Genomic DNA, 57,671 nt, shown 5'->3' with positions numbered 1-57,671 from the left:
TCTATTTCTTGGCAAAGGAAAAACCCTGCCGTTGATCACCAGGGTTTTAAATCCAAACGGATTTGTGCCGTTTTTTATGCCAGCCATAAACCAAGCTGAAGTCCGATAAAAGCCAGCAGGATGCCGCCTCCATAGCTAAAGAAGTTGTACAGGAAGAATTCCCTTTTCCTTCTCTCGATATGGAGTTGTATTCCTTCAAGCTTGAAGGTTGAAAAAGTGGTGAAGGCTCCCATGAAACCCGTTCCGAGCAGCATAAATAGATTGCCATTCAATCCTAAACCGACCATGATGCCAAGCAGCAGGGAGCCCAATAAATTGATGAGCAGTGTGGCAACGGGAATCTTGGGCCGGATTCTTTTATTAATCGCTTGACTGATCCAAAACCGTGAGATGGCTCCGAAGAAGCCTCCGATTCCAACCATCAGAATATGATTGACCGTCATTCAGTTCCTACTCCCTTCTTTACCTGGAATCCTAAACGGCTCATCCATAATCCGCCAAATATACTCGCCACAATATATAAAAATGCAAGCACAAGCTTTCCATGAAGAAGCAGATTGACAGTTTCCACGCTCAAAGTTGAAAACGTTGTAAAGGAACCGATAAAGCCTGTTCCCAACGCTGTTTTAATATGTGAAGGCAAGGAAATACGGATAAATAGACCTGTTGTCAGCCGGGCCAGCAAAAAGCTTCCCAACAGATTCACCGTAAGAGTAGCGAACGGAAAAACGGTACTTTCGTGAAAAAAGAAAACACCAACGAAGTAACGCAGGGAGGCTCCGAGAAAACCTGCCGCCCCAACAAGCAAATATACCATCCATATCCCTCCATGTTTATTAGATTACCCAAAACAAAAAGACTCCTGCCAGTGATCAAACAACTGGCAGGAGTCATTAGCCATTCAGGCGGTTAAAGGTGAACTCCATCACCTGTGAAAACGGATTCTGCACTAACACTATAAACCATTTGAAAAAAGATTAAAAGTGTCATTATCAAATTTTTTCAATTAACCAAGTCCAAGATGGTTTTCATACCTGGCGAGCAACTCCATGTAATTAACGGTAGGCTGTATATTCGGCTTGATTTTCTGCACTGTATTCAATGCCTGTTCGCGGTTCATTCGGAAGCGCTGCATATAATAGGCCGTAATGACAAATCCAAGCCGCTGATATCCATACGTATCATGAATAAGGATGGAATACCCCTGTTTAACTAATAGATTTATATGGGCCATCAGGTTTTCCACCCATGTAATACTCGGAGTCACCTTAATGGTGATTGGCATCCAAATCATGACACGATGAGAAAAATCAAACGGCGGCCGGTCAGGCTTCGTTCGCAGATTTACAATCGCGTTTATATGCTGACCAATAAAGCGCCAATCCTCAGGAGAAATCCTGCCGCCAACATAAATTCTTCCTGGAATCATTTCCGTAATGCTCAATATGATTCTCCTTCCTTTACCTATTTTATTCATATTAGGAAAGGGAGTCTTTAGTGCTTGAGAAAGATTCCGCCGGTAATTAACTTGATTTTAAGTAAACAAGGTTTACGAAAGATCTGTACCCCAAAACTGCCAATCCACAGGCGGGCATCATCAATCATTCTTCCACCACTGGTAAAACAATAGAGGAAGGATATTTAGAGTTATTTAAAATCGTCGCGACTCCGCCGAGCTGATCCAACAATTGAGGCAGCGGCGACATCGAGTGCGGGAAGTCGCTTGGACCGACGGCGACACGGAGTTTGTGGCCTTCTTTGATGACAAAGTTGCTAGGGAAGATTTCAACGTCCAGTTCCATCACTTCATATGGTTTGACTTCCTGCACTGCGGTCCTCGTAAAAGGGTGCCATGGCTGAATGTTTTCTCCATCAAGGTATCGGCTCTTGCTGTCGTCGACTGCCCTGTGCGAGGCGGCGAGCCAGCCTGCAGTAATCTCGTTCGAAGTTCCGTCCGGCGCTACATCCGTTAAACGCACAGACAGTACAAGGTCTCTCGCGGTTGTACTCGCAAAAATTTTCGCGGCAATCGGACCGGACACGCGAAGATCAGCATTTGCCGGGGGAGTCGTATAGGTGAGCTCCGTAATTTCCGTCAGGCGATTATCCTTCGTACAAGGAAGGGCATCCGGAATCCCGGCCATCCACTGGTTCGTGCTTCCCGAGCAAATGCCATTCAACGGCTGCTGAAGCATTGTTCGGGAAGGCTCAGCATAGGAAGGTTTCTCTTTCGTCAACAGATTGCCGCTGCGCAGGTAAAATTTTTGGGCGGCGACATTCTTATGCGGCCATCCAGGCTGGACCTCGAAGCCCCCTTCGCCTAACACAAACTGTGTGACATCAGGAATTTTATTGATTTGAGTGTTGATGCCCATCAAATACTGGTCAAACCATCGTAAGGCCAGCTGGTCAAGGGCAGGTACATTGTCCGCAGGCAAGCCGCTGCCATAATTGCCGTGCGTCCAGTTGCCCATCAGAAGTTTGGTCTGTACGCCATTTGCTTTTAATTTTTCATAAAGGAGCGGCGTGCCGCGCTGGAACAGATCATGAAGTCCGCCTGTAAAAAATGCAGGAACATTAATTTGATCTGCTACCGCCAATGGCGAGCGCAGCTGTGCGGCGGGCCCATCGTATGCAAATTCCCCGCCCGTAATCGCCGAGCTGAGGGTGCTGACTGGAAAGCCGAGCGTTTGTCCGGTATGGCTCAACAGTAGGGTCGTTCCCATGATTGGGTCCGATAAAGTGTAGGAAGGGGGGAGCAGGCCGCTGCCTGTTACAAGCCCGAGCCAGAGTGGGATGAAGCCAGTGTTGATTAATCCTCCGGACATAAGGATATCACGGTACATATCACCCATCGGGACAATCGGAAAAATGGCTTCCAGGCCATCGGGATGCTGAGCTGCGGTCAACAACTGGTTGATTGCCCGGTAGGAGGAGCCGTACAGTCCAACCTTGCCATTGCTCCATGGCTGGGATGCTGCCCATTCGACGAGTTCTTTGCCATCACGCTGTTCGGCTTCGCCAAATGAATCCCAGGCCCCCTGGGAGGCACCGGTTCCGCGGACATCAACAACCACATGTGCATACCCGCGTTTAATAAAATACTCATTAAGGTTTTCAGTACTGCTGACATTCTTATTATAAGGGGTTTGCGTAAGAATGACGGGGAACGGTCCCGGTCCATCAGGAAGGTGGACGTCAGCCGCTAAAATAACGCCATCCCTCATCGTAATGAAAACATCTTTTTCTGTGGTAAAACTTGAAAACTGTTCCGGGCGTTCGTAGATGGTGTCTTCCCATTCAGAGCCTGTAACGGCAGCCTGGGAAGAGACGGGTCCTGTGAAAAGGCCGAACAACATAATGACAGCAATGGCAAAATGAATGAGTTTCATCAGCTGGCCTCCTGTAAAGGTTTACTTTTATCATACGAAACCACAGGCACCGCTCCTATCCCTATAAATGTCGTGTTCTGTTCGATGACAAAATAAAACAGTGTGATCCCCGAGGGGCCACACTGTTGAAAAGTTTATTCGTCTTCCTCACTCTGTCTGTTTGACTGCTCAGGAAGCGTATCCCAGAAGCTCGTATCAGCTGTCTCGATCGAGCCATCAGCAATGGCTTTTACCGTTGCATCAAGTGTGGTGATCGTCTGCTTGATCAGATAGCCATTGCTCTTTTGCCCTAATGCATAAGGCTCGTAATAATGATCGGACATTCCGCGCATTTCGAACAGGAGTGTTGAAATATCATAGCGGACAGCCGCGCCATTACGGCCGATGTTCGCTCCGTTGCCGCCGACATACTTCCCGATATGTCCCCAGCCTTTTTCCTCAAGGGTATTGTATACGATTGAGCCGAGCTTTTTCGAGCCTTCCAGTACCTCTGGCTTCACGGCTTCGTTCGTAGGATACAAAATGGAGCCTGAAACAAGCTCGCCTTCTGTTTCGCTGAGGGTACCCTGGTGATGGAGGTCGATCATGTAATCGATATCATATTTAGCAAAAACATTTTCATGAAGCGCACGGGCTTCAGGCTGCATTTCGCTGGTTACCTTATCATGCTCACGGTTAAGGTCAATCTTGTTCGCATTATAGCGAGTCAGGTGGCGGTCGCCATCAGCAAGATAGTCTTCAAGTGAGAAGTCGACATCGCCCATTGCGCCATCTGCATTGAGCATTGGGATGACAAGAACATTCACATTCTCAAGTACACCGCCCGTTTTAGCAGTACCTAGATGTTTGATGAATTCCATCGCTCCCTCGGTTGTCAGCTGCTCATTCCCATGCTGCTGGGTCAGGAACAAGATGGTTGGGTTTTCAGGATTGGAGATATACTTAGCCATGTAAATATCACGGCCTTTCACCGTCTGGCCAATCACCTCCAGTTCCATTGCCTCCTGCTTGGCATCCTGGGTCTTCAGGTAATCAACTAAACTCTCATATGTATGCAAAATCGATGTCTGGATGGATCCATTGCCGGTATTCGGCCCATTACCGACAGCACCTGCCGGCAGAGCTATTGCAGTCACGGCGCCTAATGCCATCATGCTTGATAAGGATACGGAAAGAACCTTCTTCTTCAAAGTCATTGTCATTCCTCCTATTAATAGATTCAACTCTATTTTACGGAATATTATAAAAACGGTTAATAGAGTAAGATGCCTATTTAATAGACAAATTTCGAGTTGCTAAATAAGTAGTTTAGATAGAGTTTATTTTTGTCTAATAAGGGTTTAATAGGAAAAAAGTAATTAGTGATCGATCAGGATGTGATTGGAGGGGAAATCGTGATGAAAAAAGCGTGCTAAAAGGCGCACGCTTATGAGTTGACATGGAGCGTATAATCAAAAAAAAGAAGCAAGGAAACCAGCTTCTAGCTTTTCTCCAGCTCCTCCTCAAAATAAAAAGTGCTGGGATGTTCTTTGACAGTGTATGAATACCTTTTCATGTTTTTCACATATTGAGACTTCATGATTGTCACTGTTTCGCCGGTTTCTTTGATACTGACAGATTGACCAGATTTATAAAGGTTGCTTGCGCTTTTCAATTAGCCACGCCCTTTCATGTTACCTTTATTATATCACATTTTCATGATCCCCATTTGTTAATCCATAACCGTTTTTTTGGCACTCCTAATTTTCCCAACTCCCTTAACGCTTGCACTATGCCTTTAATTCTGTTATTCTAAGGGAGAATTATTTTTGTTCGGTATGCAAGGAAAGAACATGCACTGCTTGATTCGCCTGGATATCACTGAGACAAGAATAGTAACAAATTGTGTGGATATCACACTGGGAGGCAACAAAAATGGAAAACGGTAAAGTAAAATGGTTCAATGCAGAAAAAGGTTTCGGATTCATCGAGCGTGAAGGTGGAGAAGACGTATTCGTACACTTCTCAGCTATCCAAGGCGAAGGCTTCAAGACTCTTGAAGAAGGCCAAGAAGTATCTTTCGACGTTGAGCAAGGTGCTCGTGGACCACAAGCAGCTAACGTTACAAAACTATAATAACGGATTAGCCCATACAAACAAGTCCTGATTTGATCAGGGCTTGTTTTTTTATATTTGATTCTGGTGAACTAGACTGTTGATCTGACAGTGTTGAAAACTAAACGGAAAAGTTATGAATTGTCCTGTCTATACAAAAATCACCAATGGACGATAACTGAGCTAATAAACATAGCAAAAAACCCCACTCGAAACGAGTGGGGTTTTTACTTTGGTAAAGCAATGGTTGTTTTCATTATAGCATAAGATTTAGAGGCACTGTGAAAAAAGTTTATTTTAAAATTTTGGAAGAAACCTGATAATTTCAGAATTTTCCGTTGAAGAATCGTTAAGTCAGGTGGATAATAGATATAGGTCATTATTCTTAATCATAAGAATTCCGGGGGATAAAATGATAGATTTCATTAAAGATTTGATCTTGCATTTTTTCATCATACTCTCACTCGGCTTCATGTATAACTTTTTGTGGATGCAGAAGCGCTCGGTATATAAGAAACAAATCTTTAAAATGGCAATCTTGGCGACGCTGTTAGTCACAATGGCATTGCCTGTCAGGTTCCATGGCGGCATGGAGTTCGATTTTAAGCTGATTCCTGTCTTTATTGCCTTCTTTTATTTAAGCAGGACGGATGGGCTTTTAATTGCAATGGTGCTGCTGCTGTTACGAAGCCTGGTTGAGATAGAAAGACTGCCGATTGTAGCCGTCAATTACGGGGTTATCATCATTCTGTTTTTTGCGATTGAGAAGCCTTATAAAACATCGACGGTCAATCGGAGAATCGCGTTTGGGCTCTTTGTCTATGGTTTAGTTACCGCTACAAGGCTTGCTGCATTGATTAAATCTGGCCATGCAGGCGACTACATGTATTTGGTTGTCTTTTCGCTCGTTTCATTCATTGCCTTATCGCTATTCATATATATCATTGAAATGACCAATTTACAGCTCAAGCTTATGCATGAACTTCACAAGGCGGAGAAATTCTCGGCCATCAGTCAGCTTGCTGCATCGGTTGCCCATGAAATCCGTAACCCGATGACGACAATCAGAGGCTTCATGCAAGTCCTGCAGGGAGAAAGGAACCTGAGTGACGACCAGAATCTCTTCATTACCATTTCTCTTCAGGAGCTTGACCGAACCCAGACAATCATCAATAATTTCCTGGCGCTGGCCAAACCAAATACAGGATCGATGGATCAAATCGACCTGAGTGCCATTTTGAAAGAAACGACTGCGTTCATGAGATCCTATTCCCATCTCGGCAATACAGAATTGGTAGAAGCAATCGATAAGAATCTCTGCATCAAGGGAGATGCGCATGAACTCAGGCAGGTATTCATCAATATCCTAAAAAACGGGATTGAAGCAATGCCTTCGGGCGGAAGTATTTTCATCATCGCCAAGGTTGACAAGGACAATGTAAGGATCGAGTTCCGTGATGAGGGCATCGGCATGACAAAGGAGCAACTCGCCCGGATCGGTCACCCTTATTACTCAACAAAGGAAAAAGGCACCGGCCTTGGGATGATGATCTCCTATGATATCGTCCAAAGAATGAGAGGCAAAATTAATGTCGAGAGTGAAGAAGGCAAGGGCACGACCTTCACAATCCTTCTGCCTTGCGGGTAATAAAATCTCTTGTAAAGAAGGCAGGAAAGCTGTCTTCTTTTTATGATTCCAGATGGATTTTAGTGCCCCGAAATACAATCTTAAGCTATAATAATTTTTAAAAGATTTCTATAATTGTTCCACGGGAAGGGGTAATGGACATCATGACAAATTTTAATACGTATTTTCTGATGAATGCAGATGAGGTCATTCCTTATGTAAAAGCAAAGACCGACTTTTTTGATAGAGAAGCGAATTTAAGCTGTGATGAAATAGGCGATGGAAATTTGAACTATGTGTTCCGTGTTCGCGATGAACAGACCGGGAAATCACTGATTGTCAAACAGGCTGGGGATACGGCGAGGATTTCCGACGAGTTCAAGCTGTCAACCAACCGCATCCGGATCGAGTCGAATGTGCTGAAGCTTGAGGGTGAGCTGGCTCCGGGATTGGTGCCTGATGTGTACCTGTATGATGATGTAATGAATTGCTGTGTGATGGAGGATCTTTCTGATCATACAATCCTGCGTACGGCTCTCAATGAGGGAAGAATGTTTCCCAGGCTTGCGGATGACCTGACGACATTCATGGTGAATACACTATTGCTGACTTCCGATGTAGTCATGGAGCATAAAGCGAAGAAGGCACTTGTTCAGGATTATATCAATCCGGAATTATGCGAAATTTCTGAGGACCTCGTATACTCAGAACCTTTTACAGACCATAACAGCCGTAATGATTTGTTTCCTGCCAATAAGGAGTGGATTGAGGAGAACATCTATGGTGACGATCAATTACGCTTCGAAGCAGCCAAGCTGAAGTTTGCGTTCATGACCAATGCCCAGGCACTTGTTCATGGCGACCTTCATTCTGGTTCTGTTTTTGTAAAAGAAGATTCTACAAAAGTAATCGATCCGGAGTTCGCGTTCTACGGGCCAATGGGATATGACGCAGGAAACGTGATTGCCAACCTGATGTTTGCGTGGACAAGGGCATATGTGACGAATGCTGACGAGAAGTATAGCGAATGGCTGGAGCAGACGATCAAGGATACAGTCGATCTATTTACCGAGAAATTCCTAACCAGCTGGAAGGAAAACGTGACGGAAATCATGGCCAAGGAGCAGGGTTTCGACCGCTGGTACCTGGACGCTGTTCTCCAGGATACAGCGGCAGTTACGGGAATGGAGATGATCCGCCGTATTGCGGGATTGGCAAAAGTGAAGGATTTAACTTCCATTGCCGATGAACATCAGCGCGTAACAGCCGAGAGAATCTGCCTGACAGCGGCGAAGCAGTTCATCCTGAATTCAGCTGCCTCCAAAACAGGTGAACAGTTTTTACAAGTATTAAAGGATTCAGCATCAAGCTATAATATGCGATAATAAGACCGTTCCAATCTTTAGGGAAGGCTCTTTTCTAAAACTTTGTAGCTATTTGCTGTAAAAATGCATTGAATGACCTAGGTAACTTCGCTAAATGGACGATTTAGACGAGAAAAGAGCTTGCAAACTAGATACCGACCAGCAAAATGCCTAATCATACGTTAAAATCGGCTTTAGGATTTTAACAACAATCATTACGAAAACAGCCTTAGGGAAAGAGAGGCGCAGAATATGTTGCTTCTGGAAGAACGGATGAAAGTCGTAGAGTACGGCAAGAAAATCATCACAAGTGGGCTCACAAAGGGAACTGGCGGTAATATCAGCATTTTCAACCGGGAAAAGCAGCTGGTTGCCATCAGTCCAAGCGGGATTGATTACTTCGAAACGAAGCCTGAAGACGTCGTGGTCATTAATCTGGATGGCGAGGTTGTTGATGGGAGCAAGAAGCCATCGAGCGAGCTGGATATGCATCTGGTTTTTTACCAGCGCCGCGAAGATATAGGCGCGCTTGTCCACACCCACTCGCCATATGCCAAAACAATCTCGGCCCTGGGCTGGGATATTCCGCCGGTATCCTATTTGGTGGCGTTTGCCGGCCCGAATGTAAGATGTGCTCCTTACGCAACATTCGGGACGAAAGAGCTGGCGGAAAAGGCCTTTGAGGGCATGGTGGACAGAAGGGCGGTCCTGCTTGCGAATCATGGATTGATTGCCGGAGCGCATAATATCGAAACAGCATTCACTGTCGCGGAAGAAATCGAATTCAGTGCCCAGATTTTTTACCAGGCCAAAGCGATAGGTGAGCCAACATTGCTTTCAGATGAAGAAATGGCTCGATTGTCAGAGAAATTCAAAACATATGGCCAGAGATAACCCTCTTCTTAGAGGGTTATTCTTTTGGATTTAAATTGCTGCTTTGTAAATTATCAGCCACAAACAAGCTGGATTATGCTATGATTAAAAAGAAAAAAATGGACTTAATGGGTAGTTTTGCTAAGGGGGACAGGCTGGCTATGAGAGCAAGGACAAGAAAGAGTGAACCTTTTTCATTTGATAAATTGAAGGATTTTTTCACTACTGTGCTGCTGCATCTTAGTTTTTATGCCTTCATCGTTTTTCTCGTCATCTTTTTCATCGACAATTTCAGTTAACTACATAAATACATACCCGCAGCAGTCCAAATGAATTGGGCTGTTTTTTTTAGGAGGAAAAGGCTGATTCAATCACCGGTAAAAAAATGTTTGTCCCTGACCGCAATTGTTGTATAGTAGTGGAGAAGAAAAGGGATTGAGGTGAGTCCATTGAGTGTAAACTCTGAATTAGTAAATTTAGACCTGGTTGATCTATTGAGTGAGCGTCATACGCTTCTTCGTAAAATCTCAGAGAAAGCCTGGAACAACCAGAGTGATATTTATATTTCAAATTCTGAATGGTATATCATGGCGAGGATTTATAAAAAGCAGCCAACCATTTCTTATATTAATAAAAATGTTGAAATTTCCCGTCAGGCCATACATAAATTCATCAAAAACCTTGCTGAAAAAGGATTAGTCGAAGTCAACAACCTGGAAAATAACAAAAAGGAAAAATGGATAAGGCTAACCACTCTTGGTGAAGAATGCTATGAAAAAAATGAAATGCTCAAGGCTGGCCTGGAAAAGAAAATAACAGAAAAAATCGGAGCTGAGCAAGTGAGGCTCCTTAAAGAAATTTTGAAGATGGATTGGAATCTGGATGATTAAAAGCAACCCTCTTATTGTCAATCAAGTTGACAATAAGAGGGTTTTTTAATACACTTTAATTGTCAACTTTATTGACAATTCATCCTATTATGTACGATATAGGGAACGTGAAGGGGATTACATTTGCATGACACAAGCAGGAGTTCAAGAGCAGGCGTATGACGCCAATCAGATACAGGTATTGGAAGGGCTTGAAGCTGTCCGGAAGCGGCCCGGAATGTACATTGGCTCAACATCCGGGAGGGGATTGCATCATCTGGTCTGGGAGATTGTGGATAATAGCGTGGATGAAGCCCTTGCAGGATATTGTGATGAGATCCACGTCACGATTGAAGAAGATAATAGTATTACGGTTACGGATAATGGCCGGGGTATCCCGGTTGGAATTCATGAGAAGGAAGGAAAACCGGCCGTCGAAGTCATTTTGACCGTACTCCATGCTGGCGGCAAATTCGGCGGAGGCGGGTATAAAGTATCTGGGGGATTGCACGGTGTCGGGGCATCTGTCGTCAATGCCTTATCTTCATTACTCGAGGTATATGTCCACCGGGAGGGAAAGATCCATTACCAGAGTTTTGTCCGCGGAGTCCCTCAAGGGGAATTACAAACAGTAGGGGAAACAAACCATACCGGCACTACCATTCACTTTGTACCGGATGGTGAAATTTTTACAGAAACGCTTGAGTATGATTATGACATTCTCTCATCAAGACTTCGTGAGCTGGCTTTCCTGAATAAGGGGATTATGATCACGATTTCTGATAAGCGCGGTGAACAGCGAAAGAATGAATATTACTATGAGGGTGGAATTAGGTCTTATGTTGAGCATTTAAATGAAAAGCAGACCGTAATTCATGAACCGATTTTTATAGAAGGTGAACATAAAGGGATATCCTTGGAAATTGCCCTTCAGTATAACGAAGGGTATGCGGAGATGCTATATTCATTCGCCAATAATATTCATACACATGAAGGTGGAACCCATGAAGTGGGATTCAAAACAGCTTTAACCCGAACGATGAACGAGTACGCAAGGAAAAACGGAAACTTAAAAGAGAATGAAGCTAATTTTTCCGGGGAGGACGTCAGGGAAGGGCTGACTGCTGTCATTTCGGTTAAGCACCCAGACCCGCAATTCGAAGGACAAACCAAAACAAAACTTGGCAACTCTGAAGTGAAATCAGCAACCGATACAATCTTTTCAGAGAGGCTTGAACTGTTTTTGCTGGAGAATCCTGCAATCGCAAAAAGAATCGCCGAGAAATGTTCACTTGCTTCAAAAGCGAGAATTGCTGCCAAGCGGGCGCGTGAATTGACGAGAAGAAAAAGCGCTTTGGAAATTTCAACACTTCCGGGTAAGCTTGCAGACTGTACTTCCAAAGATCCATCCATTAGTGAATTGTACATTGTGGAAGGAAACTCTGCTGGCGGGTCTGCAAAGGGAGGACGTGACCGCCATTTCCAGGCTGTCCTGCCACTCAGGGGGAAAATCCTGAACGTTGAAAAAGCCGCGATGGACCGGATATTCCAAAATGCCGAAATTGGGACAATGATCAAAGCAATCGGCGGAGGAATTGGGGAAAACTTTGATATCTCAAAGGCACGGTACCATAAAATTGTCATCATGACTGATGCAGACGTGGACGGAGCGCATATCCGAATCCTCATGCTGACATTTTTCTATCGATTTATGAGAACTGTACTGGAAAAGGGCTATATCTATATTGCCCAGCCTCCATTATATAAAATCCAGCAGGGGAAGAATATACAGTACGCTTACAATGATGCTGAACTGGAAAGCACATTGGCGTCACTGCCAGGCACACCAAAACCGAATTTGCAGCGGTACAAGGGACTGGGAGAAATGAACCCGGAACAATTATGGGAAACGACCATGAACCCGGAAACTAGGACGTTGCTTCAAGTCACATTGGATGATGCCAGGGAGGCCGATGAGGTATGTGACTTATTGATGGGGGATAAGGTTGAACCCCGACGCCAATTTATTGAGGAAAATGCTGTATATGTAAGGAATCTGGATGTATAAAAAATGGAACGAATCTTATGCTTCCTTTTGGAAGCATAAGACCGTCCCTTAGTTAACTACCTGATTACTTTCCTTCAATAGCCCTGTGACATGCTCATGTATTCTTTCAACAGTGGTATCCAGAGCAATGGCTATTTCTTTGAAAAGGATGCTTTGTATAGTATCCAATATTTTTCTGTCCTGTTCGTAAAGCTTTTTTTCATTCTGCTCGGCTTCGATTTTTTTTCGCATGAGGGTATTGATGAGTCCTGCAATCTCGATTCTGTCTCCGTTGCTTACAACTTTAGAATATAAATTATGTCGTATATTGGGTTTGTCATTCCAGTCAATTCCTGCATACCTAAAGGAATCAAGAATCTCCCGGGCATCTTCTTTTTGGACCATTTCATGAAGGGCTACTTTATCACTATGAACTGGAACACTTAGAGTCAATTGATGATTGTCATTCATTGGGTGTAATACATAGTACGGTCTTGTCACACCTAACACTGTTTTTTCACAGATATCATCAATTTTACAAATGCCATGTGCTGAATAGATCACCATATCTCCTATACTAAACATTTGCTCACCCCTACATAAAATTGTCAACCAAGTTTATAATAACACTTATAATTAGTTTTGTCAACGAGGTTGACGTTAGAGGTGATTTGTGAATAAAGAATTAAACCCGCTAACTCCATATGCTGCAGGCTGTTTCAAAGCAAAATACATAAATAACGCTCAGAGAATGTTGAACTGCATCCCGATTAAGTCTAAACGGGATGCAGTTCAATTCCTGAGCGTTTTTTGCTTATTTTTATGGCTTCAACGGATTGTTATCATTATCAGGGTCCATTGGGTTATTGTTTCCGCCATGGTTGTTCAAGTTCGGGGGAGTTCCAGGGTTTTGGTTATTCAAATTTGGCGGATAACCTGAGTTCTGGTCAGTCATGTTGGTTGTACCAGGACTCTGGTTCAGGTTATTCAAGTTTGGCGGTGTCGCAGGGTTCGGGTTGTTCTTTTTTATTTTCTGCTGCTGGACCGCTTCCTGGTCGATGCTGGTTCTTTCAATTTTATCATCAAGCTTTGTCAGGTACTTGGAAGCAAAGTTTTTGCCGCCAAGCCCGAATGCTAGACCGAATGCCAGTGCCAGTCCGCCAAGCGTCAGGATGAACGCCGCATTTACAATTGCTGGTGCGACTCCAAGCTGATCCAGCGCCATAAAGACGGTGATGGTGATAATCGCATATTTTGCGACCGTTGCCAGCACATTGGAAGAATCACCCTGAAGGATGCTGCTGAGCACTCGCTTCACAAGGCTGCCAAGCCACAGGCCAACACCAAGGATGACAATCGCTGCGATGACATGCGGCAGATACGCAATCACACCGCGTGCAAGGTCGACGAAGAAATCAAGTTTGACTACATTCAATGCTTCAGCCACAAACAACAGGACAACGATGACCTGTACGATATAGCCGACTACTTCGGACAGGCTTAATGAGTTGGGACGGCCTGTGGTGCTTGCCAGACCCATACCTTTAAAATAAGAGTCGAAGCCAATTCTTCTTAACAAATCAGCCGTGAATTTTTTCAGCCATTTTCCGAGCCATAGTCCAATCATGACAAGGATGATGGCAACAACGATATTCGGGATCATCGTCAGGATGTCATTGAGCATCGCGATTGCCGGTTGAGAAATTCCTTTCACATCAAGACGCTCAAGAGCAGCGATGACGGTAGGGATCAAAATCAGTACAAAAGCAACTGTGCCAATCACGCGTGAAAGGCTTGTGCCTTCGAATAAACGGGACAGTCCAAAACGCTGGACTAATTTTTCTGTGCCAATGCTTTGCAAAAAGTTCGTCAGGATATCGCGGACGATTTTGGCAACAAAGTAGCCAACTAAAAGAATCAGCGCTGCCGCGAATAATTTAGGAATGAAGGAGAGGATTCCCTCGATCATATTTTCAAATGGCTCAGAAACTCCGCGAAGATTCAGTGCAGACAATACGGCTGGCAAAGCCATCAGCAAAACTAGGTAGAATACGATGTTCGCGACCGTATCTACAGCGTTTGTCGTTTGCTGGTTGTCCTCCGTAAGCTTGTACTTGCTTAATTTCTCATGGACACCAAGCTTCTTGCCGCCTTTTTGAATCAAGAATTTCAATGCTGATGCGATCAGCCATGCAAATAACAGGATCAAGCCTGCTTTCAGGATATTTGGAATCGCCGCGGCAATCGTTGAGAACATCCCAACAAGCGGCTCAGTCAAAACATATAAATCCAGTATATTCAGGAACATGATGAAGACAAAAACAAGAATCAGTACATAGACAATCTTGCTGATGATTTTTTCAGCAGAATATTTCTTATTGTTCACATTCGAAAAAAGCTTGTTATCGAGGCTGGTTTTCTGCAGTCCCTTATAAACCGCCTTTTCGATGATCTTGGCAACCAGCCATCCGACCAAGAGAACAGCAAGTGCAATCAGCACGTTCGGCAATTTGCCAAGAATGCTATCCCAGCCATTGTAAAAAGTATTATTCAAATTTCTCACTCCTTATTGTATTAGGACGTCCATGGCGGGCTGTTTAATGTGTAAGGATTAATCTGAAACAAGATACAGCTAAACACCTATGAATCCAGTCCTTAGTTAGCAAGCAAACATACTTTAATCTACCCAATTACTAATGGCCTAAACTAACCGAAGCACATTGACTCCTATAAATAACAGCCACCCGAAATTGAATAATCTGAAACTTTTGTCTTTTCGAAGCGTATTACTTCTATAAAGGGGGATTGGGTATGATGAAAAAAACGAGGGTCATCATCCTCTTATTGATGGTTTCGGGGCTTTTCATGGCAGCATGTTCGAAATCGGAAGAGGGTAAGAAAGAAGCAATCACCAAAGTTCTTGAACACCAGTTTACCGGTCCAGACGACGAATATATGGACCTCATGTGGAATCCTAAATATAAGACTGTTGTAAATAATAAAGAAGAAAACAAAGAATTTGATCAGTATGTAGAAGAAGTTTATGGCCCCTACTTTACAGAATCCGGGCTCGATTTCTTCATAGCAACCGCAATGGGTACTCAATACCAGACCTTTGCTTACGAAAATGAATATGAATTAACCCTTAAGGACGTCACGATCAAGCAAAACAAGGATAATCAAAATCTTTATACCTTCGTTGCCATCGTCGGTTATAAGAAAAGCGGTGAAGAAAATACCGCGAATGTAAAAGGAAAAGTTTCTTTCTCCCCGAAAGAAGAAGGGAAAATCGCCAGGTTCGAATACGGAAATGATGACGGTTTGTCTGATGAATTGAGAAAATAGGAAGCACTTTTGCTAACCTTTGCAATTTTTAAGAGCAGCTGCCGTTTTGGCGGCTTTTGTTATGGGAGTAATGAGTGAAGACGTTCAAGGATGGGAACGACGTCTTTCCAATAGTTAAGGAGGAGTCTGATTGGGCGGTAGAAGAAAATTACTTCTCAGTATTTCGATAGGGTTAAACCTAATACTCGTCATGATTGTTGGTTGGGGAATGATGAAGATGAACTCCGTAAAGGAGCAAGTTCTTGTTACAGAGGTCCAAAATAACTTAGTAGAGTTAGAAGGCCTGATTGCCCACCAGATGGATGATGAATGGCCTGAACCAAACCTGGTTACAGCCAAATTAGACGATATATTAAATGGTATCTGGCTCGGAATCACTACTGGAGAACAATTAGGAACGCTCTCGGAAAATGATAAGGAAGTCCTTGGACATTTGTATTCCAAATTAAATCAATATCCACATGATGAATTGTATAGCTTTACAGAATTAACAGAAGAGGATAAACAGAACTTTGAAGACTTACGGAAAACACTTCGTGAAGTTGGGTTAGGACTGAAGTTGACTATAAGTGCCAATATGGATTCCTTTATGAGTCAGGCAGAGGCATTAAATAATAAAGATGAAACCCCGTTGAAATAACATTGGTTGAACCAGCAGGAAAATTTAATAAGAGGGGTAATTTTTATGCTTTTCCAAAACGGTCATTTAAAAGTACGCAAATTAGAAGTAAAGGATAATTATATATTATCCAAGTGGCTTTCAGACCCGTCTGTTCTTGAATTTTATGAAGGAAGAGATAACCCATTTGATATAGGGAAAGTAAATGATGTTTTTTACAATCCTGAAGATGATACAGTTAAATGTATTGTAGAATTTGATGGTAAGGAAATTGGATATATCCAATATTATAATTTAGATAGTGACACTAAAAATGTATATGGATACTTAAATGGAAATATTTATGGGATCGATCAATTCATAGGTGAAGCAGAATATTGGAATAAAGGAATCGGCACATTACTTGTTACCTCTATGGTTGAATTCCTAATTAATCATAAAAAAGCTGACCGATTAGTTATGGACCCTCAAGTTAGGAATGAGAGGGCTTTAAGATGTTATGAAAAATCTGGTTTCAAAAAAGTAAAACTACTCCCAAAACGTGAACTCCATGAAGGGGAATATCGGGATTGTTGGTTGATTGAATACATTAAATAAACTACTCTAATTGGGATTTTGAGTAAATAAATATCCTTAAGGTATTTGAAAGGGGTATGTCCATGAAAAGGGTATTATCTTTGTTATTTTTATTAGTCCCCTTTATCGTATTGGGATGCAGTCAGAAAGAGGAAAGGTTTGACCACACGACACTAAAAGAGGAATTAAAAGAGGAAGGAATCGCGCCAAAGCTTCCGACTAAATTTCCTATGACCATAGTAGAGTACGAACGAGTTATCCCTCCTCACGAAACAAATATAATCGAAGTGATATTCAAAGGAAAAGAAGGAGGAATGCTGTTTTCATTGACTATTCAACCACCCCCGGTTGAATACAAAAATCTTCAAAACAAAGAGGCTGTTATGGTTAACGGAGATAACGGTTTCTATATAAAAGGACCTGGATCCTCGCTTCATTGGACTGATGGTGATTACCATTACATTTTGACATCCTATTCTGAAGAAAATGGGACCAAGGAAAAAATGATTGATACTGCCGAGTCATTTGAGTAAGAAAAAAGCATTCTTAGAAAAATAACGAGTGCGTGGATTAAAGGTGAGTAAGTACTTTTTTGTTGAATTCATACCAGGCAGGAATGTTTAAGAAGAAATGTGGGCTTTCTATATTTGAGAAAATCTGATCTAAATTCGGCAATTAAGCTTAAATTCTTAAATACTAAATTTGTATAAGGATGATAAAAGTTTAAATGAATAATATCGATAGAAGAAATCGTTTAGGTGACGAACCTTTTAGTTTTCGAGTGACAAAAGATAATACAGTCTTTTTGGATTATTATGGTCGGCAGGTAAAGATCTTAAAAGGTACAGAAGCGGAGAAGTTCCTAAAGAGAATAAATGCTGCTGAAAATTCAACGGAAGAGCAAATCGTAATGGCGAAGATAACTGGGAATTTTAAAAGGGGTAATGAACGAAAAAACTGAGGGAAAATAGATAATTGTTTTAGGTTCAAGATCCTAAAACTGTCATAATCAAGGGAAGTAAAATTAAAATCACTATTTACAAATAGAGAGACTCTAAAAGTGGAATCAACTAAGTTAGAATTAAGGTAGAACTTTTTTGGTAAAATGTTGCGATGCTTTAAAGGGCATCGCATTTTATTTTTATACCTAAGAAGTTTGTGAAGAAAACTTCTTTTTAGCAGCTCGTATTTTACTCGATAAGCAGGATAATTTAAGTGTATTTCTTCACAGATTTATTCCTAAACTCTTACCGAATGCCTGGTGCATCACTTACACCAAGAATGACACTTTATTACTGTAGGTTTACATTTGTTTAACAAATCGCAGGAAAAGACGGAATTTCCAAGCCAGTGGAGAATTTTATAGGTATAGTGAGAAATAGGGGGCAATATCAGAAGCTAATTAGGGGGACTATATATGCTAGAATTCGATACTAATATCGATCAATTTGCGACTATAAAAGTAATTGGTGTAGGCGGCGGCGGAAATAATGCCGTGAATAGGATGATTGAGGACGGTGTGCAGGGAGTAGAGTTCATTTCTGTGAATACAGATGCGCAGGCTCTCAACATGTCAAAAGCAGAGGTCACTATGCAAATCGGCGGTTCGCTGACCAGGGGCCTGGGGGCCGGTGCCAATCCTGAAATCGGCAGAAAGGCTGTTGAAGAAAGCAGGAAGCAAATCAGGGATGCTCTGGAAGGTGCGGACATGGTGTTCGTAACTGCCGGAATGGGAGGCGGAACAGGGACCGGAGCTGCGCCGGAGATTGCCCATATAGCGCGTGAACTTGGTGCACTTACAATTGGAGTGGTGACTCGTCCGTTCACTTTTGAAGGCCGCAAGCGGGCACAAAATGCGGCAGCCGGAATTGAAGAGATGAAGAAAGCCGTCAATACGTTAATCATCATTCCAAACGAGCGGTTGCTGCAAATCGTCGACAAGAAAACGCCGATGATTGAAGCCTTCCGTGAGGCAGACAATGTTCTCAGGCAGGGTGTCCAGGGCATTTCAGATTTGATCGCCGTGCCAGGCTTGATCAACCTCGACTTTGCTGACGTGAAAACGATCATGTCAAACAAAGGAACGGCGCTAATGGGCATCGGTGTCGCATCAGGCGAAAACCGTGCTGCCGATGCTGCCAAAAAGGCCATCTCCTCGCCATTGCTAGAAACAAGCATCAATGGCGCGAAAGGAGTGCTGATGAACATCACAGGCGGCATGAATCTTAGTTTGTATGAAGTACAGGAAGCCGCCGACATTGTGGCAGCGGCAACAGATGACCAGCTTAACATGATTTTTGGGTCGGTCATCAATGAAAACCTGACAAATGAAATCATGGTGACCGTCATTGCGACCGGCTTCGATCATGATATCGAGGAAGCTCAGCCAACGAACACATCACGCCGTCCTGGAGACATGATTGCCAATTCACGTGAGAAATACAACTCTCAATCGAGACAGCGAGAGCGTATTGCCTATGCAGAAATGGGAAATTACGGCCAAGCTCAAAACCACAGCCAAACCGGCAGTTACGGCCAGTCCGGAAACTATGGCCAATCGGGCAACTACAGTAATCCGCCTGCCTACGAGGAGCCCGCGAATTACGATCGGGGTACCAAGCAGCCAGATGACTCCCTTGAGATTCCATCGTTTTTGCGGAAGCGAAGCAGAAGACGGTAAGTCCACAAAGAAAAGGCCAAATCCTATGAGATTTGGCCTTTTAATATGATTCCGCCATTTTAACGTTAGATATAAAAGGTAGATTGAATAATGACCCGAAAAGAAACTCTGGGCCGGCTTCCTTCTACGGATATTGTCTAGTTAGGTCTGGCCGGTTATACATACCATTGAATTATAAAAACCAATCACTACCCTGTAAATTCTTCGAAAGCATGCATGCAGACCTCGCCGTAGCGAAAGTCCTCAATATATAGGCCCCCATTTTAGTTTTGTTTTTGGAATTTCTATCAGACTATAAACGGAAGTAATTTTGAAGAAAAAGAAACGACTACTGAAAGGTAAGCACTCAGAAATAATTCTTATAATTAATTGCGAGGAACTACAATCTGAGTTAGTAAAGGACTACTTTTCAATCATTATGCATTAGGTGTTGCAGCAGTCAAATAGGATTGTGGCTTACTGTGCTTAAAAAGCCATTATTCAGTAATCTATTGACTGGATTAGAATGACTGAATTAAGAATCATTATGGACAGATCAATACATTTTCATCTTTCTTAAATTTCTATCACTTTAACTCTTGAAAAAATCTCTTCCTCCACTGATTCACAGTCCCATTCGTGAGGGTAGTAGCCTAACGGGTTACAGATGATTTCCATTCCTTTATACTGTTCGTGATATCGTCTATGAATATGGCCAAAAATATATTTTTTCACGCCATATTTCACTGCTAATTCCCCGAAACGTGAACTGCCCATCATGGCATTGAAAAAGTCCCAGCTAGGGTCGTCCTTATATATAACAAACTTGGGAAAAGGGACGAAATGTGTGACCATGATAATATTTTTCCCGCTATACGCACTTAGCCACCCCTCTAACTTTTCACAATAACGCTCTGTTTCATCCTGATCCTGACCGGGCCAATTTGCATATAGCTTGTCTGGCCAAGTGAATTTATTAAACTTCCCGAGTGCAAATTGTTCTCTCGTATAACCCTTTACTCCAAAAGTATAATCATACCAGCCCCCATCGCCGATAATCACCCAATCATTGTTTAACTCAATTGGTCCACTTCCAAGATTACCTGGAAACTCAAGCAGTATTTCGTAAGAGGTTTTTGAATCCTCATAATAAATATCGTGGTTTCCATGCACAAATAAAACCCTGGTTTGTGGAAAATCACTTTGTAATTGATTTAAAAGATCAAGGGTTTTTTTAGGGCCTGCGGTCATATCACCGCTTATAATGAACACATCAGGTAAATGGGCTTCAATCCATCTTTTTAGCACAGTCATAATATCAGTACCGGTATTTTTCCGGTTTAAACCTTCATGAATATCAGACAAAATGGCAATTTTCAAATCAATCACTCCCAGCCAAAATTAAGTTATCGCCTAAAATGCCCTACTATATTGGTCCTAACGAGAACCATTTCTCTAAAACAGAGTAATAATCCTCCCAAATTTCAATTTAGTTTGTATACTTTCTAGAGGGTCTTTATTTTCGTAAAATTGATTTGGTAAAAGAAGATGTGTTGTAAATGGTTCCAATTATTGCAGCGGCAAGGTTGCCTGAAAATAGGACCGTCTGAAAACTCAGAACGTCAAAAAAATAAATACTGTCCTTTATAAATTAAGTTTAGTATCGGGTGCAAGCTATGCCCAATGTGCGACCGAAAATGTTCCTCATTCTTTTTAAATAAACGGTGTAGAGTAGTTTAAAAAGGTTACCAAGGGATTGATTGAGAATGAGTTTAGCTTCCTACATTGGCTGCAATATAGAATTATCAATAAACGATGATGGATCTTCAGGTGGTTTTTTTTACATTGGAAGTTGTTTTGCAGGAGAAAGAGAACTCCAAAATGTAAAGAAATATCAGTTGACTACCCCTTATGTTTACGAGGTATCAAGTCACTGGGGAATTGAGATTTCGGAATATATGGACCAAGAAACATGTGCTGAATCAAAAGTAAAGCTGTTAGAACTTTGTAATAGAATGAACAACTATCTTGTAAAAGGGGATTATTTTGAACTGTATAGTTGTTGGATTGGAGAAGAAAAGGATAAGCGAGAGGGTGAGATCATCTTCCAAATCAATAACTTTGATATTGACCAGATTGAAATACCAGAAAAAACGTTAGTTAGATTCGAAAAATGATGGCTTTCTACAACTAACGATCAACTATAAAAAATGCTTGAAGCCCATCTAGGCTCCAAGCATTTTTTATGAACCTTTATGATTTCTTCGATCTTTTTAGATACATATAAATCAAATATCCAATAATCACGACAGCTCCGAGGGCAATTGTCAGCATTGCGAAGTTTTCTTCGATGAACGGCATGGCTTTGTCGCCCAGTGCAACAATGATGGCTGCTTCAAGGAAGAAGCGCAGGCCGCGGCCGATGATGGACCAGATGATGAGTGTAGGAATCTTGACGTTTGAGATTCCGGAAAAAATCGTGAAGACTTTATATGGAATAGGTGTAAAGCCGGCAATCAGGATGGCCATTGCACCGTATTTCTCGAAATAGCGTTCGACCAGGACAATTTTCTCTTCTTTTATAAAATATCGAAGGATGGGACGGCCGACTTTTTTGCCGATATACCAGCCAAGCAGGGCACCGAGCACGGAACTGGTTGTGGTGATGAAGGCATACCAGAGAGCCTTGTCAGGGTTGGAGATCCCCATCGGAATCAGCAAAACATCGGGAGGAATCGGGAAAAAAGAAGATTCCAGGAAAGAGACGAAGAATAATCCCCATGAACCAAATTCAAGCAGCCATTCTTCAATCGAGTGAATCCATTCAGACATTAAACAGTATCTCCTTTGAATTGTTATAGTAAGTGTCAATTGAGCCTAATTAGAAGTATACCATTTATAATTCTGCAAGAGCCAATTATTAATGGTATCCTAAAAAAGGAAATAGTCTATAAAAGGGATGTTGTCTATGGAATATATACCTTTTCTGCTGCTGGGCGGATTGATCAGCGTAATGTCGGGTTTCTTCGGAGTTGGGGGAGGTTTTATCCTGACACCGATCTTACTATTGATTGGTTTTTCGCCGCTTGAAGCGATCACGACGAGCTTGTTTTTCACGGTGGGCACATCAATGTCAGGGATTGCCGCTCACATCCGCATGAAAAATATCCTCTGGAAAGAGGGACTGATCATGGGGCTAAGCGGGATTGTCGCGACACAGCTGGCCCGGCCGATTGTATATGCTCTTGAAGCGCGGGGCTGGGATGACATTGGCATTCCGTTCCTTTATATTGTGCTGCTCGCTTATTTTGCGATAAAAATGATTCGCCAGGGCAAAAAGAAAGACGGAGAGAATCCCGCACCCGCTCATTTTTCGGTACCAAAGCTTTTAGCAGTTGGGTTCGTCGGCGGCTTTGTTTCGGCATCGCTTGGAGTAGGAGGCGGCTTCATCATTGTCCCGCTTATCATCACCTCGCTGGGATTCAATCCTAAAAAAGCAGTCGGAACGAGTTTGTTTGCAGTGCTGCTCATCGTCTCAGTTGGTTTCATTTCCTATGCGGTCAACACACAAATCGATTACTTCATTGGTTTGATGCTGATTGCCGGTGCGTTAGTCGGCGCTCAATTCGGTGCCAGAATGACTGCATATTTTGAAAACAAAGAAATGAATGCGATGTTAGGGATCCTTTACATTGTCACGCTGGCAGGAGCTGTTCTGAAGCTGGTTGACCTGAACAAAACCGGGCTTGTACTCATGGGAATCTTCATTGTGTACTTCTTTGTAAGGGCCATCGGTAAAATCAGGACAAAGGCAATGGAAAAAGGCTGATGCTTGGTCTTAATGGATTCGGTTTAGGAGTAGAAAAACTAAATGCACACACCAATTTGCAACTTAATCAGCAAACAAAATCTATGTAAATTCCCACTTGAAAACGCTCAGCAAAAATTGACTTGCTGTGCGTTTTTTGCGTTTATGGAATTGTTTAAGTTATTTTGTGAAGTTATACACTTAAACGTTAGCAGTTTAGGTGAAGAAGGGTTTTCAGAGTAAGGTGAAGAAAATATTAGTGATTGATATGATTTGGTCAGGCGGGTGAGAAAATGATTAATTATTATGGTACATCCAGATTAGAAACGGATCGATTAGTTCTTCGGAAGATTGAACTTTCTGATGCTCAAAGTATATTTGATCATTGGCTTTCAGATGATCGAGTAATGGATAATCTTATAAAAGGTGCACACAAGTCTTTAGCAGAAACTATTGAGAGGGTAACAGAAATCGTAAGTAAATATGATACCCAGGATTTCTGTTATTGGGGTATAGAACTGAAAGCAAGTGGTGAATTGATTGGAGCTATTGACCTCTTCAATTTTGATAGTATGACTGAGAATTGTGAAGTAGGTTATTCAATCGGTTACTCCTGGTGGAACAAGGGGTATGGAACTGAGGCATTAAGAGCTGTCATTGAATTTGGCTTTAGACATATGAACATTCACAAAATATCAGCATCACATAATACTGATAATCCAGCCTCTGGAAAAATAATGCGTAAAGTGGGAATGGAACAAGAAGGAACCTTTAAGCACATGATTCGAAATGCCAAGAATCATTATAAGGATTGTGCTGTATATGGGCTCCTTCAGGAAGATTATTTTAAAAATGTGAAGTGACAAAAGGTGAGCGTTAGTTGGTGAGATAATATATGGATACAAAGGGACCGATAGTTCTATAACGGTCTCTTTTTTATGGCTTCAGCATATAAACCTGCAGACATTTTAACAAGTCAATCCATAAGTGGCTGCCAGTCTTCAGACTGATATTTGATGTTTTCTACTTCAAAACCAAATCCGTAAGCTTGGTCTCAGCCTTTTTTCATTTATGCCTCCGATGTGAGAGGGTGCTTGAAAAAACGCGGGAACTCTTGTCCGATGCCAATTTTTACAAATAATTCTCCGTCCCGTTTAAAAGGAAATGATCGAAAGTCCAAATCCTTGTAGTCAGGTGTGTAATGAAAGACAACTTCCCCTGCAGGAAGGATATTGGTGATATTCACCGGCGAGGTGCTGATTACATCATACAGTTGGACCTGACCGTTCTCTTCCGTGAAAATGACAATCGCGTCCTCTTTCTCAGCATAATAAAGATGGTCGGGAAAAACATTCAGGATATGGTACATGGTGATGCCGCCAGAGTTTGCAGTCGCAAAGGCCTGGGAAACTGGCGCTCTCCCATAAACAATTTTTTCAATCTGCTTAAGATCTGCCGGAATCTCCAGTTTCCTTAATCCTGCCCGGTCTGTATTAGAAGGAATTATCGTTGAAAACTGGTGCTCCTCAACCCGTTCAAAACCGAACTTCGGGTAAAAATCAAGCACGCTGTCATTGGCGAACAGATACACGTAATCATACTTTCCCTCATATTCGGCCAGCACATGGTTCATCAGACTTGCTGACAACCCTCTATGGCGATAATCAGGATGCGTCATTACAGTACCAATTTGCAGGGCTTTGAGGCTTTTTCCAGCTATGATCAACTCAAGCTCATTGACCGATACATTCGCGATCACCCGACCGCCATCCGTAAAGGAAAACGGAATATATCGACTTCCCCAATACCCTTTTTCATGCCAGTTGGTAAAATCAAGTCCGAAAATGTCGGAGGCAAGCTGGATGAAACTTCCCCTCAAAACATTATTATCACGATAATTGCTTACTAGCTTCATAGATCAAAACTCCTGTCTCTTGAGGCAAACATATAGGTTCTATGATGGAACCGGATTCCATAAATCAGCCCCATCGCCAGCATATTGCCCATAAGCGAGCTTCCCCCATAACTGATGAAAGGCAGCGGGATTCCCGTTATCGGCAGCAGCTGGATGGTCATTCCGACGTTTTGGAAGACGTGGAAAGTAATCATGCTAATGACACCTGCACTAATATAGGTATTGAAAGGGTCATTCGTATCCAGTGCCGTTTTTGTCAGATGGTAGATAAGCAGAAAGTACAGGCTAATGACAAAACTGCCGCCGACAAAGCCGAATTCCTCGCCAATGACACTGAAAATAAAGTCTGTATGGCTTTCAGGAATATAGACTTCACTGCCATTGAGACCTTTTCCAGTCAGCATGCCAGAGCCAATCGCACTGAGGGATTTTAGCAGATGGTAGCCATATTCCGGGTAGCTCTCCGGATCAAGCCAGGCATAGATGCGCCCAAACTGATACGTTTTTACCCCCAGGTATTTTTTCAGGATCTCAGGCTTCCAGATGACGAGATACAGAATGCCGGCCCCAAGTACAGCTCCACCGCCATAGAGAGGCAGGATGATTTTCCACGTAATGCCTGAAACTAGGATGATTCCTGTGAAAATCGCAATCACGACCAGGGAAGTTCCGAGGTCAGGCTGCATCATGATCATCCCTAACGGTAAGGCGGTGATAAGGCCAAGCTTGATGAACAGCAGGAAATCTGTTTGGAGTGTCTTTCTAGGATGATTTTTATGGTGGGTATAGATGGCGCTGCTCAAGGCAAGAATCAAAAAGACTTTCATCAATTCAGAAGGCTGGATTGAACCGAATGGCTCGATGAAAAACCAGCTTTTGGCCCCGTTTCTTTCTTCGGCAATGCTGGCAGGAGCGAAAAACAGGAAGACGAGCAGGAAAACTCCGAAGCCGTATAAATACCAGGAGAGCTTGCGGTATTGTTCACTGTCGAACATCATTACTACTGCAATGATACCTGAACCGACGACATACCAGAATATTTGCTTATATAAAAAGTTCTGGCCAACATATTGCCCGGTCTTCTGGGCGCTATAAATGGCGAGACAGCTGGTCAGAAAAAACAGCATTAAGAGAAGTGTTAACGTCCAATCAAAGCGGTCGAATTTTTTTGTGGATTTATCCATTTGCTACACCCTGTCCAAAATCATTTTTACAATATCGTTTACCAGGTATCTTTCGCCTGTACGAGAATGTATTACCATTTTATGCTAGCAGACGAATATTATCCTCACAATCCCTGAGCAGGTAATATGTCCCTATAAGTATTAGACGAATGACAGGAGGGTTTAGTTTCTTTTGAAAAGGGATTCTTTTAACTGGAAAGGTGGATAATAATTATGTTTTTGAGGATTCAAAATAAGATATTTTTCACCGTTTTTGTTAGAATGGAAGAAGCGTCATTTGTACGGAGCCGCTGGCATTCTGCAGCTTAGAATTTTCCGGGAGGTTTTGCTGTTGAAAAAGAACCATCCTTATAGCAGGGATTTATTATATCTCCACATGAACGAACGGGACCATTATGTACTTTCGCACGGAATCGAATTCCATGAATTTTCGAGGTCGCTGCCTGATCCATTTAACCATCTTTTGCTGTTGAAGCATCGCTATGAGGATGGCGAATTCAACAGGCATACTTTATTTGAGTATGTACCAGGAGATAGTGCCGAAAAGCTGGTAGGAGCCAATGTACATGCATATGGGGATTTTTGCTGGATTGATTTTGAGGAAGTGGAAGCACTGAATGTGCTGACGGCCCAGGAAATTGCCGAACTTCTTTATCTCGGGCATATCAAGCATCATTTGAAGCTGCCTTTTTACAATCAGCTTAATAATCGTTTTGTGTACCTGTCCAATGAGGACGGCTGGTTCAATAAGATCTATTACCGCAATTTCAATGACTTTTTCCGCATGCTTGGCAATGTCCTGTCAGGAAAACTCGGAGAAATGAAACCGGAAAAAACGCTGCTTGGAATCCGGAAAAAGAAGTCCTATCCATCTGTAAGCAAGGAAATCCTGAAATCACTGATACCAGCCTTGAAGGAAGGGGCTGTGTTTTCGCTGAAGAATATCCAGCAGAACCGCAACAAGATTGAAATACCGATCTGGATTATCGGAGATTTTGCCAACATGGATGATATGCAGGATGAATATAAAGAAGCAAGCCGCAGCAATCCTGACGGCAGGCTTGTTTTCGATAAAAAGTTGAAGGAATGGAGCTTGCTTGCACAATAAGTCGAAAAAACAAAATTTTTGCAGCAACTTTTGGCAATTCGTGTATAATGAGTTGGAGCGGAAAATTACATAACGATCTGAACAGGTGTCTTTTATAACAAGACTTAATAGGGAAGTTGGTGAAAATCCAACGCGGTCCAGCCACTGTAAATGGGAGCAAGCTGCAACATGCCACTGTACAAATGTATGGGAAGGCGCAGCGAGCATTGACCATGAGCCAGGAGACCTGCCTGTCCATTGCACCAAGCAAACCTACGAGGATAGGGAGGTGCCGACAGGCTTTATGTCTTTTTTGATAAAAACATTTGCTTACTCGGACATCTCCCCTTCAGGTGGAGATGTTTTTTATTTATATCGAAAAAACGGAGGAGAAGTAAATGAAGAAATTATTGTTGATATGGGTGGCGGCTGCCATGATCCTGGCTGGCTGCGCTACTGGTGCACAGCCAGAAAAAAAGGAAGGCGAAAAAAACGCGCAGGAACAGAAGACAGGATTTCCTGTCACGGTAAAAGATGCGTTTGATGAAGAAGTTGTCATTGAAGAAAAGCCTGAAAAGATCATTTCCCTGATTCCGAGCAACACGGAAATCGTTTATGCGCTTGACAGCGGGGACGCAATTGTCGGCGTCACAGATTTCGACAATTATCCAGAAGAAGCAATGTCTAAGGAAAAAGTCGGCGGAATCGAGTTTAATATTGAAAAAATGATCTCGCTGAAGCCGGATCTTGTCCTTGCCCCTGGGTCCACCGCAGACACGGCCAAAGAAGGTCTGCAGCAACTAAAGGACGCAGGAATTGCGGTTGTCGTGGTGAATGATGCGCAGTCATTTGAAGAAGTGTATCAGTCAATCGAGATGATTGGAAAATCGATTGGTGAGACTGAAAAAGCAGCCGAGCTAGTAGATTCGATGAAAAACAGCTTCACAGAACTGAAGAAGAAAGCGGAATCCATTAAGCCAGAAGAGCAAAAGACTGTATTTGTTGAGGTCTCGCCTGAACCGGAAATCTACACCGCCGGCAATCATACGTTTATCAATGAAATGCTTGAGTTGATTGGTGCGAAGAACGCTGCCGGTGACATGGAAGGCTGGCCGAAAGTCGACCCGGAAGTCATGGTTGAGCGTAATCCGGATGTCATTGTGACAACCTATGGATATTATACGGAGAAGCCAGTTGAGCAGGTGCTTGCGCGGAAGGGCTGGAACACTGTAAAAGCGGTCAAGGACCAGCAGGTATTCGATGTCCACTCCGATCTTGTTACCCGTTCTGGCCCAAGGCTCGCTGAAGGAGCGGAGGTACTTGCAAAAGCCATTTACCCGGACGTTTTTAAATAATAAAGGATTAGCATATGTTTTTGCTGCAGCATTTTTGATCATCTCAATGCTGCTGGGAATATCGATCGGAACGGTTTCCATTCCTGTACCCGCTATCATCAAAATCATTGGTGCTGACATTTTCCGTTTTCAGGGAGAGGGAATCGATCCGATGCATGCAAGTATTGTTATGGAAATCAGGCTGCCCCGCGTGCTGCTGGCAGGACTGGTTGGCGCGTCACTAGCGATTGCCGGTGCCGCGTTTCAGGGCCTGTTGCGAAATCCGCTGGCAGATCCCTATACACTCGGGATTTCTTCAGGTGCCTCCATTGGTGCGGTCGTTACGCTGTTTTTTGGCCTCTCACTGCCGCTGATCGGTGCCTTCACCTTGCCGGTGCTCAGCATTCTGTTCGCATTCGCCACTGTGTTGTTTGTGCTGTTTTTTGCCCGGAAAGTCGACAGGCTGCTCAGGGTGGAAACCATTATTTTGACGGGAATCATTTTAAGCTCCTTTCTAGGGTCGTTCATTTCGCTTATGATTGCTCTCTCAGGCGAAGAGCTGAGGCAAATCATTGGCTGGCTGCTCGGCAGCGTATCGATGCGCGGCTGGGAGTATATAAAAATCATTTTTCCTTTCTTTATGATTGGTCTGGTGATTTTACTGGCAAATACAAGGGAACTGAATGCGATGTCCTTTGGCGAGGAACGGGCTCAGCATCTCGGCGTCAATGTCGAGCGTCGGAAGCTTTTGATTTTGCTGTCGGGTTCCCTTTTAACAGGTTCAGCGGTTGCTGTATCGGGGACGATTGGTTTCGTTGGTCTCGTCATTCCGCATCTGACCAGGACTGTCTGGGGACCTGACCATCGTCATTTGCTGCCGTTATCGGTGCTGATTGGCGGTGGATTCCTGATTCTTGCTGATTTAATATCCCGGACTATCATCGCACCCTCGGAATTGCCGATTGGCGTAATCACGGCATTAATCGGAGCACCGGTTTTTGGGTTAATTTTAATGAAAAATCGCAGGGAAAGAAGTGCTGGCCGATGATCACAGTGAAGAATTTGACAGGCGGATATGCGGGCGGCGAGGTGCTGAAGGAAATCTCCTTTGAGGTTGGCAAGGGTGAGTTGTTCGGAATTCTTGGACCAAACGGAAGCGGGAAAACCACGCTGTTAAAAATGATCAGCGGCGCTTTGGAATTCCGGGAAGGTGCCATCGAGCTGGATAGCCGGCCATTGACCCAGTATACACCGAAGCAGCTTGCGAGGATGATGGCAGTCCTGCCGCAGCATTCTGACCAGGCCTTCCCGTATAGTGTGAAAGAGACCGTTTCGCTTGGCCGTTATGCGCACCAGAAAGGGTGGTTCCACAGCTGGAGTGATGAGGATGAAGAGATTGTCCTCAAGGTGATGGACCAGACAGGGATCACCCATCTCCAGGAGAAATCGATCGTTGAATTATCCGGCGGCGAAAGGCAGCGGGTCTATCTTGCGCAGGCACTGGCACAGCAGCCGAGGATTCTGCTGCTTGATGAGCCGACGAATCACCTTGATCTCAGCTTCCAAAAAGAGCTGTTGGACTTGCTGAAAAAATGGGCTTTAGAGGAGCAGTTGACAGTCGTCTCGATTTTCCATGATTTGAATCTTGCCTCGCTATATTGTGACAGGCTGCTGCTGCTGGATAACGGTGAGGTGCTGATTGTCGATACTCCTTCTGAGGTTTTAAAAGAAGAGCGAATCAAGGCTGTTTATAAGACACAGATCAAAAACCACCCGCACCCGGAAATCGCCCGGCCACAGCTGCTGCTTGTTCCCGAATCAGACGGCAATGAAGCTGCCAATTTTAAAATAGATGCCAGGTTTCTTGAATTCAGTCTCGACCGGATTACACTAAAGTCACCGATGAAATTAAGGACAATGTCTTCAGGAATAACGGGTGCAGGAATTGGCTGGCACAATTCCTTTGTACACCGTGTTGTCCCAATGGACTATAATTGCAGCGACCATAAAGCAGAAATGGCTGAGTATCTGCAGGCGAATGGTTTTCTGCCGAGCGAGACTGTTGCGATGATGACGGCTGTTCCTGCGGAAACCGCATCACGCCGTTTTTTCGAAGCTGACGGATTATCGATCTTCATTATGGTCTCGGCAGGCAATACGCATCGCGAGAGCCCAAGGAATATCAATACATGGCTGTTCATTAATGGCCGAATCTCTGAAGAGGCGTTTATCCAGAGCGCAATGACTGCAGCTGAGGCAAAAATGAGCGCTCTGCAGGAGCTGGAAGGAAACAACCTGTTGATTGCCGGACAGAACATCGGCATTTCAACTGACAGCATTTGTATCGCCGCAACCCAGCAGGGGGAAGAGATTTCCTACGCAGGGACAGCTTCGCCGCTAGGCAAACTGATCAGCGAGGGGATTTATGCCTGCACGAAGGAAGCGATCCAGAATTATCGAGCTGGGAGAACTTTAATGAAGGAATCTGGCCAATCCACCTCGAATGTAAAACTAAAGAGGTGATGACGATGGAAATGAAAATGGGATATGTGATTTTATATGTTTCCGATCTGGAGAAAACAAAGCATTTTTATGGCGAGCTGCTGGGCCTGAAACTCCGAAACGAATTTGGCACCTATATCGAATATGAAACAGGCAGCACAGTGCTTTCAATGAACACAAGGGAAAGCGGCCGTGAAATTACCAAGCTTCCAATCCCGGATGGAATCAGGAATGAACAAACCTTCGAGTTAGGCTTCACAACAGAAGATGTCCAGGGCGCCGTAGAAAAACTGCGCACCGCCGGAGTCCCGATCCTGCTCGAACCAACCGAAAAACCATGGGGCCAGGTCGTTGCCTACGCAGAAGACCCGGATGGACATTATATTGAAATATGCACACCGATTGGTTGAAAAAAAGTCCTGCAGCTCACTGAGCTGCAGGACTTTGATCGTTTATTGAGTTAAGAATTACAGTTATTAAGGCCACTTGTGCCCGAAAACCGAGAGAAACCGGAACTTCGGTAACAAGTATGCTCAACATGTGCCCGAGAACGGAGAAAAGTTGGAATCACGGTCACAAGGAGGGATATCTTCATGTAAAAATGTCCTGGAATCTCATAACAAAGTTCCGTTTTAAAAAGCTTTAAACAAGCAAGCTAGAAGGCCGATTTACATTTTAAGGTTTTTACTTTATCTATGTGAAAAACGGAGATATCAGTCAATATTTGAAGAAATACATAAAAAATAGCGCTTACAACAATGGTTGATAGCTTTAATAAATATGTTATGATGAATTCTGTTTTTATCGGACCCGGCTTGCTTGAGAGTAGGAAGCCATAAAATAAAAATTAAGGGGTGTTTACTTGAATACTAATACAATTAAAGAACAATGGTTTGGCAACGTGAAAGGGGACATCCTTTCAGGGATTGTCGTTGCGCTTGCTTTGATTCCTGAAGCGATCGCCTTTTCGATTATTGCTGGTGTTGACCCGATGGTAGGACTTTACGCTTCATTCGCTATTGCTGTGACAATCGCGATTGTCGGCGGCCGTCCTGGCATGATTTCAGCCGCGACCGGTGCGATGGCGCTGCTGATGGTGACACTTGTTGCTGACCATGGTTTGCAATATTTGATGGCAGCTACAATTTTGACAGGTGTCCTGCAGATTCTGTTTGGTGTGTTTAAATTGGCAAGATTCATGAAGTTCATTCCGCGTTCCGTTATGGTCGGTTTCGTGAATGCACTTGCGATTCTGATTTTCATGGCACAGCTTGAGCAATTTGTAGATGCTACATGGGTTATGTATGCAATGGTAGCGGGCGCGCTCGCAATCATCTATCTTTTTCCGCGCATCACAAAAGCAGTTCCATCACCACTTGTAGCGATTATCGTCATTACAGTAATTGCTCTGATGACGAAAAGTGATGTGAGAACAGTTGGCGACATGGGGAATCTGACGGCTGCATTGCCAACTTTCTTGATTCCTGATGTACCATTCAATCTCGAAACATTAAAAATCATCTTCCCATATTCATTGGCTATGTCGATCGTTGGTTTGCTTGAGTCCTTACTGACGGCTTCAATCGTCGATGACATGACAGATACTTCAAGTGATAAAAACAAAGAAAGCCGCGGCCAGGGAATTGCGAATATCGTTGCCGGATTATTCGGCGGCATGGCAGGCTGCGCAATGATCGGCCAATCCGTCATCAATGTAAAATCTGGCGGCAGAGGCAGACTGTCTGCGCTCGTTGCCGGTACATTCCTTATGTTCCTGATTCTTGTGTTAGGAAATATCGTTGTCCAAATTCCAATGGCTGCCCTTGTAGGAGTCATGTTCATGGTATCTATCGGAACATTTGACTGGTCATCCATTAAAGGCATGGCAAAGACTCCTGTTACAGACTCAATCGTCATGGTTGTCACCACTGTAACAACAGTGTTTACGCATGACCTTTCAAAAGGTGTATTTGCCGGAATCATTTTAAGTGCGATTTTCTTTGTCGCAAAGATTTCAAAGGTAAAAGTTACTTCAACACTTGATGTTGCCGCTGAACGCCGTACGTATTTTGTTACAGGACAAGTATTCTTCGCGTCCGTTACAGATCTGCTTGAATCATTCGATTTGAAAGAAACAGCAAAAGAAGTCGTCATCGATCTGACTCATGCCCATGTGTGGGATGATTCAGCGGTTGCGGCTATTGATAAAATCATCATCAAATTGAGAGAGAACGGTAACGTGGTCCGTTTGCAAGGCTTGAATGAACCAAGCTCCCACTTGATTGACAAATTGGCTGTTCACAAACGAGAAGGCTCAAAGCTTACGGGACACTAAAATAAGTTTGAAAAAGCACGTTGACGAATCAGCGTGCTTTCTTTATATATTAGATTATGGAAATGGAGGGGAATGAGATGTTTAATAGAATCTTGCTCGCTTCAGATGGTTCCGATCATTCAGTGCGAGCTGCGAAAAAAGCGGCAGAATTGGCCAAGCTTAACGGTGACAGTGAAATAACTGTAGTTTATGTTGTTGATGGACAAACTTCCAAAGAGGATGTCCTTCATAATGCGGACCAGACAGTGGTCGAGGAGAAAAGGAAAGCTAGGCTTCAGCCTGTAACCAATATGCTTGAAGAAGAAAACCTGGACTACAAGTTTGAAAAATTGCTCGGAGAACCTGGACCTGCGATTGTTGATTATGCAAACAAGTACCAGTTTGATATCGTGGTCGTCGGCAGCCGCGGTTTGAATGGTCTGCAGGAAATGGTCCTAGGCAGTGTCAGCCATAAAGTCGCAAAACGGGTGAAAGCGCCGGTTTTAATCGTAAAATAACCAGCGTTCAGGGAATCCTGAGCGTTTTTTCTTTAAAAAAAATAAAACAGATGTTTGATTCCGTTTCAGAATCGGAAATTGGAGCGAGAATCAATTTATATAGCGAAAAATCAGTTTTTATAGCGACTTTTCCATTTATATAGCGAAAATCAATTTTTTATAGCGACTTTCCCGTTTTTATAGCGAATTGGAAATTTCGACGGTTTTTTGCCAGTAAAACAACCGGCCAATTAGCGGTGCCTCCATCAACAAGAACCTTTTTAAAAAATGACCCTTACCTGTGTTGTCCTTTCACGATGTTCTTAGTTAAGTCATATAGTACATTAGGCATTTGGATCAGGAACGGATGCCTATTGCTAATTTTGTGTTTCCCGCAGGTTTCATGCATGTAAAACAGGAAATAGTATAGCTGGAGAGCAAATATTAAATATTGATAACAATTCCTTAATTAAAAAATAAAGTGGTAAAATAATAAGCGGATTGAATTTTATTGGAGGTCTATTTTTATGAAGACAAGAATCGGGCTGCTGTACGGCGGCAAATCGGCTGAACATAAAGTATCGATGCAGACAGCTTTGGCTGTGACGAAGGCATTGGATTTTGAAAACTACGAGATTTATCCTATATACATAACGGAGGAAGGGGAGTGGGTCAAGGGACCGCAGCTGAACGCGCCTGCTGAGAACGTCAAACAGCTTGAATTCGCGGATGGCTCGAATCTGCCAACCCCTTCGTTTACTCCGGCTTTATTCCAGGCTGGCGGAAAGGAAGAGGGCAAGACGCTTGATGTCATCTTCCCATTGCTGCATGGACCAAACGGTGAGGATGGCACGGTTCAGGGTTTGCTTGAACTATTGAACCTTCCTTATGTCGGAAATGGTGTTCTTGCCTCATCGGCAGGGATGGATAAAGTCATCATGAAGAATATTTTCGCTCAGGCGGGATTGCCGCAGGTGGATTATGTGTCAGCCCTTCGGAGCGAATGGGAAAAGGACAGCGAGAAGGTATACGGTCTAGTCGAAGAAAGACTTGGTTACCCTTGCTTTGTAAAGCCTGCGAACCTTGGATCGAGCGTGGGCATCAGCAAGGCGTCCAATAAGCAGGAGCTTGAAGAGGCATTCAAAGAGGCATTCCAATTCGACCGCAAAATCATCGTCGAGCAGGGTGTTGTGGCACGAGAAATCGAAATCGGCGTTCTTGGTAACGATGAGCCTGAATGCTCGGTCGTTGGTGAAATTGTCCCTAAGAAAGACTTCTATGACTATAAGGCGAAGTACGAAGATGGCGATACGGCAATGATCATTCCCGCAGAAATCACTGAGCAGCAATATGCAGATATTAAGGAAATGGCGATCACAGCTTTCAAAGCGCTTGATTGCTCGGGCCTCGTTCGTGCTGACTTTTTCCTGACAAAGGATGGTCAGTTTTTGATCAATGAAGTCAATACAATGCCTGGATTCACTCCATTCAGCATGTTCCCGCTTTTATGGAAGCACGCAGGTGTCGAATATCCGCAGCTGATCGAAAAGCTGGTGAACCTGGGAATCGAGCGCCACACTGAAAAGCAGAAGATCAAATATACATTCTAAAAATGCTTAACATCCAGGGGGACACGGAGGAACAAATGGCCGTGTTCTCTCTTTTCATGGGAGGAAATCTGTATGATCCAAAAAACTTTAGCACAAATCGCGAAAATGGCAGGCGGGCTGAATGATGTAAGCAAATTTGCTGATATCGAGGTCAAGGGTGTTTCGATTGACACTCGCAAAATTGAAGCAGGGAATCTATTTGTTCCTTTTAAAGGTGTGCGGACAGACGGACATAAATTTGTAGTGGAAGTCATCCAGAATGGCGGAGCTTCTGCGGCCCTCTGGCAAAAAGATGTGCCGAATCCTCCGAAAGACCTTCCAGTCATCATCGTCGAAGACACGACGATTGCTCTTCAGGAACTGGCAAGAAACTACCGGGATTCACTTGATATCAAGGTTGTCGGGATTACCGGCAGCAACGGCAAAACGACAACAAAGGATATGACAGCAAATCTGCTTGCCCAAAAATACAAGGTTCAAAAAACAGAAGGGAACTTCAACAATCATCTTGGACTTCCGCTGACGCTTTTGCGTCTTCGGGAAGATACAGAGGTTGCCGTGCTTGAAATGGGGATGAGCAGCAAGGGTGAGATTGATTTTTTAACTAAATTGGGTCGTCCGGATGCTGTGATCATCACAAATATCGGAGAATCCCACCTGCTTGATCTTGGTTCAAGAGAAGCCATTGCTGATGCGAAACTGGAAATCATCACTGGCCTTCAGGAAAATGGTCTGATCATTTTTCACGGAGATGAACCGCTACTGCAGGAAAGACTGCAGGACTATAAGGGAAATGGCGTACTTAAAACATTCGGGGCAAGCCGGGAGAATGATTTGTATCCGGTTGATATCGAGCCTATGGAGAATGGCAACAAGTTCACAACGAACATTGTCAGTGACACGTTCTATTTGCCGGTCCTCGGAAACCATAATATCCTGAACGCCTTGGCAGCCATGCTTGCCGCAGAGTTCCTGGGCGTTCCTTTTGAAAAAATGAACGACGGCTTTGCCAGCTTGAAGCTGACAAACATGAGGATGGAGCTTTCAGAGGGAGCTCATGGCGAAAAAATCATCAATGACGCCTATAACGCGAGTCCGACATCCATGAATGCGGCGATTGACCTTGTTGCCAATTTGTCTGGCTACAACCGCAAAATCCTTGTACTCGGTGACATGCTCGAGTTAGGGCCGCTGGAGGAAGAATACCATTATAAAGTGGGGACTTCCCTTGATGCCGATAAGGTGGACTACGTGTTCACATACGGCAAGCTGAGCGAATCGATCGCCAGAGGTGCAAAAGAAGTCCTTGGTGAAAACAGGGTCTTTGCTTTCGATGATAAACAGCAATTGAGTGAAGAACTGAAAAATTATGTAACCGATGAAACAATCGTTTTGGTAAAAGCATCACGCGGTATGGCGCTTGAGGAAGTCGTCCAGGCGCTTCAAAAATAACCAGCAAAAAAGATGTCCTTTAACCGGGACATCTTTTTGGTGTTGATTTGTAATGCTTTATCGAGGAAATTCTGGGTTAAATCATTTAAAATGGGGAAAGATTAAATACGAGAAAAACTAATGGGTGATGGTTATGATAGGTTGTCTGCTGATCCATGGATTTACCGGAGCTCCTTATGAAGTTGAGCCTTTAGCCCAGTCATTAAAAGCGCGGACTGACTGGAAAATAGTTGTTCCCACCCTTCCTGGACATGGCGATGAGCTAAGTTTGAAGGGAATAAAGCATAACGAGTGGATTGACCATGCTGAAAGGGAACTGAAAGCTCTATTGAATGAGTGTGATACCGTATATGTAGTCGGGTTTTCGATGGGCGGTCTGATTGCCAGCTATCTGGCCTCAGCCTATCCGGTCGATAAACTGGTCCTGCTTAGTGCCGCTGCCTATTATGTGAATCCAAAGCAGCTTGCATTCGACATCAGGGAAATGATGAGAGATACTGTAAAAGGAAAATTGAAGGAAAATGAGTTGTTCAGGCGTTACACGAGAAAAATCAAAGAAACACCCATGACCGCAACCTTGCAGTTTCGCAGGCTTGTAAACCAAATCAAGCCTATTCTCAACGATGTCAAGGTGCCTACCTTGATCGCCCAGGGCGAGAGCGATGGCATCGTCCCTCCCAAGAGCGCCCGTTATCTTTATGAAAACATCGGCGCAAAGGAAAAACGGCTGATTTTTTATAAGAACTCCAAACATCTGATTTGCCACTGCGACGAAAAAGAACACCTTTTTGATGAAGTATATGATTTTTTGACCTCCAAACCGAGAGAGGGAATCAGCAGCTGAAGCTTCGTCTCGAAAATTGCTTTTCCTGACTAAAGATGGTATGATGAATATTGAGTGTCTAACTGAGAAAATCCTTTAAGCGGACATACTCCCGTGCTGGAGAATGTCTTTTTTTGCTAATATTTCAGGTTCTGTGCTTCAGCATACGCAAGCGACTGCTGATTCAGCCCTGCTTAAAACACAAGGTGCTAACACCTATTTTGCCGTAAAGGTACGATAAACTAACCAGAATCAGAAATGATTTGGATCCTTAAACAGCCACTTAAATAAACGAAGCATCGGAAGAACCGGTGCGGGATAAATGTGAACATAAAGGAGAATGAGCAAAGTTGACAATGTTCCAAGACATGGGGATTAGCCCCGCAACATTAAAAGCTGTAAAGAATATGGGTTTTGAGGAAGCAACTCCGATTCAGGCAGAGACGATTCCAATCAGCCTTCAAAATAAAGACGTGATCGGCCAGGCACAGACAGGTACTGGTAAGACTGCGGCTTTCGGTATTCCTCTAGTGGAAAAAATCAAGAAAGAAAACCATAACATCCAGGGAATTATCATCGCGCCAACCCGTGAATTGGCTATCCAGGTTTCCGAGGAATTATATAAAATTGGTGCTGGCAAAAGAGTCGGCGTACTTGCTATCTACGGCGGACAGGACATCAACCGCCAGATTCGCGCACTGAAAAAAGGTCCGCATATCATCGTCGGAACACCAGGACGTCTGCTTGACCATATCAACAGAAAGACAATCCGTCTGGATAATGTCGAAACAGTCATCCTTGACGAAGCAGATGAAATGCTGAACATGGGCTTCATCGAAGATATCGAAGCCATCCTTGCGCAAATCCCTAACGAACGCCAGACATTATTGTTCTCGGCAACAATGCCGGGACCGATCCGCAAGATCGCTGAGCGCTTCATGAAGGACCCTGAAGTTGTTAAAGTTAAAGCAAAGGAAATGACTGTTCCTTTAATCGAGCAATACTATGTTGAGGTTCAGGAAAAGAACAAGTTCGACGTCCTTACTCGTCTTCTTGACATCCAGTCACCGGAACTGGCAATCATCTTCGGACGCACAAAGCGCCGTGTTGATGAGCTTTCTGAAGCATTGAACCTTCGCGGCTACACAGCTGAAGGCATCCACGGAGACCTGACACAGGCTAAGCGTATGTCCGTATTAAGAAAGTTCAAGGAAGGTTCAATCGACGTCCTTGTTGCAACAGATGTTGCAGCGCGTGGACTTGATATCTCTGGCGTAACGCATGTATACAACTTCGATATCCCTCAGGACCCTGAAAGCTATGTACACCGTATCGGACGTACTGGCCGTGCAGGTAAAGAGGGTATGGCGATCACGTTTGTCACACATAGAGAGACTTCATACCTTCATGTAGTGGAAAAAACAACTAAACGCCGTATGGAAAAAATGACTGCTCCAACCCTGGACCAGGCGCTTGAAGGCCAGCAAAGAGCTGTTATTGAAAAGATTACACAAACAATCGAGTCAAACAACCTTCAATACTACCGCCAGGCTGCAGATGAGCTATTAAAAGACCATGATGCTCAAACAGTCGTTGCATCCGTATTGAAAATGCTCACTAAAGAGCCTGATACAACTCCTGTTAAGCTTACTGAGGAAAAGCCTCTTCCAAACAGAAGAGACAAAAAGCCTCAAGGGGGCGACCGCAGACGTTACGATAACAGAGGCGATGGCCGTAAGAAGCCTTACAAGCCACGTTCTGGAACAAAACGCACAGGCGGTGGCGGCAGCAGAGAAGGCGGCAGCTACAAATCAAGATCATCACGCTAAAATAAACACGAAATCCCCGGTTGGTTTACTCAGCCGGGGATTTTTTATGCGATATTTGTAAAGTGGGTGTTTTTTTAGTGAATTGTTCACTTTATTGTATGAATCCTGCTGTTTTTAAGAGGATTTTAGAAAAGTAACAATCACTTTTTAGGATTTACCGACCGCATATTGGGTTGCACCCCATGAAATCTCCGCAACAGATCGGGATATTTTAATTATTCGACCACCTTTCAGAATATATCAATCACATTTCCGATTATATCGACCACATTTTGAAATATATCGACCACATTTGCCATTTTATCGACCACATTTCCAAATATATCGACCAACAGTCCGCCAAACTAGCTTAACTCTTCGTCCTGAATCTGGATATCGGCCGCATATGAACCGTAAGATTATAACTCGTCGCTCATGTTAGTTGGGCATACTATTGAAAAAAGAGTGGGGTGAATCTGATGACGATTGTGAGGCTGGGATATGTAGCGATGAGCGAGGAGTTGAAGAATGCTTCGCCGTCACAGACGATGACATTCAAGCAATTCCAGGGAATCAAGAACCGTGAAGCGGCGATCAATAAGCTTGAAAGAATCACGGTTTCCAATCTTGAAAACTGCCTCCGCCTTTTAAGGCACAGCAAGGCGAATGAGATTCACTTTTTCCGGCTTAGCTCCCGGCTGATTCCGCTTGCCAATCATGAGGAGCTTTCCGATTGGAAGTATATGCGGGCGTTAAAAAAGCCACTCAAGGAAATTGCTGATTTTTTACATGAGAATCCAATGAGGGTTGATTTTCATCCGGATCATTTTGTCCTTCTGAATACATTGAAGACCGATACGCTCAACAACTCGGTCAAGACGCTGGCGATGCACCATGCGTTATTGAAGGGGATGGGGATTAACCCTGTGCATCGCTGTGTCCTCCATGTAGGCGGCGTGTATGAGAACAGGGAGAAAGCCCTTGAACAATTCATCCATAACTGGGGGCTGGTCTCTACCAAGCTGCAAAGCATGATCATGCTTGAAAATGATGATACTTCGTTCACTCTGCATGACACGCTATATCTTTGCGAAAAATTGGGGATCCCGCTCGTGTTCGATTACCATCACCATCTCGCCCATCATGAGGATATAAACTGGGAAGCGCAATGGGAGCGTGTCGTCGGGACATGGGAACAATCCATGCTCCCTGTGAAGATGCATATATCAAGCCCTCGTTCGGAAAAAGAGTTCCGCGCACACGCCGAATATGTCGATGTAAAGATGTTCATGGACTTCCTGAACGGAATAAAAGGCTCCGTTCCTGAAATCCACTGTATGATCGAAGCGAAAAAGAAAGATCTGGCCCTGTTTAAGCTGGCAGAGGATTTAAAACAAATCCCGGAAATCGAAGTCATAGACGGCAGCAGCTTCCTCCTGAAATAGTCGATAAATTCCATGAGAACCAGGCTCCTGTCGAATGGGCTCTTCATTTGCCATTCACTCGTCGGATGGCCCCTTAGTGAATCTCATTCCCAGCACATTCCTTGCTAATTTAGTGCCCCAGGAGTGGGGAGTTGTTGTATACTTAGGAAGGTGCTATTAATTGGTAATAATGGGAGGATAACTTATGACGATTTCTGAGCCGCAAAAGCGGATTTCCGAGCGGGCTTTGACTGTCTGGAAAATTGCCGCTGGCCTTCACTCCCTGTTGGTTTGGCTATTGGCGGGCGGTCTGATCGCCATTACGATGATTTTTGATTTTCCAAATTGGATAATTGGAGCTGCTATTTCCGTGGCAGTTGTATATAGCTATCTGTTCATTTTTTTATTGCCGAAGCTGCGCTGGAAACGCTGGCGTTACGAAGTCAGGGAACAGGAGATCGAGCTTCAATATGGAGTTTTTATCGTGAAAAGAACGCTGATCCCGATGATTCGGGTCCAGCATGTTGATACGCTGCAGGGGCCATTGTTAAGGAAATATGGTTTATCGACGGTGACGGTGTCAACCGCTGCGACGGTCCATGAAATACCAGCGCTTGATATGGAGGAAGCGGAGAGCTTGAGAACGTCCATTTCCAGGCTAGCAAGGGTGGCGGATGAAGATGTCTGAGCCGAAAAGACTGCATCCAGTGGCCGCGATCGTCAATGCACTCCGACAGCTGAAAGAAATGATCATTCCATTCCTGATCTTCGTCGTCTTCGGCAGCAGGGGCACGGATTGGGACTTGTTTTATTTCATTGGGTCAATCGCGGTAGTCGTACTGGTGTTAGTATATGGGGTTCTGTCATGGTATAGATTTACATATCGAATCGAGCAGGGTGAACTAAGGATTGAATATGGACTGATTGTCAGAAAAAAACGGTACATTCCATTCGACCGGATTCAAAGCCTTGATTTGTCGGAAGGAATTTTACAGCGGCTTTTCGGGCTTGTGAAGGTAAAAGTAGAGACAGCAGGCTCCGGCGGGATGGGCCTGCAGGATGGCGAAGCGGTACTCACGGCCATCACGAAGCAGGATGCCCAGGAAATCCATGATTACCTGGTCTCCATCAAGAAGCATGGGCAAATCCAGCAAGGAGAAGAGGACCTGTCTTCAAGTGAAGAGGTACTTTATAAAATATCAGTTCCTGAGTTGTTGATGCTGGCAACGACTTCAGGCGGAGTAGGGGTTGTCATCTCCGCAGTGCTGGCGTTCGTGTTCCAGTTTGAAGAATTCATCCCTTATGAACAGATTTTTGATGGAGTGGAAAACTTTGTCCAAAACGGCGTTATTTTTATCAGTGTTGTCGTTTTCATCGGGTTTCTGCTGGCCTGGCTCATCGCGCTTCTTGGGACGATGCTAAAATACGCTAATTTTACCGTGAGGAAAGTCGACAATGATCTTGTCATAACCCGGGGGTTATTGGAGAAGAGGCAGTTTACGATCCCGTTGAATCGTATCCAGGCAGTCCGGATCAGCGAGAACCTAATCAGGCAGCCGCTTGGATATGCGTCGGCATTCGTTGAAAGTGCGGGCGGATCGGCGCTTGACCAGGAAAGCTCAAAGGTCCTCATACTGCCGATTGTGAAAAAAAGAAAAATCCCAGGCCTGCTTGAACCGTATTTGACGGATTACCATTTCCGCGTCAATCTATCGCCCGCACCTCCGCGGGCATACCGGAGATATTTGTTGAAAGGCTGGCTGTTCGTCCTGCCGGTCATCGCACTGGCCATCTGGTTTTTGAGGCCGTGGGGATACGGAGCGCTTATTCTGCTCGCTCTCTCGGCCATCTGGTCATACCTCAATTACAAGGATGCAGGCTGGAGTCTTGACGAAGGGATGCTGACATTCCGTTATCGGAACATGGCCAAAAACACTGTATATATGAGGAAAAATAAAATCCAATCCTTCAGTGTCAAACAAAGCTCTTTTCAGAAGAAAAAGAAGCTTGCCACTGTAGAAGCGATTGTCATGTCCGGACATGGCGGCGCCGGAGGCAAAGTCATCGATCTCGAAAAGCGGCACGCTGATCAAATTTATAACTGGTATTCGCATGAAATGCCAGATTAACAGGTCGAATGTTGTTTCACCCGAAATGCCAGAGTGAGGACAAAACCCTGGTATTTGCATGAAACATAAAGCACACATATTGAAAGATACGAAAAAAGCGCCTGCTGGGCGCTTTTTTTACCTTCTGTAGGCCGCCGCGCCAATCAGGAAGCCCGACAGCATTCCGAAAATATGGGCGGTAATGTTGATGTTCGACTGGACGAAGGTCATGATGACGGCGATGATGGCAATGGTCATGATTGTCTGCGAGTTCTCGCGCGACATCATCGCTTTCCGGAACATAATGATAGAAATATAGAAACCGAACAGGCCAAAAATTGCGCCGCTTGAGCCGACATGTGTATAAGTCAGCGGTTCAAGCAACAGGGTGGCGAGGTTCGCGGCAATCCCTGTAACAAGATATACCAGGATGAACTTTGTTCTGCCGAGCAGCTGCTCCAGCGCCGGTCCGAACAAGACAAGCGAAAAGCTGTTGAACAGCATGTGCGCAAAGCCGGCATGCATGAAGATGGGGGTGACGATCCGCCAGTATTCTCCGTTGACAACATACAGGTTCACTCCTGCCAAACGTTCAAACAGGTATTTGCTCGGAAAAATTGGCAATGCTGTCAGCAAGTATAATAAGATATGAATGAATATGATGAAGGTAATGACCGGGTAAAAGCGGATGTAGTCACGCAAGTTTTCAGTCCTTGTAAACATGGAAACCTCCTGGTTACTGATATCGTGAGGCTTAATCAAATCGCTCTGGTTTAATGATAATCCTATTTTAAAGGATAGCCCTAATTGGCAAAAGTTGTACACTATTTTGTATGCTGAATGAAGCTTTTTTAGAAGGGAGCTGTAAAAATGATCATCGGAACAGGAATCGATATTGTGGAAATCGGGCGGATCCGCAAACTGGTGGAGTCGCAGCCGCGTTTTCCTGATAGAGTGTTAACCGAGAAAGAAAGAGAAGTTTATCGTCAATTTAAGGAACGGAGGGCAATTGAGTTCCTTGCAGGACGATGGGCAGCTAAGGAAGCTTTTTCAAAAGCAAAAGGGACTGGCATCGGCAGGGAATTGTCTTTCATGGATATTGAAATCGAAAACGACCCGCATGGACGCCCGGTTATCACAAAGCCTTATATGGAAGGAATTCACCTGTCGATCTCTCACAGCGAGCATTACGCCATTGCGCAGGTAGTCATCGAAAAAATTTAAAATGCTTGTCAATCCCGGGGGCATATTCGCCCAGGTTGTCTCATATATTCATAATGCAGTAAGGGAGACAAGGCTAGGGCGGCGAGAATATGGCTGCACGAAGACTACTCAAGCAATTTTGCAGCCAGTGTCTTATTCCTGTCCTTTCTTTCCCTTTACACGTTTAAATGAGACTAAAAGGGGTTGGAAGAATGAAGAAAAGGTTATTGCTGCTTCTCGCCGGGCTCATGGTTATTTTTGCTTTGGCTGCCTGCGGTACAAAATCACAGGAATCTGTGGTTAAGGACTTGGACGGAACGCTCAATGATTTAAAGAGTTACAAAGCTAAGGCAAAGATGACATTGCAGATGGGTACCGAGCCGCAAGTGTATGATGTGGAGATTTGGCACAAAGATCCGTCATTTTACCGTGTGAATTTGAAGAATGCCCAGAAGGACCAAAGTCAGATGATCCTCAGGAATGATGAGGGAGTCTTTGTTCTGACACCTGCGCTGAACAAGAGCTTCCGTTTCCAGAGCGACTGGCCGAAGAACAGCAGCCAGGCTTATCTGTACGAATCTTTAATCACAGATATCCTCGAGGATAAGCAAGCGAAATTCTCGGCCACCAAGGAACATTACGTGTTCGAGACGAAAACAAGATACCAGAACAACAAGATGCTTCCAATCCAGGAAATCAAGCTGAAAAAGAAGAGCCTTGCGCCAGTAAGCGTGAAGGTGATGGATCCGGACCGCAATGCGCTGGTGACGGTAGAATTCTCTGATGTGAAATTCGACGCAAGCTTTGATAAAGATGCGTTTGACATGAAAAAGAACATGACAGGTGCTCAGCTTGAGGTACCGGTTATGGCTGATGTGGAAGACAAGGAATTTACAGTGAAATATCCAGTCGCCGAAATCCCGGGCGTGACGCTGATCGATGAAAAGGAAATCAAGACAGAGGATGGCAAGCGAGTTGTCTTGACATACGACGGCGACAAGTCATTCACGCTCATCCAGGAGAAAGCGAATGCCATGCCTGCGATGTCCTCGGCCATCAATATGACTGGAAAGCCTGTCGACCTTGGATTCACGGTTGGTGCTATGAACGAAACATCGATTTCATGGACACATCTCGGAGTCGATTATATGCTGGCATCCACAGACTTATCACCTGAAGAGATGGAAATGGTCGCCAAATCGGTATTGGCCGATATGGAAAAATAAGAATCGTCAAGCAGGCTCAGAGTAACCTGGGCCTGTTTTTTTATGGGCTTGGGAATAAAATCTGTTTTTAAGGAATATAATCTGACGTTTAAGGAATAAAAACCATTTTCTAAGGAATATAATTGTGTTTTTAAGGAATATATTTAGTTTTTCAGGAATAAATCGATATCCTCTTCTAAAACCAGTTCACTCCCGAGAAGTAGTTCCTCCTTGAAAAATCCGTATATATCCATTTGACATTGAGTTCTTTCAGTTTGATAATTAAACAATATAAATTAAGCTCGGATTGAAGGAAGTGGAGTTTTCGGTGGAAGAGCAAGGATTTTTTTACCGTGATACTTGGGCAGAAGTGGACCTGGATCGGATCAAAAACAACGTAAAGGAAATCTCAGGTCATTTGTCTGAGGATGTTGAACTTATTGCAGTTGTGAAGGCCAATGCATATGGACACGGGGATTTGCAAGTGGCTGAGGCGGCATTGGAAGCAGGAGCGTCAATGCTTGCGGTAGCATTCATGGACGAGGCACTCGCATTGCGGAAAAAGGGGATCACTGCACCGATCCTTGTCCTTGGTGCCAGCAGGCCGGGAGACGTGAATATCGCAGCCGAGGAAGGAATCATCCTTACTGTTTTTCAGAAAGAATGGCTGGAAAAAGCGAAGGAAGTATTGAAAAAGGATGCCGCCCTTTTGCTTCATATAAAAATAGATACAGGAATGGGCCGGATTGGAATCCGTACGGTGGAAGAGCTGAAGGCTGTGGAAAGGCTTATAACAGAAGACCCGCGCCTGCAGCTTCATGGCATTTACACACATTATGCAACAGCGGACGAATTGGATGATACGTATTTCAACAGGCAGCTGGCATCGTTCAAGGGAATGCTGTCAGCCCTGGACCAGCTGCCGCCAATCGTCCATAGCAGCAACAGTGCAGCCGCCCTTATGCACCCCGATGCCCACTTTAATGCCGTAAGAATAGGAATCGTGATGTACGGACTGGCGCCATCAATGGAAATCGCTCCTGAATTGCCGGTGGAGCTCCAGGAGGCGTTCACTCTCCACTCGAGGATTGTGCATGTAAAGAAACTGGAAAAAGGTGAAAAAGTCAGCTACGGTGCTACGTATGAAGCCCCTGAAGAAATTTGGGTAGGGACGCTGCCGATTGGGTATGCTGATGGATGGATAAGAAGGCTCCAGGGGCAGGAAGTGCTGGTCGATGGCCAAAGGTCGCCGATCATTGGCCGTATCTGCATGGATCAATGCATGGTAAGACTTCCGAATGAGGTTCCCGTTGGAACGGTCGCTACCCTGATCGGGAGCCAGGAACAAGAATCGATTTCCATCAATGAGATTGCAAGCAAGCTGGAAACCATTAATTATGAAGTCCCGTGCATCATTTCCTCCAGGGTGCCAAGATTGTACAGGCAAAATGGCAAAGTCGTCGATTTGAACAATTCATTGCTATAAAACACATCCAATAATTAACAAAGCTGTGTAATCCCGCTAATACCATGCATAAAATACTAATTTTTTGGCGGATAATACAGAAGAATTGCTGATTTACCTTTGCATCTGGCATAAATAGTGATAATATTAGAAATGGTAGAGAGATAACGAACTTAATAATGGTATGTAGTGATGATGGTGGAGGTGTATGTTTGTGTCTGAATCCAGCGCAACAACTGAGATTTTGGTAAAGTTACCGCAGCATCTGTTGAGTGAACTAGATGGATTTGTTAAGCAAGAAAACGTAAACCGCAGCGAATTTATTTATCAGGCAACAAAAATGTTTTTGCGTGAGAAGAAAAAGAGACAAATTCGTGAATCCATGAGACGTGGCTATATGGAAATGGCCAAGATTAATCTAACCATTGCATCAGAAGCATTTCAAGCAGAATACGAGGCAGAACACACAGTTGAACGTCTAGTCAGCGGAGGATGATCCTTTGATTGTCAAACGTGGTGACGTCTATTTTGCAGACCTATCCCCAGTTGTTGGTTCGGAACAAGGCGGAGTGCGCCCTGTCCTGGTCATCCAAAACGACATCGGGAATCGGTTCAGTCCCACAGTCATTATCGCAGCGATCACGGCACAGATCCAAAAAGCCAAGCTTCCAACTCATGTAGAAATTGATGCGAAGCGGTACGGTTTTGAAAGAGATTCGGTCATATTATTGGAACAAATACGCACAATTGACAAACAGCGCCTAACCGATAAAATTACCCATCTCGATGACGAAATGATGGAAAAAGTGGATGAAGCCCTTCAGGTAAGTTTAGGTCTTATTGAATTCTGATCAACAGCACGCTCTTGAATAAAAAGAGCGTTTTTTTGTAACCGGACCACCTGGCCTGCCAGCAGGCCTTTTACATAACCCCCAAAAAATAGAAACGGATGTTTTCTGTGTGGGAGGCAAGCATAGCGCTTGTCTCTTTTTTAATTGGCGGGGTTGTTTTAGAGGTGCGGCAAGAAAAGCAGGAAAGCTGTCCGAAGCAAGCCGAAGAGTCACCAATCTCCCAATCGCCACACAGGCATAAACACAAAATTTACCCACGCTAAAATTTAATTCAGCAAAAATAGGAATAATAACTATGCGATATTCCATGAATGGTGTCGACAAGTTGATTTTATTTGACGAAAGAAAACTGTTATCATTAAATGGAGATATATAATCAGGATTTTGTGAAAATTTAATTACAGTTTTAAAAATGGTTTACATTTGGGCGGATTGGGGTAATGTAAAATTTTGTTGTGATAGAATGGGGAGGATGGAATGAATAAAATAATATCAAATTATATTCAGGGTCATAAACAAGACATCCTGGATCAATGGATAGATAGGACGAAAGAAGAAGCGGATGATCGGGTGGTCCGTTTAGTATCAGATCGTGTATTCCAATCAACGAGCAAGGAATTTATCGATTTGATCATATCTAATTTTAAAGGTACGAGTGAGGAATATAAGGAAAGGCTGACGGATTTTGCTGAAAAGGTGGTCAGGCTTGGCTGGCCATTGACGTTTGTCACCAAAGGCCTTCATACCTTTAATTTAATTGTTTTTGAAGGGATGCAGAGGGAAGAAGTCGTAACGCCTGAGAATCAGATGGAAATCATCTTTGAGTTTGACCGCTGGGCAACTCCAATGAACAATGAGATTGTCAGTGTATACTCGTCTACATGGGAAAGAACGGTTTCCCTTCAGAAAATTGCCCTTCAGGAACTTTCGGCTCCGCTTATTCCTGTATTTGAAGGAATTACGGTGATGCCGCTTGTTGGTACCATCGATACAGAGCGTGCAAAACAAATCATGGAAAACCTGCTAAAAGGTGCGGTTAAACACCGTTCTGAGGTAGTTCTTATAGATATTACAGGTGTTCCTGTCGTAGATACGATGGTTGCCCACCATATTATCCAGGCAGCGGATGCTGTCAGGCTTATTGGTGCCAAGTGCATGCTGGTCGGGATCCGTCCGGAAATAGCCCAGACCATCGTCAACCTGGGCATTGACCTGAACCAATTTACAACGAAGAATAACTTGAAAAAAGGAATAGAAGCAGCTCTTGAGCTGACAAATAAAAAAATCGTTTCACTGGAGGGAGCAAAGTGAGAATACCTATCCTAAAGCTGGATGATTGTCTGTTGGTCTCCATTCAATGGGAGCTTGATGACCAAACTGCTCTTCAATTTCAAGAGGACTTGCTCCATAAAATTCATGAGACAAGTGCCAATGGTGTCGTCATTGATTTAACCTCAATCGATTTCATCGACTCTTTTATCGCCAAAGTCCTTGGAGATGTCATCAACATGTCCAAGCTTATGGGTGCGATTGTAGTCATAACAGGAATCCAGCCTGCTGTAGCGATAACGCTAATTGAATTAGGAATCGGACTTGATGATGTCCTAACTGCATTAGATTTAGAAAAAGGTTTGGAGAAATTACAACAGGAATTGGGGGAATAGCTGAATGGACATCCAATCCTGCGTAACGATTATCAATGAATGGGACATCGTGGCCGCGCGCCAGCTTGGCAGGAATGTAGCGAAAGAGCTTGGTTTCGGCACGGTTGACCAAGCAAGAATCACCACAGCCATCAGTGAATTGGCCAGGAATATTTACTTGTACGCCGGAAAAGGACAGATTTGCATCGATAAACTGTATGACGGCGGAAAAGCGGGATTGCGAATCAATGCAGTAGATAGCGGCCCAGGTATTAAAGAAATACGCCAGGTCATGGAAGATGGTTATTCAACATCAGGAGGACTTGGAGCCGGCCTTCCCGGGGTTAAGCGTCTTATGGACGAATTCGACATAGACTCTACTCCTGGACAAGGAACACAGATCAAAGCAACTAAATGGCTCCGTTAGGGGGAAACAGTATGGATTTCCGAGAAATGATGGAATCAAAGTATCGGGATATTCTTGACAATTATATAAAAGAGCAATCCGAACAAGCATTATATGCAGGACAGAAATTCAGCCGGAAGTCGATAGAGCACAAAATCGCACCGGAAGAAATCATCAGCCTGCATAAAAGCTTGCTTCTTGAAATGTATCCTGAACTACCAGAGGATATTATGCATTCCTTTGACATTCTCCTCGAAGTGATGATTGGTTATGGTATTGCTTACCGTGAGCATCAAAGCTTAAGGCACCAGCAGGAGGAATTAAGGTCCGAAATGGAAATTGCCGCTAATGTCCAGCAAACCCTGCTTGGCACGAATATCCCTACCGTTCCCGGTATCGATATCGGCGCAATCAGCGTCCCTGCAAAGCATATGAATGGTGACTATTTCCATTTTGTCCAGGATGAGAATGACAATATCAGTGTTGCGATCGCTGATGTAATCGGAAAAGGGATTCCGGCAGCGCTTTGTATGTCCATGATTAAGTATGCGATGGACAGCCTGCCAGAAAACCGGCTTGATCCGAGCAGCATCCTGGAAAACCTGAACAGAGTCGTTGAACAGAACGTTGACCCAAGCATGTTCATCACAATGTTTTATGGAATGTTCAATCCTTCCAACAACATCTTCTATTATGCTTCCGCAGGGCATGAGCCTGGCTTCTATTATGATTCCAAAAAGAAGGAATTCTCAGAGTTGGTCGCAAGAGGCTTGCTGTTAGGAGTGGACAAACGGACAAAGTATACCCAGTACGAAAAAGAAATACTTCCTGGGGATATGGTGATCCTGATGTCTGACGGAGTGACTGAGTGCAGGACGGAAGAGGGTTTCATCGAAAAGGAAACATTAATCGGATATATAAATAAATATATTCACTTAAATGCTCAGGAAATTGTCAATAATATCTTTAGGGAACTTGAAAAACTTCAGCATTTCCAATTGCGGGATGATTTTACTTTGATCATTTTGAAAAGAGATGTTTAATCAGAACCCGAAACGGGTAAATCAAAAGAGCAATTGAATTGTAAAGGGTGGGTCATTTATGAATATTTCGATAGATGTTAAAGAAACAGAATCTAAGTTAGCAGTTAAAGTAAACGGTGAAATTGATGCATATACAGCTCCACAGCTTCGTGAAAAGCTTTTCCCTTTATCTGAAAAAGAAGGTGTAAAGATGGTTGTTGACCTTTCAGAGGTCAATTATATGGATAGTACTGGGCTTGGAGTATTTGTAGGAGTATTCAAGAACGTCCGTGCACACGACGGTGAGTTCAAGATCGTCGGCTTGTCCGAACGTTTGCAGAGACTTTTCGAAATCACCGGCTTGGCCGACATTATCGATATAAACAGCCAGATAGAGGGTGGAGTGCAATGAACCAGTCATTTGACTATATTGAGATGAAAATCCCGGCTAAACCGGAATTCGTAGGTGTCATTCGTTTGACCCTTTCTGGTATTGCAAGCCGCATGGGTTTTTCCTATGACGAAATTGAAGACCTAAAAATTGCGACCAGCGAAGCATGTACCAACGCTGTGCAGCATGCATATAAAAACAATGAGAATGGCGAAGTTATCATTGGTTTCGGATTGTATGAAGACAAGCTTGAAGTGATGGTTGCAGATAATGGACAAAGCTTTGACTTCCACTCAGCGCGCCAGGGCCTCGGTCCTTATGACCAGAATAGTTCTGTGGAATTCCTTCGCGAAGGAGGCTTGGGACTGTATCTGATCGAAACCTTGATGGACGAGGTTCGGATCCATCACAAAGAGGGCGTCACGGTCTTTATGACCAAGTACCGAGAAGGAGAGCAGGTGGAGAGAGATGCAGAGACAATCTCAACCTAAGCAGAGGCCAAAAGAAGAGATTAATGAATTAATCAAAGCCTACCAGCTACATGAGGATGCAGACGCCCAGAATGAGCTGGTTCTTCATTATCAAAACCTTGTCGAAACCATCGCGAGAAAGTACTCGAAGGGAAGGTCATTCCACGAGGATATTTTCCAGGTTGGAATGATCGGTCTTTTAGGTGCAATCCGCCGTTACGATGAAACATTCGGCAAAAGCTTTGAAGCATTTGCCGTGCCGACCATCATTGGTGAAATCAAAAGATTCTTAAGAGATAAAACGTGGAGTGTTCACGTACCGCGCAGGATAAAAGAACTTGGTCCTAAAATCAAAACAACTGTCGAAGATTTGACCACCCAGCTGCACCGCTCTCCTCGAGTGGATGAAATCGCAGAAGCACTTCAGGTTTCCGAAGAAGAAGTGTTGGAAGCGATGGAGATGGGGAAAAGCTACCAGGCTTTATCCGTTGACCATTCTATTGAAGCCGATTCTGACGGCGGAACAGTCACCCTGTTGGACATCGTCGGAAATATTGATGAAGGCTATGAAAAAATCAACCAGAGAATGGTTCTCGAGAAAGTACTTCATGTACTGAGCGAGCGCGAAAAGTTAATTATCCAATATACCTATCTTGATAACCTGAGCCAGAAAGAGGCTGGTGACAAGCTTGGTATTTCACAGATGCATGTATCAAGACTTCAAAGAAGGGCAATCAAAAAGCTTCAAGAAGCGATTCATGCGGAAAACAACAACTCGGAGTATATTACATGATCCAACAGTTCAAGGACAAAATAGAACTTTATGCTTACCAGACAATCAAAGAAGGTAAATTAGAGTGCGGTGACAGTTACTATTATACAGCCACCGATGATTATTTTGTCTGTGTAGTAGCAGATGGACTCGGGTCAGGGCAATACGCGCATGAAGCATCTGCGGCGGTCGTTTCAGTAGTCGAACAGCACCATCATGAAGATGTTGATACACTAATGAAATACTGCAACAACATTCTGGTGCAAAAGCGCGGTGCTGCTGTATCGATCTTCAAGGTCTACTTCGAAAGCCGTCAATTCGTGTACAGCTGCGTCGGGAATATCCGCTTTTTCCTCTATGCGCCAAACGGCAAATTGACGTACCCTTTGCCGGTTACAGGTTATCTTTCAGGGAAGCCGCAAGTATTCCACACCCAACGATTTGTTTACGAGCCAGATTCAAAATTCCTGATCTACTCAGATGGGTTTGATATCCATGGCGCAAAAACACTTTTGAAGGGATACCGGTCCATAGCAGCCGTCGCGGAACAAATCAAAAGCGAATACGCAAACTCAATGGATGATGCAACTTTTATTGTGGGAAGTCTACTATAGCCGGTGGACTTCTTTTTGTTTTATATAGATGTCTTTCACAATTCATTAATATCCTTCCGGGCAGAAGCGAAACTGTAAACCTCACCCCGGTTTTGGTACACTATTAAGGTATCAAGAAATACCAATATGATAATGGAGGATTGTCTCTTGACTCAAACAATGGATAAGCAAGACCAATATGTAAAAATCATTGCCAAAGAGCAATCGTTAGCAGCGAAACAGGTGCAAAGTGTGATTTCATTGATCGCTGAAGGGAACACGGTTCCGTTCATCGCCCGATATCGGAAAGAAATGACTGGCGCCCTTGATGAAGTGCAAATTCGCAACATCGTTGAAAGATGGCAATACATACAGAACTTGGAACAGCGCAAAGAAGAAGTCATCAGGCTGATCGAGGAACAGGGAAAGCTGACAGACGAACTTAAAGCGAACATAGAAAAATCGATCAAGCTTCAGGAAGTAGAAGACCTTTACCGTCCGTACAAGCAAAAAAGAAGGACGAAAGCAACCGTCGCCAAAGAGAAAGGCCTTGAGCCTCTTGCTCAATGGATGCTGGAATTCCCTGTTAGTGGCAGTCTTGAAGAGAAGGCCGGGGAGTTTTTATCAGATGAAAAAGGCGTTGAATCCGTCGAGGACGCGATTGCAGGCGCGAAGGATATCATTGCCGAAATCATTTCCGACGATGCAGAAAGCCGTAAATGGATTAGAAGCGAAACCTTTAAGACAGGCTCGATTGAATCTGCCGTAAAAAACGTAGAGCAAGATGAGAAAAATGTTTATGAGATGTACTACGAATACTCCGAACCGGTCAGTAAAGTAGTCCCTCACAGGATTCTTGCGCTTAACCGCGGTGAGAAAGAAGACCTTTTAAGGGTGTCAATCAAGCCGAAAACAGAGATGATCATGAGTTATCTGCAGCGTAAGTGGATTTCCAAAAATCATTCTGTAACAGCAACTTCGGTAACAGAAGCGATTGAGGATGCCTACAAACGGTTGATCCAGCCATCAATTGAACGTGAAATCAGGAATGAGCTCACGGAAAAAGCAGAAGAGCAGGCGATCCATATCTTTTCCGAAAACCTGCGCAAACTGCTCCTTCAGCCTCCTTTAAAAGGAAAGGTCGTTCTTGGAGTAGACCCTGCGTTCCGGACGGGCTGCAAATTGGCTGCTGTCGATGAGACCGGAAAAGTTTTATCGATCGGTGTAATCTATCCGCATACATCGAGTGCTAAAAGTACCGAAGCGCGGGACAAATTCATTAAAGTCCTGAAAGATTACGATGTAGAAATGGTGGCCATCGGCAACGGTACAGCTTCAAGGGAGACGGAGCAATTCGTATCAGATATTTTAAAGGAACTGGATCGAGAAATTTTCTATCTAATCGTCAATGAAGCAGGCGCAAGTGTCTACTCCGCATCTGACCTTGCCCGTGAAGAGTTCCCGAACTATCAAGTAGAGGAAAGAAGTGCCGTTTCGATCGCGCGCAGATTGCAAGATCCTCTGGCAGAACTCGTGAAAATCGATCCTAAATCTGTTGGTGTCGGTCAATACCAGCATGATGTAAGCCAGAAGAAACTATCCGAATCCCTGACATTCGTTGTAGAAACGGCAGTTAACCAGGTGGGTGTTAACGTAAACACAGCCTCATCATCATTGTTGCAATATGTATCAGGACTATCAAAGACGGTTGCCAATAACATCATCAAGAAGCGAGAAGAGGAAGGGAAGTTCACGAGCCGTGCACAGCTTAAAAAAATCCCGCGCCTTGGAGCCAAGACCTATGAACAGGCAATTGGATTCCTTCGTGTCATTGACGGAAAAGAACCGCTTGACCGCACTGGCATCCACCCGGAAAGCTATAGCGAGGTAAAGCAGCTGCTTGACAGTCTCGGATTTAAAACGTCAGATCTAGGGACATTCGCACTGAAGGATGTTTTAGGGCAAATCAATATCGATCAGACAGCTGACCAGCTTGGAATCGGTAAACTGACGCTTAAGGACATCATTGACGCTCTCGTCCGTCCAGAAAGAGACCCGCGTGATGAACTTCCAGCTCCGCTTCTAAAGAAAGATGTTCTAAAGCTGGAGGATCTAAAACCAGGGATGGAGCTTCAGGGGACTGTAAGAAATGTAGTGGATTTCGGAGCTTTTGTGGATATCGGCGTTAAACAGGATGGCCTTGTCCATATCTCCAAACTAAGCAACCGCTTTGTAAAACACCCATTGGATATTGTCTCGGTAGGCGATGTAGTAACAGTATGGGTAGACAGTGTAGACCAGAAAAAAGGCCGTGTCGCTTTGACAATGCTGAAGCCCGATCAAGCATAATAAAGAAGACTGCAGTCAATCCTGCAGTCTTTTTCATTACTCCTGTTTCTTTCTATAAAAAAACCAACATTGATTTAAGAGTTTGATTTGATAACGATTTTTTTCATAGAAGGCTCGTTTCATTTGATTCTGGAACCAGACTGGCATAAACAATACCTCCTTAAGATAAATACGGTAAAAGGTAACATTAATATATGCTATAATGGGTTGTCAGGTTTCTAAAAAGGCAGGAGTTCTTAAATGACAGACCAAGAATTGCAGGATCTTGTTAGTAAAATCTCAGATGACTATTTCCAAAAGCCGTTCAGGCATAAAGCCTTCTTCAATTCCCGACTTCGAACCACCGGGGGCAGGTATATGCTGAATAGCCACAATATCGAAATTAACAAAAAGTATTTCGAACAGCTTGGAGAAGAGGAGCTTATCGGTATTATCAAGCATGAGCTTTGCCATTACCATCTTCACCTGGAAGGGAAAGGCTATAAGCATCGAGACAATGATTTTAGGAAATTGCTCAAACAAGTAGATGCACCCAGATTTTGTTCCACTCTGCCTGAGGAAAAGAAACGAAAATCAAAGAGCCAAAAGTTCCTGATTTATCAATGCAGCAAATGTAAGTTGGACTATCGCAGGAAAAGATCCATTAACACTTCAAAATATGTTTGCGGAAAATGCAGGGGAAAGCTGGTCAAGGTCAAAGAAATAGTTGTAGATTAAGGTTTCCAGGCATTCAAGCTCGGGTTCGAAAAATATTAAAAACATGGTTGACTTTTGCTGGGCTGCTCCCTATAATAGTAAGAGTCGATAAGACGTCATCATGAAATAAAGCAAGAAGAAATGCTGCTATTCCGCAGTAGCTCAGTGGTAGAGCACTCGGCTGTTAACCGAGCGGTCGTAGGTTCGAATCCTACCTGCGGAGCCATTAATTTTTTCGAGGTATGGGGAAGTACTCAAGAGGCTGAAGAGGCGCCCCTGCTAAGGGTGTAGGTCGGGTAACCGGCGCGAGGGTTCAAATCCCTCCTTCTCCGCCAGAACATTTCATATATGGCCCCTTGGTCAAGCGGTTAAGACACCGCCCTTTCACGGCGGTAACACGGGTTCGAATCCCGTAGGGGTCACCATTTACAAAAAAACAAAAAATATCTTCAATGGTCCCGTGGTGTAGCGGTTAACATGCCTGCCTGTCACGCAGGAGATCGCCGGTTCGATCCCGGTCGGGACCGCCATTTTCATTGGGCTATAGCCAAGCGGTAAGGCAACGGACTTTGACTCCGTCATGCGTTGGTTCGAATCCAGCTAGCCCAGCCATTTTTTTGAGCCATTAGCTCAGTCGGCAGAGCAGATTGCTCGCTGCATTGAGTTTTCTTCCCTGGCAATCTGCGAGAAAGACCGAAGGTCTTTTGAGCATCAGATGCGATGAGGGAAAATAAATGGGTGGATACAATCTTTGTTCCACTTCAAAAATGAGCCATTAGCTCAGTCGGTAGAGCATCTGACTTTTAATCAGAGGGTCGAAGGTTCGAGTCCTTCATGGCTCACCAGTTTTTTTACAACAGTTGAAAAAACTTTCTCTGGATTCTGCTTAGGCGGGATGATATTAATACGCGGGTGTGGCGGAATTGGCAGACGCACCAGACTTAGGATCTGGCGCCGCAAGGCGTGGGGGTTCGACTCCCTTCACCCGCACCATTAATTACCTGTTGATTAATGCGTTTGAATCAGTTAAGATATAAACCTGTCATGTTATGCGGTCGTGGCGGAATGGCAGACGCGCTAGGTTGAGGGCCTAGTGGGGGCAACCCCGTGGAGGTTCAAGTCCTCTCGGCCGCACCAAAAAAGATATTGACACACTTAAACGATTGTGTTAATATATATAAGTTGCTATTAAAACATTATGCGCCCGTAGCTCAATTGGATAGAGCGTCTGACTACGGATCAGAAGGTTATGGGTTCGACTCCTTTCGGGCGCG

58 protein-coding genes, 9 tRNA genes and 2 riboswitches are annotated in these 57,671 nt (G+C 44.0%); of the genes, 54 read left to right on the top strand and 13 right to left on the bottom strand.

What is annotated here, in order from left to right; all coding sequences use genetic code 11:
• Nucleotides 1-74: 74 nt before the first annotated feature.
• The 5 genes from crcB to FS736_RS21650 all read right to left on the bottom strand — a co-directional run bounded on the left by crcB (nt 75) and on the right by FS736_RS21650 (nt 4,588).
• Entirely contained in the window at nt 75-443 is a 369-nt protein-coding gene (gene crcB, locus FS736_RS21670) for a fluoride efflux transporter CrcB (RefSeq protein WP_144481229.1), read from the bottom strand.
• Nucleotides 440-817, bottom strand: coding sequence for a fluoride efflux transporter FluC (locus FS736_RS21665; protein ID WP_144481228.1), 378 nt, complete (start codon nt 815-817; stop codon nt 440-442). Before FS736_RS21665 ends, crcB begins: the two co-directional genes overlap by 4 nt.
• A 60-nt stretch (nt 818-877) precedes the next feature.
• Nucleotides 878-939, bottom strand: a riboswitch (Fluoride riboswitch).
• Between the two features lie 67 nt (nt 940-1,006).
• Nucleotides 1,007-1,444, bottom strand: a complete 438-nt coding sequence (locus tag FS736_RS21660; RefSeq protein ID WP_186326886.1) for a protein-tyrosine phosphatase family protein — start codon at nt 1,442-1,444, stop codon at nt 1,007-1,009.
• Between the two features lie 157 nt (nt 1,445-1,601).
• Nucleotides 1,602-3,392 (bottom strand): CocE/NonD family hydrolase, encoded by a 1,791-nt coding sequence (locus tag FS736_RS21655; protein ID WP_144481226.1) that lies wholly within the window; start codon nt 3,390-3,392, stop codon nt 1,602-1,604.
• Between the two features lie 134 nt (nt 3,393-3,526).
• Nucleotides 3,527-4,588: a M14 family zinc carboxypeptidase gene (locus FS736_RS21650; protein ID WP_144481225.1), complete on the bottom strand. Its 1,062-nt coding sequence runs from the start codon at nt 4,586-4,588 to the stop codon at nt 3,527-3,529.
• Nucleotides 4,589-5,306: 718 nt separating this feature from the next.
• Here FS736_RS21650 and FS736_RS21645 point away from each other — a divergent pair.
• The 7 genes from FS736_RS21645 to gyrB all read left to right on the top strand — a co-directional run bounded on the left by FS736_RS21645 (nt 5,307) and on the right by gyrB (nt 12,287).
• Nucleotides 5,307-5,507 carry a cold-shock protein gene (locus tag FS736_RS21645; RefSeq protein ID WP_023626356.1) on the top strand — a complete coding sequence of 67 codons (201 nt, stop codon included), beginning with the start codon at nt 5,307-5,309 and terminating at the stop codon, nt 5,505-5,507.
• A 391-nt stretch (nt 5,508-5,898) separates the two neighbouring features.
• Nucleotides 5,899-7,134 carry an ATP-binding protein gene (locus tag FS736_RS21640; RefSeq protein WP_144481224.1) on the top strand — a complete coding sequence of 412 codons (1,236 nt, stop codon included), beginning with the start codon at nt 5,899-5,901 and terminating at the stop codon, nt 7,132-7,134.
• 143 nt (nt 7,135-7,277) lie between these two features.
• A complete protein-coding gene (mtnK, locus tag FS736_RS21635; protein WP_144481223.1) occupies nt 7,278-8,498 on the top strand; it encodes an S-methyl-5-thioribose kinase in 1,221 nt (406 codons plus the stop codon).
• 231 nt (nt 8,499-8,729) lie between these two features.
• Nucleotides 8,730-9,371, top strand: coding sequence for an L-fuculose-phosphate aldolase (locus FS736_RS21630; RefSeq protein WP_144481222.1), 642 nt, complete (start codon nt 8,730-8,732; stop codon nt 9,369-9,371).
• Nucleotides 9,372-9,451: 80 nt separating this feature from the next.
• Nucleotides 9,452-9,649 (top strand): hypothetical protein, encoded by a 198-nt coding sequence (locus FS736_RS21625; protein WP_144481221.1) that lies wholly within the window; start codon nt 9,452-9,454, stop codon nt 9,647-9,649.
• 150 nt (nt 9,650-9,799) lie between these two features.
• Nucleotides 9,800-10,240, top strand: a complete 441-nt coding sequence (locus FS736_RS21620) for a MarR family winged helix-turn-helix transcriptional regulator (RefSeq protein ID WP_144481220.1) — start codon at nt 9,800-9,802, stop codon at nt 10,238-10,240.
• Between the two features lie 127 nt (nt 10,241-10,367).
• Nucleotides 10,368-12,287, top strand: coding sequence for a DNA topoisomerase (ATP-hydrolyzing) subunit B (gene gyrB / locus FS736_RS21615; protein ID WP_144481219.1), 1,920 nt, complete (start codon nt 10,368-10,370; stop codon nt 12,285-12,287).
• A gap of 48 nt (nt 12,288-12,335) precedes the next feature.
• Here the strand turns inward: gyrB and FS736_RS21610 are convergent, their stop codons facing one another.
• Together FS736_RS21610 and FS736_RS21605 are read right to left on the bottom strand one after the other, a co-directional pair.
• A complete protein-coding gene (locus FS736_RS21610; protein WP_144481218.1) occupies nt 12,336-12,851 on the bottom strand; it encodes a CarD family transcriptional regulator in 516 nt (171 codons plus the stop codon).
• Between the two features lie 235 nt (nt 12,852-13,086).
• Complete coding sequence (locus FS736_RS21605) at nt 13,087-14,820, bottom strand: mechanosensitive ion channel (RefSeq protein ID WP_144481217.1); 1,734 nt, start codon at nt 14,818-14,820, stop codon at nt 13,087-13,089.
• Between the two features lie 257 nt (nt 14,821-15,077).
• Between FS736_RS21605 and FS736_RS21600 the strand changes: the two genes are divergently transcribed.
• The 6 genes from FS736_RS21600 (at nt 15,078) to ftsZ (ending at nt 19,486) form a co-directional block, all read left to right on the top strand.
• Complete coding sequence (locus FS736_RS21600) at nt 15,078-15,611, top strand: hypothetical protein (RefSeq protein ID WP_144481216.1); 534 nt, start codon at nt 15,078-15,080, stop codon at nt 15,609-15,611.
• A gap of 130 nt (nt 15,612-15,741) precedes the next feature.
• Entirely contained in the window at nt 15,742-16,251 is a 510-nt protein-coding gene (locus FS736_RS21595; protein WP_144481215.1) for a hypothetical protein, read from the top strand.
• 45 nt (nt 16,252-16,296) lie between these two features.
• The gene (locus tag FS736_RS21590) at nt 16,297-16,827 is read left to right on the top strand and encodes a GNAT family N-acetyltransferase (RefSeq protein WP_144481214.1); all 531 of its coding nucleotides are present in this window, start codon (nt 16,297-16,299) and stop codon (nt 16,825-16,827) included.
• A gap of 62 nt (nt 16,828-16,889) precedes the next feature.
• Nucleotides 16,890-17,339, top strand: coding sequence for a hypothetical protein (locus tag FS736_RS21585; protein WP_144481213.1), 450 nt, complete (start codon nt 16,890-16,892; stop codon nt 17,337-17,339).
• A gap of 194 nt (nt 17,340-17,533) precedes the next feature.
• Nucleotides 17,534-17,767, top strand: a complete 234-nt coding sequence (locus FS736_RS21580) for a hypothetical protein (RefSeq protein ID WP_144481212.1) — start codon at nt 17,534-17,536, stop codon at nt 17,765-17,767.
• 456 nt (nt 17,768-18,223) lie between these two features.
• Nucleotides 18,224-19,486: a cell division protein FtsZ gene (gene ftsZ / locus FS736_RS21575; RefSeq protein ID WP_144481211.1), complete on the top strand. Its 1,263-nt coding sequence runs from the start codon at nt 18,224-18,226 to the stop codon at nt 19,484-19,486.
• 555 nt (nt 19,487-20,041) lie between these two features.
• Here the strand turns inward: ftsZ and FS736_RS21565 are convergent.
• Nucleotides 20,042-20,854 carry a metallophosphoesterase gene (locus FS736_RS21565; protein WP_260983682.1) on the bottom strand — a complete coding sequence of 271 codons (813 nt, stop codon included), beginning with the start codon at nt 20,852-20,854 and terminating at the stop codon, nt 20,042-20,044.
• A 377-nt stretch (nt 20,855-21,231) separates the two neighbouring features.
• Here FS736_RS21565 and FS736_RS21560 point away from each other — a divergent pair, with 377 nt between their 5' ends.
• Nucleotides 21,232-21,642: a hypothetical protein gene (locus FS736_RS21560; RefSeq protein ID WP_144481209.1), complete on the top strand. Its 411-nt coding sequence runs from the start codon at nt 21,232-21,234 to the stop codon at nt 21,640-21,642.
• A 76-nt stretch (nt 21,643-21,718) separates the two neighbouring features.
• On the opposite strand, the gene FS736_RS21555 is transcribed toward FS736_RS21560, so the two are convergent.
• On the bottom strand, nt 21,719-22,297 hold the full coding sequence (locus FS736_RS21555; protein ID WP_144481208.1) for a YqaA family protein: 579 nt from the start codon (nt 22,295-22,297) through the stop codon (nt 21,719-21,721).
• A gap of 136 nt (nt 22,298-22,433) precedes the next feature.
• Between FS736_RS21555 and FS736_RS21550 the strand changes: the two genes are divergently transcribed.
• Nucleotides 22,434-23,294: a sulfite exporter TauE/SafE family protein gene (locus FS736_RS21550; RefSeq protein ID WP_144481206.1), complete on the top strand. Its 861-nt coding sequence runs from the start codon at nt 22,434-22,436 to the stop codon at nt 23,292-23,294.
• A 272-nt stretch (nt 23,295-23,566) separates the two neighbouring features.
• Nucleotides 23,567-24,136 (top strand): GNAT family N-acetyltransferase, encoded by a 570-nt coding sequence (locus FS736_RS21545; RefSeq protein WP_144481204.1) that lies wholly within the window; start codon nt 23,567-23,569, stop codon nt 24,134-24,136.
• A gap of 206 nt (nt 24,137-24,342) precedes the next feature.
• On the opposite strand, the gene FS736_RS21540 is transcribed toward FS736_RS21545, so the two are convergent.
• A complete protein-coding gene (locus tag FS736_RS21540) occupies nt 24,343-25,188 on the bottom strand; it encodes a GNAT family N-acetyltransferase (RefSeq protein ID WP_144481202.1) in 846 nt (281 codons plus the stop codon).
• The gene (locus tag FS736_RS21535) at nt 25,185-26,372 is read right to left on the bottom strand and encodes an FtsW/RodA/SpoVE family cell cycle protein (protein ID WP_144481200.1); all 1,188 of its coding nucleotides are present in this window, start codon (nt 26,370-26,372) and stop codon (nt 25,185-25,187) included. The genes FS736_RS21540 and FS736_RS21535 overlap by 4 nt, the downstream gene beginning before the upstream one ends.
• Nucleotides 26,373-26,703: 331 nt before the next feature.
• Between FS736_RS21535 and FS736_RS21530 the strand changes: the two genes are divergently transcribed.
• The 14 genes from FS736_RS21530 to FS736_RS21465 all read left to right on the top strand — a co-directional run bounded on the left by FS736_RS21530 (nt 26,704) and on the right by FS736_RS21465 (nt 43,352).
• The gene (locus FS736_RS21530; protein WP_144481198.1) at nt 26,704-27,480 is read left to right on the top strand and encodes a hypothetical protein; all 777 of its coding nucleotides are present in this window, start codon (nt 26,704-26,706) and stop codon (nt 27,478-27,480) included.
• Nucleotides 27,481-27,546: 66 nt separating this feature from the next.
• A riboswitch (cobalamin riboswitch) is annotated at nt 27,547-27,728 on the top strand.
• Between the two features lie 129 nt (nt 27,729-27,857).
• Nucleotides 27,858-28,814 (top strand): ABC transporter substrate-binding protein, encoded by a 957-nt coding sequence (locus FS736_RS21525; protein WP_144481196.1) that lies wholly within the window; start codon nt 27,858-27,860, stop codon nt 28,812-28,814.
• Nucleotides 28,780-29,841, top strand: coding sequence for a FecCD family ABC transporter permease (locus FS736_RS21520; protein ID WP_260983681.1), 1,062 nt, complete (start codon nt 28,780-28,782; stop codon nt 29,839-29,841). Before FS736_RS21525 ends, FS736_RS21520 begins: the two co-directional genes overlap by 35 nt.
• The gene (locus FS736_RS21515) at nt 29,838-31,316 is read left to right on the top strand and encodes a heme ABC transporter ATP-binding protein (RefSeq protein WP_144481192.1); all 1,479 of its coding nucleotides are present in this window, start codon (nt 29,838-29,840) and stop codon (nt 31,314-31,316) included. Before FS736_RS21520 ends, FS736_RS21515 begins: the two co-directional genes overlap by 4 nt.
• A gap of 5 nt (nt 31,317-31,321) precedes the next feature.
• Entirely contained in the window at nt 31,322-31,705 is a 384-nt protein-coding gene (locus tag FS736_RS21510) for a VOC family protein (RefSeq protein ID WP_144481190.1), read from the top strand.
• Between the two features lie 452 nt (nt 31,706-32,157).
• Nucleotides 32,158-33,630, top strand: coding sequence for a SulP family inorganic anion transporter (locus tag FS736_RS21505; RefSeq protein ID WP_144481188.1), 1,473 nt, complete (start codon nt 32,158-32,160; stop codon nt 33,628-33,630).
• 77 nt (nt 33,631-33,707) lie between these two features.
• Entirely contained in the window at nt 33,708-34,127 is a 420-nt protein-coding gene (locus FS736_RS21500; RefSeq protein WP_144481186.1) for a universal stress protein, read from the top strand.
• Between the two features lie 506 nt (nt 34,128-34,633).
• The gene (locus FS736_RS21495; RefSeq protein WP_144481184.1) at nt 34,634-35,716 is read left to right on the top strand and encodes a D-alanine--D-alanine ligase; all 1,083 of its coding nucleotides are present in this window, start codon (nt 34,634-34,636) and stop codon (nt 35,714-35,716) included.
• 72 nt (nt 35,717-35,788) lie between these two features.
• Nucleotides 35,789-37,168: a UDP-N-acetylmuramoyl-tripeptide--D-alanyl-D-alanine ligase gene (locus tag FS736_RS21490; protein WP_144481182.1), complete on the top strand. Its 1,380-nt coding sequence runs from the start codon at nt 35,789-35,791 to the stop codon at nt 37,166-37,168.
• A gap of 133 nt (nt 37,169-37,301) precedes the next feature.
• Nucleotides 37,302-38,012: an alpha/beta hydrolase gene (locus FS736_RS21485; RefSeq protein WP_144481180.1), complete on the top strand. Its 711-nt coding sequence runs from the start codon at nt 37,302-37,304 to the stop codon at nt 38,010-38,012.
• Nucleotides 38,013-38,341: 329 nt separating this feature from the next.
• Complete coding sequence (gene cshA / locus FS736_RS21480; protein WP_285848157.1) at nt 38,342-39,820, top strand: degradosome RNA helicase CshA; 1,479 nt, start codon at nt 38,342-38,344, stop codon at nt 39,818-39,820.
• Nucleotides 39,821-40,278: 458 nt separating this feature from the next.
• The gene (gene uvsE, locus FS736_RS21475) at nt 40,279-41,244 is read left to right on the top strand and encodes a UV DNA damage repair endonuclease UvsE (protein ID WP_144481178.1); all 966 of its coding nucleotides are present in this window, start codon (nt 40,279-40,281) and stop codon (nt 41,242-41,244) included.
• Nucleotides 41,245-41,428: 184 nt separating this feature from the next.
• Nucleotides 41,429-41,911, top strand: coding sequence for a PH domain-containing protein (locus FS736_RS21470; RefSeq protein WP_144481176.1), 483 nt, complete (start codon nt 41,429-41,431; stop codon nt 41,909-41,911).
• On the top strand, nt 41,904-43,352 hold the full coding sequence (locus tag FS736_RS21465) for a PH domain-containing protein (RefSeq protein WP_144481174.1): 1,449 nt from the start codon (nt 41,904-41,906) through the stop codon (nt 43,350-43,352). The genes FS736_RS21470 and FS736_RS21465 overlap by 8 nt, the downstream gene beginning before the upstream one ends.
• A 117-nt stretch (nt 43,353-43,469) precedes the next feature.
• Here FS736_RS21465 and FS736_RS21460 read toward each other — a convergent pair whose 3' ends face one another.
• Complete coding sequence (locus tag FS736_RS21460; RefSeq protein WP_144481172.1) at nt 43,470-44,054, bottom strand: rhomboid family intramembrane serine protease; 585 nt, start codon at nt 44,052-44,054, stop codon at nt 43,470-43,472.
• 147 nt (nt 44,055-44,201) lie between these two features.
• Between FS736_RS21460 and acpS the strand changes: the two genes are divergently transcribed.
• From acpS to FS736_RS21390, 14 genes are all read left to right on the top strand, one after another.
• Nucleotides 44,202-44,555 (top strand): holo-ACP synthase, encoded by a 354-nt coding sequence (acpS, locus tag FS736_RS21455; protein WP_144481170.1) that lies wholly within the window; start codon nt 44,202-44,204, stop codon nt 44,553-44,555.
• Between the two features lie 191 nt (nt 44,556-44,746).
• The gene (locus FS736_RS21450; protein WP_144481168.1) at nt 44,747-45,760 is read left to right on the top strand and encodes a LolA family protein; all 1,014 of its coding nucleotides are present in this window, start codon (nt 44,747-44,749) and stop codon (nt 45,758-45,760) included.
• Between the two features lie 307 nt (nt 45,761-46,067).
• Entirely contained in the window at nt 46,068-47,225 is a 1,158-nt protein-coding gene (gene alr, locus FS736_RS21445; protein ID WP_144481166.1) for an alanine racemase, read from the top strand.
• Between the two features lie 193 nt (nt 47,226-47,418).
• Nucleotides 47,419-47,700: a CopG family ribbon-helix-helix protein gene (locus FS736_RS21440; RefSeq protein ID WP_031308192.1), complete on the top strand. Its 282-nt coding sequence runs from the start codon at nt 47,419-47,421 to the stop codon at nt 47,698-47,700.
• A gap of 4 nt (nt 47,701-47,704) precedes the next feature.
• Nucleotides 47,705-48,055, top strand: coding sequence for a type II toxin-antitoxin system endoribonuclease NdoA (gene ndoA / locus FS736_RS21435; protein ID WP_041967053.1), 351 nt, complete (start codon nt 47,705-47,707; stop codon nt 48,053-48,055).
• Nucleotides 48,056-48,532: 477 nt separating this feature from the next.
• Entirely contained in the window at nt 48,533-49,366 is an 834-nt protein-coding gene (locus tag FS736_RS21430; RefSeq protein ID WP_144481164.1) for an RsbT co-antagonist protein RsbRA, read from the top strand.
• On the top strand, nt 49,363-49,719 hold the full coding sequence (locus FS736_RS21425) for an STAS domain-containing protein (protein WP_041967776.1): 357 nt from the start codon (nt 49,363-49,365) through the stop codon (nt 49,717-49,719). The genes FS736_RS21430 and FS736_RS21425 overlap by 4 nt, the downstream gene beginning before the upstream one ends.
• 4 nt (nt 49,720-49,723) lie before the next feature.
• On the top strand, nt 49,724-50,125 hold the full coding sequence (locus FS736_RS21420) for an anti-sigma regulatory factor (RefSeq protein ID WP_144481162.1): 402 nt from the start codon (nt 49,724-49,726) through the stop codon (nt 50,123-50,125).
• Nucleotides 50,126-50,136: 11 nt separating this feature from the next.
• Entirely contained in the window at nt 50,137-51,147 is a 1,011-nt protein-coding gene (locus tag FS736_RS21415) for a PP2C family protein-serine/threonine phosphatase (RefSeq protein ID WP_144481160.1), read from the top strand.
• A gap of 58 nt (nt 51,148-51,205) precedes the next feature.
• The gene (locus FS736_RS21410; protein WP_144481158.1) at nt 51,206-51,538 is read left to right on the top strand and encodes an anti-sigma factor antagonist; all 333 of its coding nucleotides are present in this window, start codon (nt 51,206-51,208) and stop codon (nt 51,536-51,538) included.
• Nucleotides 51,535-52,008, top strand: a complete 474-nt coding sequence (gene rsbW, locus FS736_RS21405) for an anti-sigma B factor RsbW (RefSeq protein WP_079504369.1) — start codon at nt 51,535-51,537, stop codon at nt 52,006-52,008. Before FS736_RS21410 ends, rsbW begins: the two co-directional genes overlap by 4 nt.
• Complete coding sequence (gene sigB / locus FS736_RS21400; RefSeq protein ID WP_144481156.1) at nt 51,986-52,780, top strand: RNA polymerase sigma factor SigB; 795 nt, start codon at nt 51,986-51,988, stop codon at nt 52,778-52,780. Before rsbW ends, sigB begins: the two co-directional genes overlap by 23 nt.
• Nucleotides 52,777-53,373, top strand: a complete 597-nt coding sequence (locus FS736_RS21395; protein ID WP_144481154.1) for a PP2C family serine/threonine-protein phosphatase — start codon at nt 52,777-52,779, stop codon at nt 53,371-53,373. Before sigB ends, FS736_RS21395 begins: the two co-directional genes overlap by 4 nt.
• A gap of 159 nt (nt 53,374-53,532) precedes the next feature.
• Nucleotides 53,533-55,701 (top strand): Tex family protein, encoded by a 2,169-nt coding sequence (locus FS736_RS21390; protein ID WP_186326889.1) that lies wholly within the window; start codon nt 53,533-53,535, stop codon nt 55,699-55,701.
• Nucleotides 55,702-55,737: 36 nt separating this feature from the next.
• On the opposite strand, the gene cmpA is transcribed toward FS736_RS21390, so the two are convergent.
• Nucleotides 55,738-55,848: a cortex morphogenetic protein CmpA gene (cmpA, locus tag FS736_RS21385; protein ID WP_139378277.1), complete on the bottom strand. Its 111-nt coding sequence runs from the start codon at nt 55,846-55,848 to the stop codon at nt 55,738-55,740.
• Nucleotides 55,849-55,941: 93 nt separating this feature from the next.
• Here cmpA and FS736_RS21380 point away from each other — a divergent pair, with 93 nt between their 5' ends.
• The 10 genes from FS736_RS21380 (at nt 55,942) to FS736_RS21335 (ending at nt 57,671) form a co-directional block, all read left to right on the top strand.
• Nucleotides 55,942-56,418: a SprT family protein gene (locus FS736_RS21380; RefSeq protein ID WP_144481150.1), complete on the top strand. Its 477-nt coding sequence runs from the start codon at nt 55,942-55,944 to the stop codon at nt 56,416-56,418.
• A 130-nt stretch (nt 56,419-56,548) separates the two neighbouring features.
• A tRNA-Asn gene (locus FS736_RS21375) sits at nt 56,549-56,623 on the top strand.
• 18 nt (nt 56,624-56,641) lie between these two features.
• Nucleotides 56,642-56,732 (top strand) — tRNA-Ser (locus FS736_RS21370).
• Nucleotides 56,733-56,747: 15 nt separating this feature from the next.
• Nucleotides 56,748-56,822, top strand: a tRNA-Glu gene (locus FS736_RS21365).
• Nucleotides 56,823-56,851: 29 nt separating this feature from the next.
• Nucleotides 56,852-56,927 (top strand) — tRNA-Asp (locus FS736_RS21360).
• Between the two features lie 7 nt (nt 56,928-56,934).
• A tRNA-Gln gene (locus FS736_RS21355) sits at nt 56,935-57,009 on the top strand.
• Nucleotides 57,010-57,166: 157 nt separating this feature from the next.
• Nucleotides 57,167-57,242 (top strand) — tRNA-Lys (locus FS736_RS21350).
• A gap of 63 nt (nt 57,243-57,305) precedes the next feature.
• A tRNA-Leu gene (locus FS736_RS21345) sits at nt 57,306-57,390 on the top strand.
• 58 nt (nt 57,391-57,448) lie between these two features.
• Nucleotides 57,449-57,534, top strand: a tRNA-Leu gene (locus FS736_RS21340).
• A gap of 63 nt (nt 57,535-57,597) precedes the next feature.
• Nucleotides 57,598-57,671 (top strand) — tRNA-Arg (locus FS736_RS21335).

It is taken from the genome of Cytobacillus oceanisediminis 2691 (genome assembly GCF_007678455.1).
Classification (GTDB): Bacteria; Bacillota; Bacilli; order Bacillales; family Cytobacillaceae; genus Mesobacillus; species Mesobacillus oceanisediminis_A.
The sequence above is the reverse complement of the archived record's forward strand: the minus strand, read 5'-3'. Positions and strand labels throughout refer to the sequence as shown.

Coding starts and splice junctions, on each gene's coding strand:
- crcB (WP_144481229.1), bottom strand. CDS start 443: ATGACGGTCAATCATATTCTGATGGTTGGAATCGGAGGCTTCTTCGGA.
- FS736_RS21665 (WP_144481228.1), bottom strand. CDS start 817: ATGGTATATTTGCTTGTTGGGGCGGCAGGTTTTCTCGGAGCCTCCCTG.
- FS736_RS21655 (WP_144481226.1), bottom strand. CDS start 3,392: ATGAAACTCATTCATTTTGCCATTGCTGTCATTATGTTGTTCGGCCTT.
- FS736_RS21650 (WP_144481225.1), bottom strand. CDS start 4,588: ATGACTTTGAAGAAGAAGGTTCTTTCCGTATCCTTATCAAGCATGATG.
- FS736_RS21645 (WP_023626356.1), top strand. CDS start 5,307: ATGGAAAACGGTAAAGTAAAATGGTTCAATGCAGAAAAAGGTTTCGGA.
- FS736_RS21640 (WP_144481224.1), top strand. CDS start 5,899: ATGATAGATTTCATTAAAGATTTGATCTTGCATTTTTTCATCATACTC.
- mtnK (WP_144481223.1), top strand. CDS start 7,278: ATGACAAATTTTAATACGTATTTTCTGATGAATGCAGATGAGGTCATT.
- FS736_RS21630 (WP_144481222.1), top strand. CDS start 8,730: ATGTTGCTTCTGGAAGAACGGATGAAAGTCGTAGAGTACGGCAAGAAA.
- FS736_RS21625 (WP_144481221.1), top strand. CDS start 9,452: ATGATTAAAAAGAAAAAAATGGACTTAATGGGTAGTTTTGCTAAGGGG.
- gyrB (WP_144481219.1), top strand. CDS start 10,368: ATGACACAAGCAGGAGTTCAAGAGCAGGCGTATGACGCCAATCAGATA.
- FS736_RS21610 (WP_144481218.1), bottom strand. CDS start 12,851: ATGTTTAGTATAGGAGATATGGTGATCTATTCAGCACATGGCATTTGT.
- FS736_RS21600 (WP_144481216.1), top strand. CDS start 15,078: ATGATGAAAAAAACGAGGGTCATCATCCTCTTATTGATGGTTTCGGGG.
- FS736_RS21590 (WP_144481214.1), top strand. CDS start 16,297: ATGCTTTTCCAAAACGGTCATTTAAAAGTACGCAAATTAGAAGTAAAG.
- FS736_RS21585 (WP_144481213.1), top strand. CDS start 16,890: ATGAAAAGGGTATTATCTTTGTTATTTTTATTAGTCCCCTTTATCGTA.
- FS736_RS21580 (WP_144481212.1), top strand. CDS start 17,534: ATGAATAATATCGATAGAAGAAATCGTTTAGGTGACGAACCTTTTAGT.
- ftsZ (WP_144481211.1), top strand. CDS start 18,224: ATGCTAGAATTCGATACTAATATCGATCAATTTGCGACTATAAAAGTA.
- FS736_RS21560 (WP_144481209.1), top strand. CDS start 21,232: ATGAGTTTAGCTTCCTACATTGGCTGCAATATAGAATTATCAATAAAC.
- FS736_RS21555 (WP_144481208.1), bottom strand. CDS start 22,297: ATGTCTGAATGGATTCACTCGATTGAAGAATGGCTGCTTGAATTTGGT.
- FS736_RS21550 (WP_144481206.1), top strand. CDS start 22,434: ATGGAATATATACCTTTTCTGCTGCTGGGCGGATTGATCAGCGTAATG.
- FS736_RS21545 (WP_144481204.1), top strand. CDS start 23,567: ATGATTAATTATTATGGTACATCCAGATTAGAAACGGATCGATTAGTT.
- FS736_RS21540 (WP_144481202.1), bottom strand. CDS start 25,188: ATGAAGCTAGTAAGCAATTATCGTGATAATAATGTTTTGAGGGGAAGT.
- FS736_RS21535 (WP_144481200.1), bottom strand. CDS start 26,372: ATGGATAAATCCACAAAAAAATTCGACCGCTTTGATTGGACGTTAACA.
- FS736_RS21525 (WP_144481196.1), top strand. CDS start 27,858: ATGAAGAAATTATTGTTGATATGGGTGGCGGCTGCCATGATCCTGGCT.
- FS736_RS21515 (WP_144481192.1), top strand. CDS start 29,838: ATGATCACAGTGAAGAATTTGACAGGCGGATATGCGGGCGGCGAGGTG.
- FS736_RS21510 (WP_144481190.1), top strand. CDS start 31,322: ATGGAAATGAAAATGGGATATGTGATTTTATATGTTTCCGATCTGGAG.
- FS736_RS21500 (WP_144481186.1), top strand. CDS start 33,708: ATGTTTAATAGAATCTTGCTCGCTTCAGATGGTTCCGATCATTCAGTG.
- FS736_RS21495 (WP_144481184.1), top strand. CDS start 34,634: ATGAAGACAAGAATCGGGCTGCTGTACGGCGGCAAATCGGCTGAACAT.
- FS736_RS21490 (WP_144481182.1), top strand. CDS start 35,789: ATGATCCAAAAAACTTTAGCACAAATCGCGAAAATGGCAGGCGGGCTG.
- FS736_RS21485 (WP_144481180.1), top strand. CDS start 37,302: ATGATAGGTTGTCTGCTGATCCATGGATTTACCGGAGCTCCTTATGAA.
- uvsE (WP_144481178.1), top strand. CDS start 40,279: ATGACGATTGTGAGGCTGGGATATGTAGCGATGAGCGAGGAGTTGAAG.
- FS736_RS21470 (WP_144481176.1), top strand. CDS start 41,429: ATGACGATTTCTGAGCCGCAAAAGCGGATTTCCGAGCGGGCTTTGACT.
- FS736_RS21465 (WP_144481174.1), top strand. CDS start 41,904: ATGTCTGAGCCGAAAAGACTGCATCCAGTGGCCGCGATCGTCAATGCA.
- FS736_RS21460 (WP_144481172.1), bottom strand. CDS start 44,054: ATGTTTACAAGGACTGAAAACTTGCGTGACTACATCCGCTTTTACCCG.
- acpS (WP_144481170.1), top strand. CDS start 44,202: ATGATCATCGGAACAGGAATCGATATTGTGGAAATCGGGCGGATCCGC.
- FS736_RS21450 (WP_144481168.1), top strand. CDS start 44,747: ATGAAGAAAAGGTTATTGCTGCTTCTCGCCGGGCTCATGGTTATTTTT.
- FS736_RS21430 (WP_144481164.1), top strand. CDS start 48,533: ATGAATAAAATAATATCAAATTATATTCAGGGTCATAAACAAGACATC.
- FS736_RS21420 (WP_144481162.1), top strand. CDS start 49,724: ATGGACATCCAATCCTGCGTAACGATTATCAATGAATGGGACATCGTG.
- FS736_RS21415 (WP_144481160.1), top strand. CDS start 50,137: ATGGATTTCCGAGAAATGATGGAATCAAAGTATCGGGATATTCTTGAC.
- FS736_RS21410 (WP_144481158.1), top strand. CDS start 51,206: ATGAATATTTCGATAGATGTTAAAGAAACAGAATCTAAGTTAGCAGTT.
- rsbW (WP_079504369.1), top strand. CDS start 51,535: ATGAACCAGTCATTTGACTATATTGAGATGAAAATCCCGGCTAAACCG.
- sigB (WP_144481156.1), top strand. CDS start 51,986: ATGCAGAGACAATCTCAACCTAAGCAGAGGCCAAAAGAAGAGATTAAT.
- FS736_RS21395 (WP_144481154.1), top strand. CDS start 52,777: ATGATCCAACAGTTCAAGGACAAAATAGAACTTTATGCTTACCAGACA.
- FS736_RS21390 (WP_186326889.1), top strand. CDS start 53,533: ATGGATAAGCAAGACCAATATGTAAAAATCATTGCCAAAGAGCAATCG.
- cmpA (WP_139378277.1), bottom strand. CDS start 55,848: ATGCCAGTCTGGTTCCAGAATCAAATGAAACGAGCCTTCTATGAAAAA.
- FS736_RS21380 (WP_144481150.1), top strand. CDS start 55,942: ATGACAGACCAAGAATTGCAGGATCTTGTTAGTAAAATCTCAGATGAC.